Raw genomic sequence first — 57,671 nt, 5'->3', positions numbered from 1 at the left:
CAGCAGCGACGGCGACCCGTTCACCGCCAACCTCGGCAAGAACGCGGTCTGGAAGTCGCTGGCGTTCGTGAAGGCGGGCCATGTGCACCGGCTGCCCGACGGCGTCTGGATGTTCGGCGGACCCGGGTCGATGGAGGCGTACATCGACGGCCTCGTCGACGCCCTGACGAAGTAGCGCCATGGCCGTCACCGAGACGACCGCGCCCGCCCCCGCCCGTACGGCCTCGGCCAGGTCCGGCGCGGGGGCGGCCGCCGCGGCCGGCGCGCTGGTGCTCGTGGTCGCCGCGCTGGCGATGGTCGACATCACGCAGGGCACCGCCGCGGTCGGCGCGGGCGAGGTGTGGAAGGCGCTGACCGGACACGCCGACCAGGCCGACGCGTCCGTGGTCATCGCCTCGCGGCTGCCGCGGATGGTGGCCGGCATCCTCGTCGGCGCCGCGCTCGGCAGCGCGGGCGCCGCGCTCCAGGCGGTGAGCCGCAACGTGCTCGCCGCCCCCGACACGCTCGCGGTGAACGCCGGTTCCTACCTCGCGCTCGGGGTGCTCACCGTCACCGGCGCCTCGCTCCCGCTGCTGGCCTCCTCCGGCGTCGCGTTCGCCGGGGGACTGGCCGCGGCAGCCGTCGTCCTCAGCCTGTCCGGCCTCGGCGCCGGTACGGTCCGGCTCGTGCTGGCCGGCAGCGCCCTCGCGCTCGGGCTCGGCGCGATCACCGACGCGCTGCTGCTGCTCTTCCCCGAGCGGACCAACGGCCTGTACCAGTGGAGCCAGGGCAGCATCAGCCAGAACGGGTTCGGCGGCGTCGACCAGATGGCACCGGTCGTCGCGGTGGGCCTGGCCGGGCTGCTGCTGGTCGCCCGCCGCGTCGACGCGCTCGCCCTCGGCGACGACGCGGCCCGCGGCGTCGGCGTCCCGGTCCGCGGCACCCGCGTCACCGTCGTCGTGCTCGCCGCGCTGCTGTCCGCCGCGGCGGTGACGCTCGCCGGGCCGATCGGCTTCGTCGGGCTGTGCGCGCCCGCGCTGGTACGGCCGTTGGCCCGCCGGCTGCGCACGCTCGTCCGGGTCCGGGCGGCCGTGCCCTTCGCCGGACTGGTCGGCGCGGCCCTCGTGCTCGGCTCCGACGTGCTGCTGCGCGCGCTGGTCAGCAAGCAGTCCGCGCCCGCGGTGCCCACCGGCGTCATCACCAGCGTCGTCGGCGCGGCGTTCCTGATCGCGATGGCGTTCCGGGCCCGCGACTCCGCGGCCGCCGCCGACACCGACCGGATGCGCGTGCCGACCCGGGCGGGGTTCGCGGTCTGCCTGGTCGTGCTCAGCGCGGTGCTGGTCGCCGTGGTGATCGCGGGGGTGCTGCTCGGCGACACCAAGCTGCTGCTCGGCGACGTCACCAACTGGGCGCTGGGCAGGGCCGGTCAAGGGGTCACCTTCGTGCTGGACACCCGGGTGCCCCGGGTGGGCGCCGCACTGCTGGCCGGCGCGGCGCTCGCGCTGTCCGGCACGCTCGTGCAGGCCGTCACCCGCAACCCGCTCGCCGAACCCGGCATCCTCGGCGTCTCCGGCGGGGGCGGCCTCGGCGCCGTCCTGCTGGTCACCTCGGTGCCGGCGGCCGGCGCGTGGAGCATCGCCGGGGCCGCGTTCGCCGGGTCCTCGGCCGCCGCCCTGATCGTCTTCGGGCTCGCCGCGCGCGGCGGGTTCCAGCAGAACCGGCTGGTCCTGGTCGGCGTCGGCGTGTCCGCCGCCACCACCGCGCTCATCAGCCTGGTCATCGTGCTCACCGACCCGTTCGACGCCACCAAGGCCCTGACCTGGCTGTCCGGTTCGACCTACGGGCGGACCGGCCCCGACCTGGCGCCGGTCGCGGTCGTCCTCCTCGCGGGCACCGGCTACGCGGTCGTCAGGCGTCGCGAGCTGGACCTGGTCTCCCTCGACCAGGACACCCCCCGCCTGCTCGGACTGCGGCTCGCCCCCACGCGGTTCGGGTTCCTCGCGGTCGCCGTGCTGCTCAGCGCCACCGCGACCGCCGCCGCCGGAACCATCGGCTTCGTCGGCCTGGTGGCCCCCCACGCGGCCCGCGCACTGGTGGGCCGCCGACACGTCCGAGTCCTCCCGGTCGCCATGATGCTCGGCGCGACCCTGGTCTGCGCGGCCGACCTCCTGGGCCGCACCGTGATCGCCCCGGCCCAACTGGGAGCGGGGCTCATGACAGCGGTGGTGGGCACGCCGTACTTCGTCCGCCTGCTGGTCCGCACGCGGAAGTAGCCGAACGCGGCGCCCCGCCTTCTTGCGGTACGCGGGAAGGGGGCGCCCTTGTCAGCGGGCGGGGCGGGGGCGCCCTCCCCCCGGGTGAACCCCTGACTGCAACTCTTCCACCGCCGTGGGGGTGTCGCGACCGGGTTGACAGCCCGTCACCGGGAAGGTGGGCAGGGGAGTCGGATCTTCGCCGACGTCCAGTTGACGCGATCTCCCCGCGCTGGCGTCGTCGGATGGGTGGAACTGGGGTGCGCGAGGGACCCAACTTCCGCTTTGCACAAGCCGCCTGACGCAGATTCACCAGAGAGGCCGAACTTGTGACGGACTGGTGAGGGCTCGTGCGAGTTGTGTCCATGGCGTGGTTGTCAGTGGGACTTCGCGTGCTCATTGGAGGGGAATTCATCATCATTTAACCGTCTTCACCCTATTCGGAAGACGTAAGTTGATCTGTCGCGCGAAAGTTCCCCAACTGGGTCCGATCTTGCGAATTCTTGGTGAACGCATGGCGTGGAGTTTGCGTTTCTCATGTAACGATCACCCAGCTAACTACACGGTGCCGCGCAGGTACCGTCTGTGACGTCTGGGGTGGGGCCGGGATGGGGACGTTGGGGCGCGGGCGTATGCCTGCGCGCAGGGCTTGGCTTGCGGCGGTCGCGCTGCTGGTGCAGCCGTTGCTGGTGGTCGGGGCGCATGCGGCGGTTGCTGACGGCTCGTCGGATGTGCGCGCGGGTACGACTGCTGCGGGATCGAACGCGGGCGCGGACTTGTCGCCCGAGCAGGCGGCGTCCCAGAAGGCCGCGGACTCGGGTGACCCGGTGGAGGTGACGTCGGAGACGACGCCGACGGACACGGTGACGGCGCTGCCCGACGGAACGTTCCGGCTGGACGCCTCTCCGGTGCCGGTGCGGGCGAAACAGGGCGACGCGTGGGTGCCGTTGGACACGACACTCCAGGCGGGAGCCGATGGTCTGATCCGGCCGAAGGCCGCCGCGGTGGACGTGGCGTTCTCGGGCGGGGGCGGTTCAACGGCCCTGGCAACGGTGTCACAGGGCGGAACGTCGTACAGCATTTCCGCGCCGTGGTCGTTGCCGGTGCCAACGGTGTCGGGTTCGTCGGCGACGTATTCCTCGGTCCTGCCGGACGTGGACCTGGTGGTGTCCGCGGTGGCCGACGGCTTCACGGAGAACGTGGTCGTCAAGACGCGTACGGCGGCGCAGGACCCGGGGTTGGCGAGCCTGCGTTTCCCGGTGACGGAGCATGGCTTGACGGCGAAGGCGCAGGAGTCCGGCGGCGCCGTGCTGGTCGACGGGCACGGGCGGCCGGTGTTCAGCACCGGCTCGGCGCTCGCGTGGGACAGCGCCACCGGAAGCGACTCCGGCGGCTCGGGTGATTCCGCGGACTCGGTCGGCACGAAGGCGCGGTCCGCCGCGGGCACGCTGGCCGGCCCGGCGGACACGGTGGTCGCGCCGGGGCCCGGGTCGAACACCGACGTCATGGGTGTCGACGTGACCGACAGCGCGATGACGGTCACGCCGGACCCGTCGTTCATGGCCGACCCGTTGACGGTCTATCCGGTGGTGCTGGACCCGCAGACGACGAGTCAGTCGCTCGCGGGGTGGACGGCATTGTGGTCGGGGCAGCCGTCGACGTCGTTCTGGAAGACCACGCACACGCTGGGTGTGGGCTACGACCTGCCCGAGGACACCAAAATCGTGCGGTCGCTGTACCAGTTCGACACGCACGGTGTGGCCGGCAAGAAGGTGCTGAGCGCGACGTTTACCGCGGAGGAGGTGTGGTCCTACAACTGCACGGCCAAAGAAGTGGATTTGTGGCACACCGGGGGGATCTCCTCGTCGTCGACGTACAACAAGCAGCCGAGTTGGATGGGGCACATCGACTCGGTGACGACCGCGAAGGGCTGGTCCTCGGACTGTCCGGGCGGGAACGTGGAGTTCGATGCGACCTCGGCGGTGGCGTACGGCGCGGTGCGGGACGGTTCCACCACGACGCTGGGGCTGCGGGCGGCGAGTGAGTCGGACGAGGGCGCGTGGAAGCAGTTCGCGTCTCCGCATGACACGAAGGCCGTGCTGTCAGTGACGTATGTGTCGCCGCCCAAGACACCGGCACAGTCGTCGCTGAAGCTGGCTTCCCCTTATCTCGCGTGCGGGATCAACAAGGCGGCCGCTGTGAAGATCAGTGACGCGACGCCCGCCTTGTCAGCGGTGCCGCTGTCGGCGGACGGCTCCCAGGCCACGCTGCGGCCGAACTTCGAGGTCCATCAGTACGACGCGTCTGCCGCTGACCCGGTGGTGGGTTCAGGCAGCCCGTCGGCGTGGACGACATCCGGCAAGGCCGGTACGTGGACATCAGGTTCGTTGAAGAACGGCCAGACCTACTGGTTCCGGGCGCGCACGCAGTATCAGTACTCCTACAACGGCACGAACGGGTCGATGTATTCGGGGTGGACAGCGGGGTGCTGGTTCACCATCGACACGTCCCGACCTCCGCAGCCGGCGATCGCCTCCACCTCCTATCCGCAGTGTGCTGCACCTGACGACCCGGACACTTGCCTGCCCAACGGCGGGGTCGGGGTAGCGGGCACGTTCACGATCACCCCAGGTGCCGGCGACGTGGTGTCGTACACATACACGCTCAACGACGAGAAGCCGGTGACCAAGGCATTCACTGCTGACTTGGTCGTAGTGCCCAACCAGGAGCGGGTCAACGCGTTGACGGTGTACACCACCGACGGGGCGGGGAACACCTCGGACAGTGCCTCGTACTTCTTCGACGTGTCCCCTGGCGCTGCCGCGGTGGACAACTGGTCGTTCGACGAGGGAAGCGGCACCACGGGCGCTGACTCAGCAGGTGGAAACACGGCGACCCTGGAAGGTACCGCGGGGTGGAGCGGGAAGGGGCGCATCGGCAGTGCTCTGAGTCTCGACGGTCAGCCCGGCAGCGCCTCGGTTTCCGCGTCCGGCCTGGATACCTCCAAGTCGTTCACGCTCTCGGCGTGGGCGCGGCTGTCCGATCTCACGCAGACATCGGTCGTGGTCTCGCAGGACGCGACGAGCAGTTCCTCCTTTTCCCTGTACTACTCGCCCAGTTATGGGCGGTGGGTGTTCAACCGCAACGCCTCCGATGTCCCGACCCCGACGGTGATCCGATCGATCTCCACCGCGGTGCCCGCGGCCGGCGTGTGGACGCATCTGCTGGGTGTCTACGACAGCACGGCGCAGACGATAGAGCTGTATGTGAACGGTGTGGCCCAGGGCGACCCGGTTGCGTTCACCACGCCATGGAAGTCCACGGGACCGTTGCGGATCGGCGGGGGCCAGTACAACGACAAGCCCGCCAACTTCTTCCCCGGCCAGGTCGACGAGGTCCAACTGTGGGACCGCATTGTGTCTTCGCAGGAAGCCGCCGGCCTTCAGACCATGACGGACCCGGCGACGGGGCTGGCTCGGCAGGCGGCGGCTGCCGACTGGGAACTCGACGCGACGGCGAATGGGAAGTTCACGGACTCGTCCGGGTACGGCCGTGACGCGACGGCCACCAGTGGCGTGTCGCAGTACGACGATGTCGACGGCAACATGGGCGATGTCGTGTCTCTGGACGGCTCATCGGGTTCGTTGTCCACGGCGGGGCCGATCGTCGACGCCCAGGGGGACTTCACGGTGTCGATCTGGGTCAACCTCGATGTGGCGGCCCTCGCGGACACCACGACCGCGCACACGATGAGGATCGCCGGACAGGCCGGAACCACCCGTGACTCCTGGGGCCTGTGGTACACGCAGGCGGCCGGGCAGTCGGAGGGCCGGTGGGTCTTCGGCCGCACTTCCGAGGACTCCACGAGCGCGACCACCACGACCGCGCCGGCGGACGTGACGTCCGGAGTTCTGGCTGATCCGGGGGTGTGGACGATGCTGACTGGGGTGTACGACTCCGCGAACGGCACGATCCAGCTTTACGTCAACGACCAGCAGCAGGACGCGGTGAGCGAGGACCCGAGCGCACAAGGCGCCGGGGCGGGCACGGTCTTCACCACACCGTGGCAGGCGTCGGGCGCCTTCACCATCGGCGGCAACCGTACCGGCAGCGGCACGTTCGGAGCCCCGATGAAGGGCCTGGTGGCGAAGGCCAAGGTCTGGACCGGGTTGGTCGGCGACGTCAGTGACCTGTATCAGCGGGAGCGCCCGAAGGACCCGGACGGAGGGTTCCCGGACGAGTAGGCGCGAGGACTTACGGCACGGCTCGGTCTTGGTTCTGCGGATATCGACGATGTGGAGTTTCCAGATGCGCGGCGTTGGGGCGGGGACGGTCGGGCGGCGGAGCAGGCGCCGTGTTGCCCGGACCTGGATCGTTGGACTTGCGACGGGCGCGGTGACGGCGGCGCTGCTGAGTGTGGCGCCGGCCGTCGAGGCTGCCGGGCATCACAACGTGGCGCTGCCGAAGCCGAAGTACGGCACGGCGGTGCCGTACAAGGCCGTCAAGCGGGTACGGAAGGACCCGGCGCTGGCTGCCGCCACGAAGGCGGCCGCGCTGGCGAAACAGCCGGTGAAGTGGCCGACGTCGACGGATGTCAAGGTCACAGCTCCCGACGTCGGGGCAGCCGGCAAGGAGGCGCCCCAGGCGAAGACCACGACCACGACGGACCCGTCTGCATCAGGTTTGACCGTCACTGTGGCCTCTCATGCTGCTGCGACAGCTGCCGGTGTCAACGGCGCTCTGCTGAAAGTCACCCGCCCCGCCACGGCAACCAGCAGCGCGAAGGTCTCCCTGGACTACTCCGGCTTCGCCAACGCGTACGGCGGCGACTTCGGTGCGCGCTTGGCTTTGGTCCAACTGCCCGCGTGTGTGCTGACCACGCCGCAGAAGGCCGAATGCCGTACAAAGACACCGGTGGCGACGGACAACAATGTGAAGGCGCAGACCCTGTCCGCGTCCATACCTGCGTCGTTGAGCTCGGCGGCAGTCTCCACGATGGTGCTGGCCGCGGACTCGACGGCGAAGTCCGGCGCGGGCTCGTACCAGGCCACGTCTCTGGCCCCGTCGGCTTCGTGGAGTGGAGGCGGCGGCAGCGGTGACTTCTCGTGGTCGTACCCGCTGTCGGCACCTACCCCGGCCGCCGGTCCGTCTCCGAGCCTTGCGATCAACTATGACTCGCAGAGTGTGGACGGGCTGGGCCCGTCGACGAACAACCAGCCCTCCTGGATCGGCGAGGGCTTCGACCTGGGCACGTCGTACATCGAGCGCTCCTACGACAGTTGTGAGGACGACAATGTCGTGCCGGTGAAGTACGACGAGTGCTGGGCGAACGACAACGCCACGCTCATGCTCAACGGATCGGCGTCGCCGCTGATCCTGGACACGAAGTCTCAGCAGTGGCATCCCAAGGATGATGACGGCGAGCGGGTCGTGCGCTCCACGGGCGCGGTCAACGGCGACAACGACGGCGAGTACTGGACCGTCACCACGACCGACGGTACCCAGTACGTCTTCGGCAAGGAGCGCCTGCCGGGCTGGTCCACAGGCGACCCGGTGACCAACTCCACTTTGACGGTGCCGGTGTTCGGCGACGACGCCGGGGAGCCCTGCCACGCCAGTACCTTCGCCGCCAGCGTGTGCACGCAAGCATGGCGGTGGAACCTCGACTACGTGGTGGACACCCACCACAACGCGATGTCGTACTGGTACACGAAGGAGAGCAACTCCTACGGCGAGAACGGCACCACCACCGCGAAGGGCACGGCATACGACCGCGCCTCGTACCTGGACCACATCAACTACGGCCAGACCGACTCCACTTTCTTCGGCAACGCGCCGGACCAGGTGAAGTTCACCACCGCCGAGCGGTGTCTGGTCGTCGACAAGACCGAGCCATGCACGTCACTGACCTCGACCACCAAGGCAGACTGGCCGGACGTGCCGTTCGACCAGGTCTGCGCGGCTGACACCGTCTGCACGAACAACCCGGCACCCACGTTCTTCTCCCGCAAGCGGCTGACCGGGATCACCACGAAGGTGTGGGATGCGTCCCCCGCGAAGCCGGGGTACCGGGACGTGGACTCTTGGGCGCTGGACCAGAGCTTCGTCGATCCGGGTGATGGGACGTCGGCCAGCCTGTGGCTGAAATCGATCACGCGTACCGGTGAGGACGGCGGCACCAAGGCGATGCCGCCGGTGACCTTCGAAGGCACGCCGCTGCCCAACCGGGTCGACACCACGCACGACGACATCGCCGCTCTGGTGAAGTGGCGAGTGAAGATGATCACCACCGAGACCGGATCGGAGATCACCGCCAACTACGACGACAGCGCGGACACCAACCAGACCGGCCAGTGCGTCGCCGGGACGAAGATGCCATCCGCACCGGACAGCGACACGATGCTGTGCTACCCGGTGATCTGGACCACTCCCCAGGGCAAAGTCCAGACGGACTGGTTCCGCAAGTACCTGGTGAAACAGGTCGTGCAATCCGATCCGACCGGCCACGCTCCGAACCAGGAGACCGACTACACCTACGCCAACCCGGCCTGGCATTACGACACCGACAACGTCACCAGCCCCGAAGCGGACAAGACCTGGTCGCAGTGGCGCGGCTTCGGCCTGGTCACGACCACCACCGGCAATGACCAGTCGGTCCGCACGAAGACCGTCGACACGTACTTCCAGGGCATGGACGGCGACAAACGGTCCGATGGCACGACCCGTTCTGCCACGGTGGTCGACTCCAACGGCACCAAGGTGACCGACTCCGACGAACTGTCAGGTCAGACACGGGAAGCGCGGGTCTTCAACGGCTCCGCCGAACTCTCCAGCACCATCATCGACGAGTGGTCGAAGGACACCGGGTCCGACGGCACACGCACTTCCTACTACGTCCGGCCGGGAGTGAGCCACGCCCGAACCGACCGCGCCAGTGGCACTCCGCGGACCGCGACCGTCAGCACCAGCTACGACCCGGCTACCGGTAATGTCACGCAGGTCGACGACGCGGGCGACGATGCCGTCAGCGGCGACGAACAGTGCACCCGTACGACCTACGCGGACAACACCACCGCGTGGATTCGTGACACCCCGGACCGGGTCGAGACCGTCGACGTCGCCTGCGACGCAACGACCAAGCGTCCCGACGACGTGGTAACGGACAATCGCTCGCTCTACGACAACGCGGCGTTCGGAGTCCCGCCCACGACCGGCGAGGTCACCTCGACGCAGCGTGTCTCCTCCTATAACGGCACCACGCCGGTCTACCAGACGGTTTCCACTAGTACTTTCGACAGCCAGGGCCGGGGCCTGACGGTCTCGGACGCCGAAGGGAACACCACCTACACCATCTACACTCCGACCACCGGCGGTCCGCTGACCAGCGTCGTCACGAAGGACGCCAAGCTGTACGGCACCACCACGACCTTCGACCCGGCCCGCAATCTCAAAACGTCCACGGCGGACCCGAACGGCAAGCGCACCGACTTCGCCTATGACCCGCTTGGGCGGTTGACGAGTGTATGGCTGCCGACCCGCAGCAAGTCCGGTGGGCAGAACCCCAACACCACTTATGACTACGGTGTCTCCCCCACCGCTGCCTCGTATGTGCGCACCGGCACGATTCGCAACGACGGCACCAGCTACACGTACGCGTACACGTTCTACGACGCGATGCTGCGGCCGCGGCAGATCCAGGCGCCAGGGCCGAACGGCGGCCGGGTCATCACCGAGACGAAGTATGACTCCCGGGGCTTGGACGTCGAGGACGACGGCGACTACGTCGACGCCTCCGACCCGTCCAGCACACTGGCGAACATCACCTCGACCGAACCCTCGCAGACCCTGACCACTTATGACGGCGCCAGCCGCCCAACGCTGGCGGACTTCTACGCCAACGGCACCTACAAGTGGTCCACCACCACCATCTACGGCGGCGACCGCACCACCGTCATCCCGCCCAAGGGCGGCGTCGCCACCACGAATCTGTCCGACACCGCCGGCAACACCATCGAGACCCGGCAGTACGACGACGGTACCGACAGCGGCCCCTACACCTCGATCAAGTACGGCTACGACGCGAAGAACCGGCTCACCACGGTCACCGATGCCGGGAACAACGTGTGGAAGTACGGCTACGACTTGATGGGGCGTAAGACCAGCACAACCGACCCGGACGCCGGCCCCAGCACCAGCACGTACACCGACCTCGATCAACTCCAGTCCACGACCGACAGCCGCGGCAAGACGATCAGCTACACCTACGATGAACTCGGCCGCAAGACGGGCGAATACGACGCCCCAGCCGACCAGCAGAGCGCCGACAACCAGCTCGCCAAGTGGACCTACGACTCCGTGCAACTGGGTCAGCCCACATCCTCGATCCGCTACGTAGGCGGCTCCGGAACCAGCGGCGTCGCCTACATGTCGCAGGTCGGCACGTACGACGCCATGTATCGACCGGTCCACACCCGAGTGGTTATTCCGTCGGTACCCGGCGAGGAAGCGCTGGCCGGCTCCTACGTCTCCGACTCCGACTACTTCCTCGACGGCACACTCAACGACACCACCGAACCCGCTGCTGGGGGGATGCCGCAGGAGACACTGAAGTACGGCTACAACAGCCTGACCATGCCGGCCACGCTCCAAGGCGCCTACAGCTACGTCCGCGACACCCAGTACACGGAGCTCGGCCAGATCGCGCAGATCACCATGGCCACCGCCAAACAGGTACAGGAGACCAACAGCTACGACATCGGCACGGACCGTCTGAACCGGCAACTGGTTACCGACGACACCGGCAGCGGTGTCGTCCAGGACTCGCACTACGCATACGACGACTCCGGCAACCCGACGATGGCCGACACCCGTACGGACAGCGTCGACGATACCCAGTGCTTCCAGTACGACGGGCACGACCGCCTCACCGCGGCGTTCACCACCGCCGACACCTGGCAGACCACTGGCGCCTGTACCACGGCGCCCACCGATGCCACCCTCGGCAGTGGCCCGGCCCCGTACTGGCAGTCCTACACCTACGACGTGCTCGGCAACCGCAAAATATTCGTCCAGCACGCTACTTCCGCCGGCGGCGCTGATACGACCACCAGTTACGGCTACGGCGCCCCGGCAGATTCCCTCAACGGCACCCAGCCGCACACCCAGACCAGTTCCTCCACAACCACCCCGACCAGCACCACCACCAACTCCTACGGCTACGACGCCGCCGGCAATACCACCAGCCGCGACCTCAACGGCACTACCCAGAACCTCCACTGGGACGACGAAGGCCACCTCGCCTCCGACCAGCTCGCCGACGGCACTACCGCCTCGTACCTGTACGACGCAGACGGCAACCGCCTGCTGACCCGCGACGCCACCGGCACCACCCTCTTCCTCGGCGACACCGAGATCCATCTCGACAAGGACACCACCAACACCTCCGCGACCCGCTACTACAGCTGGCTCGGCCAGACCATCGCTGTCCGTACCACCAGCGGCTCCTTCCAATGGGTCCTGACCGACGCCCACAACACCGCTACCACCCAGATCGACGCCACCACCCAAGCAGCGACCTACCGCCGCACCGACCCCTTCGGCAACGACCGCGGCACTGCCATGGGCCCCTGGGCGGGCGACCAAGGCTTCGTCGGTGGCACCCAGGACGCCACCACCGACCTGACCCACCTCGGCGCCCGCGACTACGACCCCACCACCGGCCGTTTCATCTCCCTCGACCCTGTCCTCGAACTCACCGACCCCCAACAGATCAACGGATACGGCTACGCCGCGGACAACCCCGTCACCGGAGCCGACCCCGACGGCCTCATGCCGTACATCGGGGTCCAGGACGGACCGGGCCCGAAGCCGAAGCCGGCCAAGCCCGGCACCACTCCTGGCGACGGTTACCGCCACGGAACCGGTACCGGAGCCCCCCTCGTCCGCGGTGACGGTCGCTTTGGAGATGTCGACACCAAGCAGCAGTGGACCCAGGAGTGGACGCCCGGAAGCAACGACGCGGACAACCTGACGAGCGACTTCTTTGCCGACAGCAGCAATAATATGGAAAACACCGACTCCTACTGGAACCCGATACGTAGCGAGAACGGTCACATCGTCAATGTCTGCTTCGGACGAACCGCTTGCGCCAGAGCGTACAAACACCTCATCGAGCATCCGCACGACGTGGCGGGCGCCAAAGAGATAGCCGCCAACTACTGCATCACCAACTTCAAAGAATGCGAAGCCGACGCAGATATCCAAGCGGGAGTGGAAGCGTCGATTAATTCCCTGATCCAGATCATGGGCATGATGGATCTGCCTGAAGGAGGAGAACCCGCAGGCACGGGATGCAGCTTCACGCCGACCACCCCCGTCCTCATGGCCGACGGCAAGACGAAACCCATCGCCAAGGTCAAACCCGGTGACAAAGTCCAAGCCGCAAACCCGGACAACGGTAAACACCAAGGCCCTCGCGCTGTGACGGCCACCTGGCTCAACCACGACAGCGACCTCATCGATCTCACCATCGAAACGACCCCCGGCCAAGACAGCGTCCTCCACACCACCTCCAACCACCCCTTGTGGGACGACACTACCCACCAATGGGTACCCGCCGGAAAGCTTACGCTCGGTGACAGCCTCGAAACGGCCACCAACCAACGCGTGCGCCTCGCCGGACGCCAAGTACGCCCGGGCGTGGCCGACATGTACAACCTCACCGTCGACCAGTCTCACACGTACTATGTTCTTGTTGGCTCCCATTCCGTTCTTGTTCACAACGTGGGCGGGAAGTGTGGTACTGGTGGATTCATTCGGAAACTCTTCGCCCGGAGCAAAACTGATGCAGAGATAGCGGATGAAGATTTGCTGGCAAGTCGCGTTCCGGTGAGATTGGGCGACCTGGTAGGAGTGAAGACGCCGGATTATGGAGACAAGGAAAAAGTTAGCGAAATGGAGGGGATGGATGACGAGCGCCTCATAGACGCGATTAACAACCCAGATAGGATGGGGGGAAGTGTTGTCATAAAAGACGGTGAAGTCCAGCAGGGGAATCATCGAATGCATGAGGCGTTGGAGCGTGTGAGAAAAGGGGAAATTGATCCGGATACGATGGTCATGGTAGTTCGATAAATGCGCTGCGTGGTGCGGTTTGGATTGAGGAGGGCGAACGTGAATGCCCGATGGTTCTACCGGATTTTTAATTTCCCGCGCAAGGGGAGGATGGTGATATCCTCCTTGGGGTGTCCCGTGCCGGGGGTCGTATGCGTACCAACGTCGCAGCGACTGACGGAGTTGGTGCGGCTCGCGAATGATCGTGGATACAGCAGAAAGGGTCGAGGAATTGACTTCGGCATCGGGGTCTGGCATGCGCTGGTGCCATTTCTGCTGGAAGGATCGCCCGAGACGTGTTGGATTTGCCTTGTAGTTTCTTTCTCTCAACCCATTGATTTGCAGGGGGGAATGCAGCAGGAGTGCAAATTCTCGCGGCTTGACGTTGCGGCAGGCGATCTGGAAGGACTTCCGCAGGCCGATGATCGGAGCAAAGATCAGATCCTGCATTGGATGACTTGGGAGGCATACAGAGGAAACAAGTAAGGCTGGAGCCTTCCAACGGACAGCAGAAGGAAGAGTAGGGGGCGGCACCTACAGGTTGTCCGGTTTGCCGGTGGAGGCTCAGCGCGGTGGGTGGATCGCACGGAACGGCGCCTGTGATGCCTGCGAGATCGACCTCTCTCGCGATGGCCGGGGCACCGAGCAGGACTTGCAGGTCGCCTATCGGCGCCGCACCTTCGCTCGACGACCAGACTCGCCCCGGCTCCTGGCAGTGTTCACATCCGGCAGCCGTCAGAGCGTACCGCCGATCAGGGAGAAGAACGGATTTCCTTTGTTGCCTGGGCAAAGGGTGAGTTGAGGAGTTCGTGGTGCGCTTCTGCTTCGAGGTCCCGCGTGCGGGTTCGCCCTGGCGGGACACCTGGGACAGGGTCTCGCGGGTTGGTCCGCCTGTCGTCAGGCGAGGATACGGCGATCGGCTTCACCGAGGACGCCGAGGTCGTTCACTTTCGGCACGATTCCGGTCGCGTCGTCATCACCTCATCGCACCGTCAGTGGTGTGTTTCCGTGGCGCGGGAAGAGCTGGTGGACGCTTTCGGCAGCCTCCTGCGGGGGGAGCATGCTCGGTTGACCGCGGAGGTGCCCGGGCTGGCCGAGAACCCGACGATTCAACGGTTCGCGCCGGGGCGGCCGGAGCCGGCGGGGGAACGCCGGGGCCGCGGCGGGGGGTGGGGACAGGGGTGGGGGTCAGGCGGTGGTGATGAGGAAGTCCTCGCCGGTGGAGGGGCGGAGGGCGTCGGGGCGGGCGGTGAAGTAGCGGTGGCACAGGTCGGAGCCGGAGACGTGGTGGGCGGAGGGGAACCCGGCCGTACGGGCCAGGGCGAGCATCTCGTGCGGGGCGTAGAAACTGATGAAGGGGGTGCGGGAGGCGCGCGCGTTCTTGAGGGTGGCCTCGCGGATCGGGCGGTCGACGGGGTCGACGAGTTCGGTGGGGAGCTGGAAGGTCATCGCGAGGGTCGTGCCCGGGGCGAGGGCCGCGATCTGGCGGAGGGTGGCCTCGGTGGCCTCCCGGGTGAGGTACATGGTGACGCCCGCGGAGACGAAGACGGCGGGCCGGGAGCGGTCGAACCCGGCGGTGACGAGCTGGTCCAGCCAGGAGTCGCCCGCCTCGAAGTCCACCGGGACCAGGCGCAGCCACGCGGGGACGCCGTAGCCGAGTTCGTCCAGGCGGCGCCGCTTCCACGCCTGCGGGGCGGGCTGGTCGACCTCGAACACCGTGAGCCGGGCGGCGGCTTCGGGCTCGCGCTGGGCGAACGTGTCCAACCCCGCGCCGAGGATGACGTACTGGTCCACGCCCTGCCCGGCGCGCTCGGCGACCAGGTCCTCGATGAAGCGCGCCCGGGACACGATGGCCGCGCGGAACCCGCGGCTGGCCTCGGGGTCCATGTCGGGACGGTCACGCCACCCCTCTGGAGGGGCCACCAGCCGCAGCCCCACCTCGTCCACGAACACGTGCGGCGGCGCGTCCAGTCGTACGTGCAGCGCGCGCCACAGCGCGACCCGCTCCGCCGAACTCTCGGGCCCGTCAGCGGAGTCGCCCGGGTCGCCCGGGGTGTTCGGCGCGTCGGGTCCCTTCGGCTCGCTCGCCATGCCAGCAGTCCCTTCCGGCGGTTGCCCGGGCTCGTCGCGGTGCGTGCGCGGTGCGACCCCCGACTGTAGGAGCGGCATGCGGGCCGCCGCCACCGCCACGCCGGACGACAGCACCCGGATCAGCCGGCGCCCCCGCTCTCCGTGCGCGCCCCGCTCACGCCTCCGCTCGGGTGAGCGCCACGTCCAGCACGACCAGCAGCGCGTCCCGCACCGAACCCCGCTCCCGCGCGTCGAACGTGATGACGGGGACGTTCTCCGCCACGTCCAGTGCCCACCGCACCTCGTCGAGGGTGTGCTCGACGCGCCCGTCGAAGGCGTTCACCGCGACCGCGAACGGTATCCGGCGGTGCTCGAAGTAGTCGACCGCGGCGTAGCAGTCGTCGAGCCGGCGGGTGTCCACGATGACGAGGCCGCCGAGGGCGCCCTGGACGAGGTCGTCCCACATGAAGCCGAACCGCTCCTGGCCCGGGGTGCCGAAGAGGTAGAGCTTCAGGCCGGCGTCGATGGTGATGCAGCCGAAGTCCATCGCCACGGTGGTCGTGGTCTTGTGCGGGGTGTGGCTGAGGTCGTCCACCCCCGCGGCCACCTCGGTGATCGCCGCTTCGGTGGTGAGCGGCCGGATCTCCGAGATCGACCCGACCGCGGTGGTCTTGCCGACCCCGAACCCGCCCGCGACCACCATCTTCACCGGCAGCGGGGGAGCGCCCCGGCCGGGCGCCTCAGTCGTTGTCACGGAGTGTCCCCCCGGAGTCGGGGATGGTGCGGAGACCATCGATAACCCTTCGCAGTACGGAAACGTCGCGGGCGATGTCGGCGCTCGGAACGTACACCGAAAGGTGGCCGCCCGCCGAAAGGTCCTCGGCCAGCACCCGGACGACGTTGAGGTGCAGCCGCAGCGTGGCCGCGATCTCGGCCACCGACTGCGGTCGGCGGCAGGCCGCCACGATGTCGTGCCGCTCGAACGACATCAGGTCCAGCCGCTCCAACCCGGCCGCGGTCGCCACGAGTTGGGTCTCGACCGGCATCGGCGGCAGGTCCGAGCCGCCGCCCGCCCCGGCCACCCGGCCCGCGGTCACCAGGAACGGCCGTACGGCGGGCGCCCGGTCGACCGGTTCGTCACCGGCACCCATGGGCCTTCACCTCCTCGCGGTGAGCCGTCAGCGGTGTGCGCTCAGCGGCGGCCGGCGCCTCCGGCCGCGCATACGTGAACAGGTGGTACGTCAACTGCCCGTACGCGGAAGCCCGGTACGGCGACTGCCCGTGCCCGCAAGGGCGGTGCGCGTACCGGCCGTACCCGCCCGGCCGGTACGTCGACTGCCCGTACGCGGAAGGCCGGTACGTCAACGGGCCGACGGCGAACCGACGGTGTTCTTCAACTCCAGCACCAGCTCCGGATTGAGCGCCGCCCCGGCCCGGTTCGCGAACACCGTCATCTCGTAGGCGATGTTCCCGAGCTTCGCCTCCTTGGAGGTCACCACGCCCAGGACGGCACCGCTGCCGATCGCCGAGACCAGGATGTGGCCCTCGGCGAGGTCGATGATCACCTTGTTCAGCGGGCCCAGGCCGTAGTTGCCGGCGGCGCCCGCCGCGAGGCTGGTCATGCCCGAGACGATCGCCGCGAGCCGCTCGGAGTCCGCCGGGTCGCGGAGCTGCGACACCGCGATCAGCAGGCCGTCGGAGGACACCGCGATGGCGTCCACCACCCCCGCGGTCTCGGTGGCGAAACGGTTCAGCAGCCAGGTGAAATCGGCTGCGGCGGCCCGCAGTTCCTCGGGCCCGCCACCTGTCGGCGTTGTCACTCTTCGGCTCCTTCCGGGAACCCCGTGTCCAGTGTGGTGCGGCTCTGGCCGGTGTCGGCCGCCGCGGTGTCGCGGTGCGCCCGTTCCACCGCCGCCTCGAACTCGTCCAGCTCGGAGCGGACTTGCTCGGCGTCTGCGGCGGGGCGGTGCGGGTCTGGGGGAGAGGGTACGGCGGGGCCGGCGGCGGCCGGGGCGGCGGGGGCCGCCGCTCCGAGCGTGGTGGCGAGGGTGGCGCCCTTCACGCGGCGCCGCAGCCCGCCCGGCGACGTACTCCCGTGGGCGGGTGTGCCGGGCGCGGCGGGAGTACCCGGTGCGGTGGAGGCACCCGCGGAACCGGGCCCGCTCGCCGCGCCGTTCACCGTCCGTGCGCCGGTCGCGGCGCCGCCCGGCGCTATTGCGTTCCCGTTCCCGTTCCCGGTTCCGTTGCCGTTCGGGGCGGTCCCCTGCCCCGGGCCGAGGCGCCGGACCGGTGCGGCGGGCGCGGACGGCACGGCCGCTGAGCTGATCGCCGCGTTGCGCTGCGGCACCCTGCGGGGGAGCGGCGCGGGCGCGTCCGGGCGGTTCGGCGCCGCGTGCCGGGCGCCGCCGCCGGCCTCCGTGTCGCGGCCCGGCTCCGGGTGCGGGCGGGCCGGGCCCGACTCGGGCACCCGGGCGGCGTGTCGCGGCCCCCGTGCGGCCCGCTCGCCGCGCTCGGCCAGGTCGCCCCGTTCGAGTTCCGCGGCCCCGCCTTCGTACGACCTGCGCCCGGCCCGGCCCTCGGTTCCGGCGCCGGCCCCGTTCCCGGTGTCCAGCCGCTTCCTCGGCTCCGCGAACGGGCTCATCATCAGCAGCAGCGCCGACGGGATCGCCACCTGCGCGGTGACGCCGCCGCCCTGCGTACGGGTCAGCGTGACGCGCACGCCCCAGCGCCGGGCCAGGCTGCCGACCACGAACAGGCCGAGCACCTTCGTGGGCACCAGGTCGAGGCGTTCGCGGCGCACCAGCCGGGCGTTCTCCTCGGCGAGCCGGGCCGCGCTCATGCCCAGGCCGTGGTCGGTGACCTCGATGAGCGCTCCCTCGGAGCGGGCGCTCACCGTCACCTCGACCGGGCTGCGGGCGGGCGAGAAGGCGACCGCGTTCTCCAGCAGCTCGGCGAGCATCAGGGTCAGGTCGGCGATGATGTCGGGCGCGACGGTGACCTCGGTCTCGGCGCTGAGCGAGACCCGCTGGTAGCCCTCGATCTGGCCGAGCGAGGCGCGCACCACGTTGGTGAGCGGGGTGGGCCCCGCCTCCATGCCGGTCTCGCGGATGCCGGCCAGCAGCATCAGGCTGTCGGCGTTGCGCTGGAGCCGGACCGCGAGGTGGTCGATGCGGTAGAGCCGGTCGAGCAGCGCGGGGTCGGTCTCGCCGCGCTCCACCGCGTCGATCAGGGAGAGTTGACGGGCCGTCAGGTTGCTCACCCGGCGGCCGACGTTGCCGAACATCTCCGCGGTGTTGCGGCGGCTGAGCACCTGCCGTTCCAGCAGCGCGGCCGCGGTGGTCTGCACCCGGTTGAAGGCGGCGGCCAGGTCGCCGATCTCGTCGCGCGCGGTCACCGGCATCTCGCGCAGCCGCGGCGGGCTCGCGTCCACCGCGTCGTCGTCGGCGACCCGGGCCAGTTCCCGCCCGGCCACCTCCGCGACCTCGGCGGCCGCCCCGGTGAGCGCCTGCACCGGCCGGATCACCGAGCGGCGGATCGCCACCGACAGCGCCAGCCACAGGACGAACGCCACCAGCGCGCCGGCCAGCAGCCAGGCCGCCCGCCACCACGCGTTGTCCGAGGCGTGGTCGGCCCGGTCGGCGATCTGGCCGATCAGCGAGCTGGTGACGCGCAGCCGGCTCTCCGCCTGCTGCTGGTACTGCGGGTACGCCTGGAGCGCGGAGGTGAAGGCCGCCTTGATCGCCGCCGGGCCGTTGGCCACCAGCGAGCTCGGGTCCACCTGGAGGCCCGCGTACTGCTGCGAGATGGTGTTCCAGGCCGTGCCCTGCTCGATCCCGGCCAGCTCGGCGCTCTGCTTGGAGGTCGCGTAGCGGCCGAACCGGGCCGCCTCGGTGGTGTAGACCTGCTCGTCGCCGACCGCGTGGACGAACTCGATCAGCGCGTTGGCGTCACCGGTCTGCGCGGAGAACACGCTGGTCTCGAAGGAGCTGTGCGCGGCCTCCGCGCGCAGCAGCGAGTCCAGCAGGCTGCCGGTGCGGGTGGTGGAGAGGTTGGTGCTGGTGTCCAGGTCGAGGCCGTCGATCAGGTCGTCCATCGCGGAGGTGTACGCCGGGTCGATGTTGTCGGCCGGCAGGTAGCTCTGCTCCACGGTGCTGCGCAGGCTGCTCAGGCCGTCGATCTCCTTGAGCACCTGCTCCTCGGCGGCCGGCAGCCGCGAGCCGAAGGCGTGGCGGACCGCGGCGACCTGCCGGTCCACCGCGTCCTGCGCGTAGCGGTAGGCGGTCAGCGACGGCCGGCCGCCGGTGGTGGCCGACTCGTAGCGCACCGACAGCAGCAGCGCCTGCTGGTGCTCGGACTCGACCCGGTCGACCAGGGTCGCGACCTGGCGGCTGCTGCGGACCAGCTGGGCGGCGGAGCCCGCGTCCCTGGCCTGGCCGACCAGCCCGGAGATCACGTAGCCGAGCAGCAGGGCGATCACGACGAGGGGGACGCCGAGCAGCACGTCGAGCTTGCGCCGGAAGGGCCGGCGGTCGGCGAAGCGGGCGAGCGCGGATGTTCGGGGCGGACGGTCGCCATCGTGCGGGACTTCCGGTACCGGATGCTCTCGTTCCGGTCCGATCGCTCCGTTCGCGGACACGACGCGCCCTCCTCCGTGACTTTGACCACTTTCGTCACCTTGGTCGGACGGAAGTGGCCGAAAACTCCCCGTGTCAGTCCGGGAATGGTCGCCAACTGCCCGGAGACTACCTCGTCTTGTCGTCCGGCACCTGGCCTGCACATCAAGATCCTGTTAAGTCCGCCCACGCACCGACCTGTGGCGATCCGGTTCCGCCGCAGGTCAGCGCGGTGCCGCCGGGTGCCGGATCGGCGCTTCGCACGCGTCGATGCCAATCGGTGACCAGCCTTCACTTGACTGGGTGGGAAGCGGCTGGATTGGATCGTCACCAAGGCATGTTTCGAACAACGTTGATCATCTTTCGAACACCGAGCCGGAAGCGGAAACCGTGACTACTCGCGAGAACAGCACCTGGTCCAGCCCGAGTTACCTCCGACTGGCCGCCGTGGCGGTCGTCGCTGCCGTGGCAGCGCCCCTGCTGGCGGGCTGTTCCTCCTCCTCGTCCGGCGACAGCGGCAGTGACCCGCTGGCCGGGAAGAAGGCGTCCGGCGGCACCGTGGTCGTCGGCTCCAACAACTTCGCCGAGAGCACCGTGCTTGCCTACATCTACGGCGAGACCCTCAAGTCCAAGGGCATCAAGGTCAGTTACAAGCTGAACATCGGCACCCGTGAGACCACCTACGGGATGATGAAGAACGGCACGCTGACGGTGATGCCGGAGTTCAACGGCGCGCTGCTGTCCTACCTGAACCCCAAGGCGGTGGCCACGACGGCGGCCGCGACGGATTCCGCGATCACCGCGAAGCTCGACCCGAAGCTGACGGTGCTGAAAGACGCCCCGGCCGAGGACAAGGACTCGGTGACGGTCAACGCCGCCACCGCGAAGAAGTACCACCTGACCGCGTCCTCCTCGATCGCCGATCTCGCCTCGATCAGCAAGGACCTCGTGATCGGCGGCTCGCCGGAGTTCCAGACCCGCCAGCAGGGCCTGGTCGGCCTGAAGTCCGAGTACAACGTGGTGCCGAAGTCCTTCAAGGCGCTGGACGCCGGCGGCCCGCTCACCGAGTCGGCGCTGAAGAGCAACAACGTCCAGGCCGCGGACATCTTCACCACCGACCCGACCATCTCCTCCGAGAAGTTCGTCACGCTCCAGGACCCGAAGAGCCTCTTCGGCTTCGGCAACGTGCTTCCGCTGGTCTACAAGTCGGGGCTCTCGCAGGCCGGTGTCGACGCGCTCAACAGCGTGTCGGCGAAGCTCGACACCGCGAAGCTGCTCGACCTGGACACCCAGGTGCAGACCGACAAGAAGGACCCGCTCGCGGTCGCGCAGACGTGGCTGAAGTCCATCGGCGTCAGCTGAGCGGGGAAGGCTGAGCCGGGCCCGGGTAGGCCCGCTTACGCCCGCGTACGAGCCTGAGGACGGTCCCGGGGTGCCGAGCGCACCCCGGGGCGGCCCGGTTCGGCCCGGGCCGCGGGGACGACCGGGGCGCCCCGGAGCACGCGTCACGGACCCCCCGGAGCCCGCACGACGTACGACCCGGGGCGCGACCGTGACGGACGGCCCCTCCGTACCGCCCCTCTGCACCACCTCTCCGATCCACCCTTCCGTACCGCCCTCAGCCGGAGGCGACCATGGGAACAGCCCCTGAGTCGTCGTCGCACCGCGGCAACGACGCTTCCTCCGCACCCCAGCGTGCGCAGGCGGCCGGCGCGGTCCTCGACGGCTTCGGCCTCGACGCCGACGGCGTCGCACTGCTCGCCGACGGCGTGGCCGGACCCGTCGTCCCGCCGGAGGCGTACGCACGCGCCGAACGCTCCTGGCGCACCGCCCAGCGGCTCGCCGCCTCCGGCCGGATCTACGGCCGCGACACCGGCGTCGGCGCCAACCGGATGGTCTTCCTCAGCGACGAGGACAAGGACGAGCAGGACCTGCGGCTGCTGCGCAGCCACGCCGGCGGGGTCGGCGCGCTGCTGCCCGCCCGCGAGGTCCGCGCGATGCTCGCGGTCCGCGCCAACCAGGTGCTGGCCGGCGGCTCCGGCCTCCAGCCCGCACTCGTCCACGCGATGGTCGAGGCGCTGCGGCTGCATGTGCACCCGGCCGTCAACGAGTACGGGGCGGTCGGCACCGGCGATCTGACGGCGCTCGCGCAGACCGGGCTGACGCTGATCGGCGAGCGGCCCTGGCTGGCGGACCCGGTGGGGGCGCTGGGGCCGGAACTCGACCCGATCGGTGCGGAGGCGCGGGGCGCGGAGGTGCTGGGCGCGGAAACGGTACGGGACGGCGGGGTGCGGCACGGCGGGGTGGGGCCGGGCACCGTACCGGCCGGTCCCGTACCAGCCAGTCCCGCGTCGCCCGGAGCCGTACCGCCCGGTCCCGTATCGCCCGGCGCGAACTCCACCGAGCCGGGGCCGGTGGGCGTCCACGCCGATCCGCACCCCGACGGCGGCCCCGTCGCGCCGCTGCACACCAGCGCCACCGCGCCCGGACCCGCGCCCGTCACCCTCCAGCGCGGCGACGGGCTCGCCCTGATGAGCAGCAACGCCCTCGCGCTCGGCCAGGCCGCGCTGGTCTGCCACGACATCGACGTCCTGCTGCGGGCCTCGCACGCCATCGCCGCCCTCTCGCTGGCCGCGGTCGGCGGTTCCCTGGAGGCGTACGCCGCTCCGGTGCACGCCCTGCGCCCGTACGCCGGCACCCTGCACGCCGCCGCCGAGGTGCGCAGGCTGCTCGGGCAGCCGGAACGCCCGCAGGCGCCCGGCCGGCGCATCCAGGACCCGTACGGCTTCCGGGCGTTCCCGCAGGTGCACGGGCCGGCGCTGGAAGCGGTCGGCGCGCTGCGCCGGGTGCTCGGCGTCGAGATCAACTGCCCTTCGGAGAACCCGCTGATCACCGAGGACGGCGGGCCGGACGGCGGTCCCGCGGTCTACCACCACGGCGGGTTCTTCGCCGCGCCGCTCGGCCTCGCGCTCGACCAGCTCTCGCTGGCCGTGCTCCAGACCGCCCGGCTGTCCACCGCCCGCCTCGGACACCTCGGCGACCCCGACATCACCGGGCTGCGGCCCTTCCTCGCGGACGGGCCCGCGGCCAGCTCAGGGATCATGATCCTCGAGTACAGCGCGAACTCCGCGCTCGCGGAGCTGCGGGCCTCCGCCTCGTCGCCCGCGTCCGCCGGGCACACCGTCATCTCCCGCGGGCTCGAAGAGGCGGCGAGCTTCGCCTCCCAGGCGGCACGGCAGGCGCTCCGAGCCGCGGGCGCCTACCGTCTCGTGCTCGCCTGCGAACTCGTCGCGGCGGTACGGGCGTTGCGTATCCAGCCGGCGGACCTTCTCGACCCGGGCGCACCCGTGCACGCGGTCCTGACCTCGCCCGCGCTCCCGGCCGGCCCGGGGGACCGCCCGCTCACCCCCGACGTGACCGCCGCGACCCTCCTCCTCCCCGCCCTCGCCACCCTCTGAGCCGCCGCGCGGACCACTCCCGTGGCCGCTTCGGCGCGAACCCGTCTGGAGCGCGGCCGGACCGGGATCTATCGTGGGTCCTGATCATGTTTTCGTATGTGCGGCCCACCTGGGGGGATGGCGCGGATGGCATCGGAAGGCGTCCAGGAACTGACCGACAGGGCGAGCCGGTTGCGCGGCCTGGCCGACGAGATCGAGGCGTTGCCGGACGCGGCCCGTACCTTCGCCACCGCCACGATGAAGGACTGGTCCGGCCCGCACGCCGACCGGACCCGCGGGGAACTCGGCACGTGGCGGACCACGTGCCGCACCGTGGCGGAGTCCTTGCGCACCGAGGCGGGTACGTGCGAGCAGAACGCGAAGAAGCTCAAGTAGCCGCCCGTACGGCACCCGGGTGCCGCCTTACGCCGCGATACGCCGCCGCACGCCGCCCGGGTTCGGTCGGCCCGACCAGGAGCGCGCCACCCGCATGCCTTCGTACGACAGTTCACGTAGCCGGTTCCGCCTCGCCGACCGGCACATCGCCGTGCTCGGCCATCTCTCCGACCACCAGTCCCCGCCCGAGGAACTGCTTCCCTCGCTCGGCGAACTCCAGGAGCTCGGGCTGGTCGGGCCCGAGGGCGAACTCGACCTTTCTCTCAAGCAGTTGATCGAGACCCTCGCCGATCCCGTCGCCGTCGTGCGGATCGAGGTCACCGGCGGCCACGGTCCGGTCCACCACGGGCTGGTCGTCGGCCCGGACGCCGTCATCGCGCACGACGGCTGGCCCGGTGAGGAGGAGTCCGAGTACCTCTCGATCCTCCCGACCACCCTCGTCTGGGAGATCGCCCGCATGGTCAATCTGCACGGTGTCTCCGCGCCGGAGCCGGCCGTGCCGCCCCGGATCGCGACCACCATGGGCGCGCTGGACGCCGCCCTCGCCGCCCTCGCCGCAGCCATGGCCGACGGCGCCCCGGTGCCACCCGAAGACGGCGCCCTCCTCGCCCGGACCGCCCTCGCCGCCGCTGACGGCTCCCTCGCCGACCCCGAACTCTCCTTGCTCGCCGACCTCGTCTGCGCACTCGCCGGCACCTGGCGCGTCACCGTCGTCTGGGGCGCCCCGCCCACGCCCGCGGCCGAACCCGTCACCGCACTCCGCGCCCTCGCCGTCTGGGACTGCGGCGCCCTCGGCTACTGGGTGCGCGAGCAGCCGGAAGAGCCGATCCTCCCCGGCGGCGTCGACCCCACCACCCCCCTCCACCTCACCCCCGCCACCACCTCAACCCTCTGGACCCGCCTGACTGACCTCCTCCCGGACCAGCCGGAACTGGTTGACGAGGGGAACGCGGCGTAGGCCCTGGCGAGGGAACGCCGCGCGAACCTGCCCTGTGCCGCAGGGAAGTTGAGGAAGGAATGCGCCGAGCCGCCGCTGCGGCCCGAGTGGGTTCACCGAGGCATGCTCAGGGCTCCTTCGAGTTCGCGTTGCTTCGTTGAGACGCGTAGACCGCCGCTGCGACCGGGTCCAGCGGGTCGATCGTGACCGCCTCGAAGACGAGGGCGACGGCGAGGTCGACCTCGTCGAAGTCCCCCTCGGCCGTGCCGTGCCGCCGGTCGCCCAGTTTGGGAACGTACTTTCCGGTGGTGACGGTCACGTGCATTCCCGGACGCCGGAGTTCGGCGTTCCGCGTCAGCGACTTCAGGCAGGTGTAGGTGTAGGCGCGCTCCAGGTACTTGATGCGCAGGGCTCGGGAGGACCTCGTGAGTCCGTAGGAGTTGTACGTGAGCCGGGCCGGTGCGCCGCCGACTTCGAGGCTCGCTTTGTAGGGGGACGGCTGCCCGCTCACGCCAATTCCGCCGAGGCGAGCCTCCGGGAGATACTCCGACGCGAGGTGAGCGTGAAGTATCTCGTTCGAGCCTTGCGGCCTCGCGGGCTTGATGTTGTACACCATGGTGTCCCCGTACGCGCCGACGACGCCGCGTACGCCCTTGTGCGCTTCGTTTTCGAAGGGTTCGAGCTCGAAAATGAGGTCGGTCATGTCCTGGTCCTAGAAGTGCCAGTGGGTCGGGTTGAGTTTCTTCGCCGCGGACTTGGCGCCGCCCGCGATGTCGTGGGTCACGTTGCTCGTGGTCTTGTCGACCCAGTGAGTGGCCTTCGACGTGCCTTTCTTGATGTCACCCCAGTGCTGGACGACTTCCGCGCCGACGTAGACACTGCCGGTGGCGATGGTGAGGCCGAAGGTGACCGGGTTCGGTGCGATCAGGGTGGCCGTGAGGGACGCGTTGAATGCCGTGTCGGCGGCGTCAGCGACGTAGCCGGCGCCTTCGCGCTTGAATGCCTTGACGGGGTTGCCGTCGGATATCAGGTTCGCGGCGCTGATGCCGGTCATGGCGACGCTCGTGGCGATGTTGAAGCTGCGGAAGGCACCGGCGGTCTCGCCGACGGTGACGAGTCCTTTCAACGCGGCGCCGTAGCGGCTCTTGGCCGCGACGTTCTCGAAGGCCGTGCCTTGGCGCAACCCTTGGTACGCCTTGACGCCGACTCTCGCCAGGTTGGCGTTGGCCGCGCGCTCGACCGGGACACCCGAATGTGTCAGTCCACCGAACTTCTTCGCGAACTCGTCATTGCCGACCAGGGCGTTGATCACGCTGTTCGGGGTGATGCCCAGCGCCCAAGGTTCATGATGGGCTTGAGCCGGAGGTCGTCCCAGAGCCCACTTGTCCCGTCCCTGATCCTGCCGTTGAGTCCGGGGACGTGCTGCAAGGCGGACGTGAGCTTGCTCGGCAGCCAGGCACCTGGGGCGCTCAGTGACCGAATCTTGTCCATGTCCGCGAGCTTCGCGCCACTCCATTTGAGCACGCGGGAACCGCTGCTCTGCAACTTCGTCGCCGCCCAGAGCCGCCACGGCTTCGCCCACCCCGCCTTGAAGGAGTTCCCCACCAGCACCTTGGTGAGTTGGGAGCCCTGGAAGAGGACGTGGCCGGCTGCGTCGGTGGCGCTTTTCCAGTCGCCGAAGTTGGTGAGGTAGCTCTGGACCGCGGGCTCGAACGGTTGGAGTCCGGGGAGGGAGGTGAGGGCCTGGGCCTTGAGGCGGTCGATCCAGTCGTCGAGGTTCTCATTGGGGCGGCGCCGGAACTGCGACGCCTTCGGGTCGTCGCTGGCGGCGACGGAGTTGGCGACGAGCGCGAGTTCGGGGGAGAGCCCGTCGCCCTTGTACTTCGCGAGGTCCTGAGCGGAGAACCCGGCCCAGAGGAACCCGCCGGTGAGGTCACCCGCGTTCATGCGGGCCCGGGCCGCGCGGCGGCGCAGGTCGGGCGCGGTGTCGTCGGCCCAACGCGCGAGCGGCCGCAGGCCGTTGAGATGGGAGGTGGCGCCGAGCGCCGCCGCGCTGCGGAAAGCGGCGTCGGTACGGCTCTTGAGGCTGTTCGGCCCCTTGCCGTCGAGCAGCGTGGCCAGTTGCTCCAGGTCGACGGGGTCCACGCTGCGCAACTTCTGGTCGCGGCCGTCTCCCATGCGGTTCCCTCCCCGGAGGCACGTCGTCACCATGGGCAACTTTAACGTTCCTTGGTGACCGGGTGGTGAACCCGTGCCCTGTGAGGGGAAAAGGCGGCGGGCCACCCCGGAGTGGGGCGGCCCGCCGCGGGTGGGTCGTGGGGGAGCGTCAGTCGGTGGGGCGCAGGACCACCGGGAGGGTCTGGTGGCCGTTGGTGATCAGGGAGGGCACCCGGGGGAGGGTGTCGGCGGGGGTCGCCAGGCGGGTGTCGGGGAAGCGGGTGAAGAACGCGCTCAGCGCGACCACCGCCTCCAGCCGGGCCAGCGGAGCACCCAGGCAGAAGTGCACGCCGTGGCCGAACGCGAGGTGCTCGGGGCCGGGCGCGGTGCGCGTGAGGTCGAACTGCCCGGCCGTGTCGCCGTGCCAGTCGGGGTGCCGGTTCGCGGCGGCGTACGCGGCGAGGATCGCCTCGCCCGCGGCGATCATCTGACCGTCGGGCAGCGGGATGTCGCGGACCGCGAAGCGCATCGGCAGGTTCTTCACCGCCGGTTCCAGCCGCAGCGTCTCCTCCACCACCGACGACCAGTCCGAGTCCCCGGAGCGGACCAGCGCGAGCTGGTCGGGGTGGGTCAGCAGCGCGGAGATCGCCTGGTCGAGGAGGTTGACCGTGGTCTCGTAGCCGGCGCTGATCATCAGCAGCAGCGTGTCGCGCAGTTCGGTCTCGGACAGCGCCGAGCCGTCGCCCTCCTCGTCGCGCGCGGCGATCAGCAGGGAGGTCATGTCGTCGCCGGGCGCGGTCCTCTTGGCGGCGATCAGGTCGTCCAACACCCCGTACAGGCGAACGGTGTTGGCCATCGCCTCATCGGGCGTGAGGGTGGTGGAGAAGACGCCGTCCACCACGGTACGGAAGTCCGCCTGCTGCTCCTCGGGCAGGCCCATCAGATGGCTGATCACCTGGATCGGGATCGGGTAGGCGAACAGCTCGCGCAGGTCGACCGGGGTGTCCGGGGCGTCGTGGGACAGCTCGTCGAGCCGGTCCAGCAGCGTGCTGACGATCTGCTCGACCCGGTCGCCGAGCGCGGCTATCCGGCGGGCGGTGAACGCGGGGGCCACCAGCCGGCGCAGCCTGCGGTGGTCACCGCCGTACGCGGTGAACATGTTGTGCACCGACACCCACAGCGCCAGCGGCCAGGTCGCGACCGCGTGGTCGTACGCCGGCCAGTGCTGCCGGGCGTCCTTGGAGACGTCGGGGCCGGTCAGGAGCTGCTTGAGCAGGGTCGGGTCGGTGACGGCCCAGGCCGGCACACCGAGGATGTCGACGCGGGCGGCGGGGCCCTGGGAGCGTAGCTTCTCGTGCTCGGAGTCCGGGTCGGAGCCGGTGGGGTCCAGGACGAGAGGGGTGGGCAGGGACACGGCGGAGTGCTCCGTTCAGCTCTGGGGCGCGGGCGGGGCGGGGACGGGCGGGAAGGTGACCGGCAGCGCGGTGAGCGCGCGGTGCCACGGTCCTGGCCGCCAGGTCAACTCCTCGGCGGGGACGGCCAGATCCATCTCCGGCAGCGCGTCGACGAGGTGGACCAGGGCGGTCTCGGCGATCAGGTAGGCGTGCGACTTGGCCGGGCAGGCGTGCGGGCCGTTGCTCCAGGCCAGGTGGGCGCGGTTGCCGACCCGGCGGGAGGGCGCGGCGCCGATCGACGGGTCGTTGTTCGCGGCGGACATGCAGATGACGACCGGCTGGTGCGCGGGCAGCCGCACCCCGTCGACGTCCATCGGCCGGGGCGGGTACGACACGCAGTACGACGCCATCGGCGGGTCGGTGAAGAGCAGTTCGTCCAGCGCGTCGCGCACCGACAGGCTGCCGGCGTGCAGGTTGCCGGAGAACCGGTCGTCGGTGAGCATCAGCCGCAGCGTGTTGGTGATCAGGTTGGTGGTCGGCTCGATGCCGGCGCCGTAGAGGGTGACCAGCTGGTGGTCCATCTCCTCGTCGGTGAGCGCCGCGTGGTGGCCGATCAGCCAGCTGGTGATGTCCGCGCCGGGGGAGGTGCGCTTGCTGGTGGTCAGGTCGCGCAGCGCCTGGCCGAGCATCACGTTCCCGGCGGCGGCGTCCACGCCCTCGAAGATCGCGGCCATGCCGTCGGCGACCCGCTGGCCGATCTGCGGCGGGCAGCCCAGCATCTCGTTGAGCACGCGGAAGGCGATCGGCCAGGCGTACTGCGTGAGCAGGTCGGCCGTGCCGGTGGGGCTGAACTGGCCGATGGTCTCGGCGGCGACCTGCTCCACGGTCGCCCGCAGCTGGTGCTGGTTGACCTGGTCCAGGCTCGCGGTGTTCGCCCCGCGGTAGCGGTGGTGCTCCTCGCCGGCCGAGCGCAGCGCGTTCGGCCGCCACTCCATCATCGGCTTCACCGGGCAGTCGTCGGGCACGTCGCGCTGCCACACCCGCGGGTCGGCCGGGAAGCGCTGCGGGTCGTTGAGGATGCGCAGCGCCTGGGCGTAGCCGATGACGAGGGTGGCGGGGACACCGGGCGAGAGGTCCACCGGCACCAGCGGGCCGAACTCCGCGCGCATCCGGTCGTAGGCGCCGTGCGGGTCGGCGGCGAACTCCTCGGTGTAGAGCGGGACGCGCCGGCCCGGCGCGTGCGTGGCGGGCGCGGGGTCGGCATAGGGCGGGGACGTCACGGGCGGGGCTCCAGTTGGCGGGTGGACAGGAATTCGACGAGCGTGATCAGGGCGCCCAGGCACGACTGCCGGTCCCGCGCGTCGCACGTGGTCAGCGGGGTGGCGTCGTCCAGGTCGAGGGCCTGGCGGACCTCCTCCAGCGGGTACTCCATCCCGTCGTCGAAGCGGTTTATCGCCACGGCGTACGGGGTGTCGTACTCCTCCAGCAGGTCCAGAACGTCGTGGCAGCGGTCCAGGTCCCGGGTGTCGACCAGCACCAGCGCGCCGAGCGCGCCGTCGGCCAGCCCCTCCCACAGCGGCTTGAACCGCACCTGGCCGGGGGTGCCGAACAGGTAGAGCACCAGGCTCTCGTTGAGGTGCAGCCGGCCGAAGTCCATGGCCACGGTGGTGGTGGTCTTCTCCGGGGTGCCGCGCAGGTCGTCGACGCCGACGCTCGCCTCGGTCATGGGCTCGTCCATCCGCAGCACGAGCGGCGCGACGGTGCCCACCAAGGTGGTCTTGCCGACCCCGAACGGCCCGGTGACCAGCAGCTTCGCCGAGCGGGTGATGGTGGAGGGGAGGTAGTCGAAGCCGAGCGGCTCGGCGGCGGAGTCGTCGTCGGGACGGGCGGTCTCGCCGGACGGGCCCGTCATCTCGGACAGGCCGGCGTCAGGCGATGGAGCGGAGGCCATGCAGCACTTCCTTCAGCAGGTCGGTGGACGGCGCGTCGGCGCGGGTACGCCGGACCGGGGCCGCGAGGTGGCCGGAGTCGATCAGGCCGGAGACCAGAATCCTGACCACCGACGGCGGCAGCTCCAGCCCGGCGGCGATCTCCGCCACCGCCAGCACCCCGCCGCGGCACAGCAGGAACACCCGGCGGGCGTCCGGCTCCAGTCCTTGCACCGGGGCGGGCGCGGCGATCACCAGGGACTCCAGGCGTACGTCGCGGGAGGGGCGGCTGCGCCCGCCGGTGCGGACGTAGGGCCGGACCACATCCGGGTCACGCCGCGGGCCGCTCACCTCGCCCGACCGCCCTCGCCGACGGGTCGGCGCTCCCTGCTGACCAGCTCGTGGCCGACCCGCTGGGCCAGCGCGTTCATCCGCTCGCTGATCAGCCCGATGTCGCTGTCGAGTTCGGCGCAGACCGCCAGCAGCGAGTTCTCCGCGGCGGCCGAGGTCAGCCCGATCCACTGGTCGGTCTCGATCAGGTGCTGGCGCACCGAGTTGGGCTCACCCCGCCGCCCGGTGACCTCGGCCCAGGCCAGCCCGGCCGCCCGCAGCGCAGCCGTCACGGCCGCGAGCTTGTCGCCGGTGTCCTTGTCGATGGTCTTGGTGTACGAGCTGAGCAGGCCGTCTGATGTCATGTGGACCGCGAACCGCACGCCCGGGCAATTGCCGAGGTGCTCGTCGAGCAGCCACCCCAGCGCATTGTCGTCGTGAGCTTTCAACATGGTCAGGAATCGCCCTTCGAAGTGGCCGACGTGTTCTCCGACGTGCCCTGCCGGTCGGTGCCCCAGGGGCGGTCCGGCAGGTCCTCCCGCGGACCCTCGTCCGGGTCCGGCCGGCTCCCCGCCGAGGAGGAGGCCGCTGAAGATGCCTGCTCCGACAGCGCCCGGCCCCGGCGGGACCCGTCGGCCCACGCGGCGGCGATGTCCGGCCGGCCCGGCCGGGTCTCGGCCACCGGCGCGGCGGGTGCGGCGGGCGCGGGTGCCGGCTGCGGCCGGCGCCGCCGCCGGGTCAACCCGCTCGCGGTGGTGGCCGGTTGGGCGCCGAGCGACCCGTCGTGACGGCTGTCGGAGCCGTACGAGGGTCCCGCCGCGTACGGCTGCGGGTCGTGGGCGGCCTGCACCGGCTGCGGGCTCTGCGCGTACTGCGCGGGCTGCCCCGGCTGCGGCCCGTTCGGGTGGCCCTGCGCCGGGAGGTACGGCTGGTCGGCGCCGGGGCCCGCGCGGTGGCCGGCCGGCTGCTCGGCCGGCAGCGTGGTCAGCAGCGCGGCGGGCACGAACACCAGCGCCCGGGTGCCGCCGAACAGGTTGGGCGCTTCGAGGTCGATCCGGAAGCCGTAGCGCGCCGAGAGCTGGGCCGCGACCCGGAAGCCGGTCTGCGGGTACGCGCCGAGCGCGTGGATGTCCAGCGACTGCTTGCCGCTGAGGATCTCCCGGGCCCGCTCCAGCTGTTCGGTGCTCATCTGCAGCCCGGCGTCGTCCACGACCACCGTCACGCCGTTGTGCCCGGTACGGAAGGACACCTCCGCGTAGGAGGTCGGCGGCGCGTAGCGGACGGCGTTGTCGAGCAGGATCGCCAGGGTGTGCACCAGCGCCTCGACCGCGCGCGGCACCACCGCCTGGTCCAGTTCCTGCGCCCGCACCCGCTCGTAGTTCTGGATACGGCCCATCGCGGCCCGGGCGATGTCGGTGAACTCGGTGGCCGGCAGCCGGCGGCCGAGGGTGCCGCCGGACAGCACCATGTAGCCCTGGGCGATACGCAGCATCTGCTGGGCGGTGTGGTCGATCTCCATCAGCGTCTCGTACGCGTCGTCGCCGTGGTGCCGGCGCACGCCCACGCTGACCTCCTCGGCGAGTTCGGCACCGAGGCTCACCAGGGCCGAGGCGAAGGTCAGTACGGCCGCGCGGGTGGCGTCGCGGGCGTCCTCGTGGGCCTTCTCGACCCGCAACTCGGCGGCGTCCTGCGCGTCGCGCCGGGTCTGCCGGACCAACGCGGTGTGCTGGGAGACCAGTTCCTCGATGCGCTGCGCCGCCAGGGTGCCGGCCAGCGGCTGCGGCAGCACGAACTCGACCTCGCGGTTCTCGCCGGGTTCCAGCGCCGCGGCGGTGGCCTCGGCCAGGCCGGCCGACGCCAGGTAGCCCAGCGCGTCCTCCAACGCCCTTTGCTGCTCGGCGTACTGGCGTACCCGTTCTCGCTCGGTCAGGACCGTGGCATGGCTTTGTGCGTGCTGCTGCTCGGCCTGCCGCTGCCGGGTGCGGGCGATACGGCGGAACCGCAGAGCCGCACCGCCGGCGGCCAGCGCGAGGGCCAACAGCAGCGCAGCTGCCGCCTCCTGTATCAACGTGGTCATCAGATCCTCAGGAATCTGGACGCGGCTCAACGCCCGTCCGGGGTTGGCGGTGTCGGGTGCCGTGACCGGAGAGGTGCACCGGTTCGCGGTGCCCGGCGCGGCACCTCGCTGCGTGGTCGGAGTCGTCCGCGTACGCCCGGTACGAGGACGATCCTCCGCCTGGCGACGCTCCGCACCGGGCACCGCGAACCAGGCACACCCTTCCGGCCGCGGCACGGGAGACGCTGACGGTCGATGACGGCGGCGGGCCCGCGGATAACCGCCCCCGGGCGGGGCGCGGCCACCGGGCCGGGTCCTTGCGGAGGCTGCGGCTGACGGCCGTGGTCACTTGCCTGTCCTCACCGTCGGGGGTGCGGCGGCTCGCTGGATCACGCCGGCCGGCGACCGGAACGAGCGGGCGTGGGTGGTGTCCTGATCGCCCGGCCGAACGGTCGCGCGGTGCGAGTGGTTCGGGGCGCCGTACTGGATTCGATTGTGCCTGGCCATTGGGGAACGGCCTTGGTGCGGCCACTTTGCGATCATATACAGGCGGCCGTTCCGCGCCAAGCCGCTGCATTTGCTCGCCGCCCATATGTGCGGAAGAAGGCGGCGAATTCGGGCGAGTCGCTCGATCAGACAACCGAATTCTCCACCCCTTCGAGGGTTGTGGCAGTCGCGGCCGCGGTGGAGTCCACGGGGCGGGCGCGATGGTGGGCGCACCGGTCCCCGGGCCGGCGTCGCAGGCGATCGCGGTCAGGTACGGAGAGGGAGCCTACCGTTACGTAGGCCGGAAGGAGTTGGAGTCGCGAATGCCGACCGCGAACGGGTGGCGCGTGCGACGATCCGCCGGCGCCGGCTTGACGGCGGCGGCCCGGTTTCCCTCCGTCGGCGCGACGACGACCGGGCGCGGCTGCCCCTGCCGCGGTCCCGCGGGGACCGGTCGATCGGCCCCCGCTTCACCGGCGGGCGGGGGTGCGGCGGGCTTCTCGCCCTGGTCCGGGCGCGGTCCGGGCGTGGATCTCGGCGGCGTCAGCCCATCATGACTTCATATCAACACCGTTTGGATGAACCGGAGTTGACGTTCCGTCCGATCTCAGGGGAGAGCCTGGCATTCGCGCTCGGCGTCTCGACGGCGTCCGGTGCGGGCTGTCCTGGGCGCCGCCGCGCTGGTCACCGCGGTACAAGTCGGCCGCACCGGCCCGGGTTTCCCGCGAGCCGCGGACTTCACCGCCGACTTCCCCCGCGTTCCGTGCCGCGTATGGTGCCGCGCGGTCGGAATTGCGGGTGCCGGCAATGGTGGGGCGCCCGCCGGGCGGCCGCTCGGCTCCCGTCCGCGGTGCGGGCGTTGCCCGTACGACCGGCGGGCGCCCGCCGGGGACGCGGCCGCCGCGCGGCGGGTGCCGTGGCGGTCGCAGGGAGCTGTACGGCCCGCGCTTCCTCCCTTTCGGCACGGTGCGCTTCGCCTTTCGCCCGGCCCCGCCCGGGTGAATCCGCGAGCGCGGATTCCGGCGGCCGGAACGCGGCCGGACATCCGGTATTCGGTTCCCGGACGGCGTATTCGGCTGACGCATTCGTCCGCCTCATTCGGCTGCCGTATGCGCCCGCCGCGAAATTCGCCCGGGTGAGTCCTCCGCGGCCGACCCGAGGCGCCGGAATTCCCGCACCGCGCAGGCGATTCGGCAGCGGAAATCCGCGGAGACGGGTGCGCCCGGCGGCGGGAGTGCCCGAACGGCCGGAGGGAGGGGGCCGCCGGGGCACCCCCGAACCGCCCGCGCGGCCACCCCCGGGCAGGCCCCGGGTGTGGTGACCCGCGTCCGCAACGCTGCGGGTCAGTGCACCTGGTGGGAAGCCCGGGCGGTTCGTGCGGCGGCGAGGCGCAGGCCCTCGGTGTAGGCCGCGGCGGCGATCACCCGGGGGAGTTCGGCGCGCCGCTCGTACAGCAGGTGCCGGGTCACCCAGCGCGGCCGGTACCCCGCGTACGCCTGCTCGCCGTCGGACGGCGCGAGGTTGAGCGAGACGCGGACCACGCCCGCCACCGGTTCGGCGCCGGTACGCGCCCGCAGCAGCACCTCGGTGAGGACGAGATCGACCGGGCCGTGCCCCGACTCCTGGTCGTGCCGCAGCAGCGCCAGGGTCAGCCCGTCCTCGCCCCACGGCACGAACGCCAGCAGCGCGCAGGTCCGGTCGTGCCGGTCGCGGCACTCGGCGATCACGCAGCCCGGGTCGGCCGGGTCGCCGAGCCGCCCCAGCCGCACCCCGCCGGCCGCCCGGCCGTGCCGCCGCCACGCGTCGGCGAGCTGCCGCAGCCGTACCCACTCCTCCTCGGCCACCTCCCGCTCGCGGCGCACCACCACCGTGTAGCCGGCGCCCTCCATCGCCTGCCGCAGCCGGGCCGGCTCGGCCGGCAGCGCGCCGACCTCGACCACCGGCTCCACGCCCGAGTCCAGGCCGTGCAGCCCGGCCGCGGTGTAGACGCCCGCGGCGCTGTCGCCCGCGTGCGCGACGGCCGCGACCCAGGCGTGCCGGCGGGCGGTGTCCAGCCAGTGCGCGACCGCCGCCGGCCACGCGGCCGGCGGTCCCACCGGATCGCCGGCCGCGAGCGTCACGCCGTTCACCACCCGGTGCACGATCGCGGCCCGCCGGTCCGGCGCCCAGCACACCGCGCGGTCCCGGCGCAGCGCGAAGTACCCGAAGGAGTCCCGGCCGCCGTCCGCCCGCAGCAGCGCCCGCAACCGCCGCTCGTCCGCGGGCAGCAGCCGGTCCCGGCCGCGCGGCGCACGCAGGAACGCCAGCACCACGAGCAGCAGCAGCGCCACGCTGATCAGGTTGATCAGCAGGTCCGCCCACCACGGCACCCTGATCCCGGGGTGGTCGAAGATCGCCGACAGCGTCAGCGTCCGTACCGCCGCGTACCGGGCGCTGGGGCCCCAACGCGACGGCGGGTCCTGGTCGGTGGCCTGGACCAGCAGGGTGCCGGCGCCCACCGCGACCGCCGCCCCCACCACCAGGCTGAGCAGGCCCACGGCGATGTTGCGCCGCTCGCCGCGCACGTTGAAGGCGGTGCGCGAGACCAGCAGCGCGCCCAGCAGCACCAACGTCAGGGCGATCGCCAGCCAGTCGGCGGCGTGCCGGTGCGCCCCCGGCGCCGCCGCGACGGTGCTCGCGATCGCCACGGTGTACGCGGCGGTCGCCACCGTGGTGAGCAGCCACGCCGCCCGCTTGCGCCGGCGCAGGCTCACCGACAGCACGAACGCCAGCGCGGCGCCGGTGAATCCGGGGCTGACCAGGAACGCGGAGACGTGGCCGCCGCCGCTCGCGGCCCGCACCCGGTCGCGCAGCGGGCCGACCAGCCCGCTGACGACGTCCACCGCGGCCGCCAGCCGCAGGTACCACACGGCGATCACCGCGCCCGGCCCGCGCAGCGGCCCCAGCACCCGGCCCAGCAGCAACTCCAGCCGGGACGGCGGCACCTCCACGACCGTCGGCACCGCCGACGCCCGCTTCGCCAGCGACACCGGGGTGGGTGCCCCGGCGACCGCGTCCATCACCGCGGTCTTCGCGGCCATCACCCGCCGCCGCGCGCCCTCCTCGCGCCGTTCGGCCCGCGCCATCCGGCGTGGCCGCGCGGCGTAGCGCCAGCGCGCCCACGGGCTGTGCGGCCGGGCCAGCCGCAGCGCGCCCACCACCGCGAGCACCGGCACCATCACGCCCAGCAGCCCGGTCCACACCTTGCCCTTGAGCAGGCACAGCACCACGAACCCGAGCAGCACCGCGGCCACCGCGTACGACCCGTACGACCCCCCGCCGACGTACCCGCCGAGCGGGGCCTCGCCCGCCACCAGCAGCCCGATCACCGCGACGGAGAGGATCACCGCGTCGACCGACCGCCGGCCCTCCTCCTTCCAGTACACGTCCTCCAGGTGCAGCACGAGCGCGAACTCGTCCAGCACCAGCCCGCAGCCCATCCCGAAGACCACCGCGAGGATGTCGTGCGCCACCGGCCCGCCGCTGATCCCGAACGCGCCCACCCCGCCGATGATCATCATCACCTGGCCGAAGACCACGTGGTGGATGTGCATCCCGCCCGGCTGCACGTTCCCCGGCCACCACGACACCTGCCGCCGGATCATCCGGGTGCTGAACCGGATGAAGAGGAAGGAGCAGACCAGCCCGGCCAGCAGCAGGAAGAGCTGCTCGCGCCCGGCGCCCGAGGTCTGCATGCCGTGCGTGCCGCCCAACCAGTGCCTCATGGGCCAAGGGTGCTGGCCGCGCGCCCCGACGCGGACCGGGACGCGCGGAACGGGTGGCGGGCTTGGCGCAGATGGGGGCATGCCGGGCGACGGGCACACGACTGAGCCCCGCATCGTGACCATGCGGGGCTCGGAGTCGGAGCGGCGTTCAGCGCCTGCCGCGGAAGGGTGCGCGGCGGGTGGGCCCGGGGTGGATCGGCACCCGGTCGAGGTGTGTGAGGTGGCTCACCCGGTGGCGCGGGGTTGCCGCGTGGGGCGGCTCACCGCTCGGTGAGCATCCCGTTGCGCAGCTTGGTGAGGGTGCGCGACAGCAGCCGGGAGACGTGCATCTGCGAGCAGCCCAGCTCGGCGCCGATCTCGGCCTGCGTCATCTCGTCGGCGAAGCGCATCCGCAGGATGCTCCGCTCGCGGTCGTCGAGCCGGCCCAGCAGCGGGGCGAGGGCGTGGAAGTCCTCGACCAGCTCCATCGCCGGGTCGCAGGCGCCGATCGACTCGGCGTACGGCCGGCTGTTGTCGGAGCCGCCCTCCTCGTCGCCGGCGGGCAGGTCGAGCGAGCCGGCGGTGTAGCCGTTCGACGCCACCAGGCCCTCGATGACGTCCTCCTCGCCGATCTCCAGGTAGGCGGCCAGCTCGGCGACGGACGGCTTGGCGTCCAGCACCGCGGTGAGGTGGTCGCGGGCCTTGGCCAGCTCCACCCGCAGCTCCTGGAGCCGGCGCGGCACGTGCACGGCCCAGCTGGTGTCGCGGAAGAACCGCTTCATCTCGCCCACGATGTACGGCACGGCGAAGGTGGTGAACTCCACCTCGCGGCTCAGGTCGAACCGGTCGATCGCCTTGATCAGGCCGATCGTGCCGACCTGGAGGATGTCCTCCATCTCCTCCGGGCCGCGGCTGCGGAACCGGCGGGCGCTGAAGTGCACCAGCGACATGTTCATCTCGATGAGGGTGTTCCGCGCGTAGCTGTACTCGCGGGTGCCCTCCTCAAGGGTCTGCAGCCGGTCGAAGAAGAGCTTCGACAGCGCCCGCGCGTCCTTGGGGGCGACCTTGCCGGCTTCCTCGATCCAGGGCAGTTCACCGACCGACCCTGCGTGCGCGCCCGACACGGGGGCACCAGGAGAGGTAGCGGAACCCGTCGCAGCAGGCTGGACGGATGCTTCTGCGGTCTGCGTGGCCACCGTCATGTCATCATCCTCAGTCGTCGGAACTGCTCTTCGGCCTCTTACCCCCGACCTCCCCCCACACTCCCACTTCTTCGGAACAGTTTCCACGCGGCATCTTTTCAGCGGTCGACCGGCGCCGATACGTAGGCGATCTGCCCCAATATGTCCTGGTCTGTTATGTGTTCGTCGTCGGCGAGGAGGAGGACCTTGCTGAGGATCACCGAGGTCTGCTCGTCGTCGTCGGCGAAGGGGAGGAAGAGGTCGCGGTGCGGTGTGCGGGTCAACCCGGCCGGGACGATGCACAGGTGGCCGCCCGGGTCGACGTGGACGCTGCCGCTGCCGAGGTGCACGCGGTAGTCGGCGCGGGTGCCGCGCACCCGGGCGTACCGGCCGTCGAGGGTGACCCGGTCCAGGCCGAGGTCGGCCACGAGGGCGGCGAGCAGCGCGGCGCGGACCGCCGCCGCCGAATCGGACGGCGACTCCTCGGACGGCAGTTGCCGCGCGGCGACCGAGACCACCAGGTCCACGTCGCGCAGCGCCTCGGACAGGTCGAGCGCCGGCACCCGCGCCAGCGGCACCGCCGCGCCGAGCACCAGGCTGTGGCCGGGGCCGTCGACCGTCTCGACGAACCCGGTCGGCCCGGTCCTGGCCGAGCCCTCGCCCAGGAAGTGGCCCAATTCGTCGAAGCGCAGCACGGCGTGGCAGCCGCCCAGGCGCCGTGTCGCGAACGGCTGGTCCTCGCGCACCGACGCCCGCCAGCCCCGGGCGGTGAGCAGCCGCCCGGCGACCGCGCCGGCCACGTCCCGCCCGGCGAAGCGCAGTGACCACGTGCCGTCCTCCCGCTCGGCCGCGGTGAGGCGGTACCACTCCCGGAAGACCTGCTTGACCGGCTGCTGTATCCGCCGCCGCACGACCTCCCGCTGCCACCCGCCGAGCAGGTCCCGGGCGGCGAGGTCCAGCGGGTGGGCCGCGCCAATCCCGACCCCGACCCCGGCGCCGCCGCCGGCTCCGATCGGCACCGGCACGCCGTCGAGGCCGACCAGCGCGGGGGCGGCGCCGGAGAGGTCCAGCAGGCCGAACACGCCGCCGGCGGTGCGCAGCACCAGCGCGGACAGCATGGCCCGCGCGGCGGGCAGGGCCAGCAGGCGGTCGAAGGCGGCCGCGTCCAGCAGGTCGCCCCCGGCCACCAGCGGCTCGATCAGCCCGGTGCGCACCCTGCGGGCCTGCTCGCGCAACCGCTCCTGCACGGCGCGGATCTCACCGTAGGAAGGGTCCTGCCGGACCTGCTTCGGTACGGACGCGAGCCGCTTGCCGGCGCGTTCGACCCGCAGGGGCACAGCGGGGTCGGCCAGGTCGGCGGCGAGGGTGTACGCCCCGATGCTCCAGCGCTGCGGGGTGTCCGTGGCCAGCCGGGCCTCCATGTCCCACTCCAGGCGGTCGGCCGACGGGTACCCGGTGACCTGAGCGAGGTGCCACAGCCCGGCGTGCACCGCCCGCAGGTGGTTGGCGCGGCGCTCGGCGCCGAACCGGGTGGCCGCCTTCGCGCAGCCGCGCAGCTCCAGATAGCGGTCGAGCACGGTCTCGCCGGCGGTGAGCGGCAGCAGGCCCAGACACGCGATCGCCGAGTACGCGTGCCGGCGCAGCCGTTCGCGGACCCGCGGCTCGTTGAGGCCGTACCGGGCGAGCAGGAACTCCGGCAGGTCGTCCGCCGCGCCGACCGACCCGGCGCCGAGGCCGGCGAGGTCGGCCGTGACCGTCGTCGCGGTGGCGCACAGCAGCGGGAGCAGGTCGGCCATCCGCTCGGCCGGCAGTTCCACGCGGCGCAGCGCGCCCAGGTCGATCGCGTCGGACTCCGGGTCGACGGGCGCGACGCCGGCACGGATCAGGCGGGCCAGCGGTCGCGCGTCGGCGGCGTCGAGCAACTCCAGCAGGTCCAGGGGCTGTTCCCGCGCGGCCGCCGCGAGGGCCACGGCCGCCTCGCGCTCGGCGCGGGGACGCGTGCCCAACTCGTCGAGCAGCGAGACCTGTTCGGCCTCGGTGAGGCGGGCCTGCGCCAGGTAGACGGCGGCGGTGCCGCGGGCGCGGTCCCCGCCCGGCGCGGTGGTCTCGGCCCGCCACAGCTCCAGCGCCCGCAGGAAGAACCGCGTGCCGCGCGGGCGCCAGGGCGGGAGTTGCCTGACGCTCTCCGCGGTGGGCGCCGCGCAGAGCAGGTCGACGAAGCGGTCGAGGGAGTCCGCGATCCTGTCGCGGCAGCCCGCGGAGGCCTCGTCCCACAGCGCGGGCCGGTCGTGGAAGTGCGGCTGCTCCCGGCGCGCCGGATCGACCGGGCACAGCTCCCAGGACCGATGGCGCACCCGCAGCAGCGGGTGCAGGACGTCGTCGTCCAGCGCCCCCGCGTCGTACAAGCCCTGCACGAGCCGGATCAGCTCCCACCCGCGGAAGCCGGAGCCGTTGCCGAGCAGCAGGGAACGCAGCAGGGCGGTGCGCTCCGGCGTGACGGGGCGCTCCAGGACCGCGCGGGCCGCCGCGTCCCAGCACTCGTGCAGGCCGTAGGACCCGGGGCCGAACGTCTCCTGTAGGAACGTGTGCAGCTCCACCGGGACGTCGAACGGCACTTCGTCGGCGAGCTGCCGCAACGGGCCGGGTGACCGGGCGAGCAACTCGCCGAGCCGGTGCGCCACTTCGTCCGTGGCCGGGACGGCGCTCATCCGCCGACCAGCGCGGTGACGCGGAGGAAGGTGATCCGGTCGCCCGGCCGGACCGCCACCGGCTCGTCCGGGGACTCCAGCCGGCGGCCGCCCGCGAACACGGCGACCAGGCCGCGGTCGATCGCCGCCATCGCCCGCTCCGTCTCGGCCGCGGCGCCGCCCACCGGCTCGGTACGGTCAGGGCCGGACCGGAACTGGGCGCCCACCGAACTCCGCGCCGCGCGCGGCCTCTTGGAGCCCGAAGCGGCCCCTTCGCGGTCCGCCGCGTCCGCCGCCGCGAGCTGCGCCTCGACCGCGCGGCCCACGATCTCCCGCAGCGTCAGCACGGCCTCGTCCGCGGCCACCTCCAGCCACACCGCCGGCACCGTCGGCCCGTCCGGCACCCCCACCGCGCGACTGCGCACCTCCAGCAGCACCATCGCCGCCCGCCCCCTCCCTCACGATCACTCCACCACGACCCTAGGGCGACCCTCTGACAACGCGTTCCGGCCCGGTCAGCGGCCCAACCGGCCGCGCACCATGCCCAGCAGCGCGTTCAGCTCCTCGATCCGCATCCGCTTGGCGATCGCGAGGAAGAGGCCGATCTGGACCACGAGGCCGATCAGCAGGGCGCCGGCCGCGCCGAGCAGGCCGCCGCCCAGGACGTGCTCGGTGGTCCGGGCGAGCAGGAAGCTCAGGATCGAGGGGATGACGCTGGCCACGATCAGGCGGCCGTAGGTGCGGCGGATACGCGGCCCGTCGAGGGTGCCGATCCGGCGCCGCAGCCGGGGCAGCGCGACCATCAGGCCGACGAAGTACGCGACGCCGTAGCCGAACGCCATGCCGATCACGGCCCGTTGCGGCGGCAGCAGCAGGAACGACAGCCCGGCGACAGCCGCGTTGACCAGGGCGATCCACACCGTGTTGAAGAAGGGCGTCCGGGTGTCCTCGTACGCGTAGAAGCCGCGCAGCATGACGTACTGCGCCGAGTACGGGATCAGGCCGAGGGCGAACGCGGCGAGCATGTAGCCCACCGAGCGGCCGCCGTTGGCGCCGGTGCCGTAGATCAGCGCGCCGATCCACGGGCCGAGGGAGAGGAAGAGGAAGGCGGCCGGCACGATCGCCACCGCGGAGGTGCGCAGGCCGTGCGAGATGTCGGCGCGGACCGCGGCCGCGTCGCCGTCGGAGGCGGCCCGGGATATTCGGGGCAGCACCGCGCTCATCACCGAGACCGTGATGACCGCCTGCGGCAGCTGCCAGATGGTCTGGGCGCTGGTGTACGCGGCCAGGCCGGTGCCGCTGGCGAAGCCGTGCGCCGCCGCGGACTTCTCGGCGGCGGTGGCGAGTTGGGTGACCACGATCAGCCCGGCCTGGTTGGCCAGCACGAACAGGAAGGTCCAGCGGGCGAGTTTGGCGGCGTGCCCCAGACCGTGGCCGCGCCAGTCGAAGCGCGGCCGGAAGTGCAGCCCGGACTTGCGCAGGTAGGGGAGCATCGACAGCGCCTGCACCACCAGGCCGAGCAGGGTGCCGACACCCAGCAGCCGTACGCCCTGCGGGGAGATGGTGTTCGGGCTGACCGCCGAGTGGCCGAAGCTGCCGAACACCCAGATGTACATCCCGAAGGTGAAGATCACCACGATGTTGTTGAGCACCGGGGTCCACATCATCGCCCCGAACCGCTCGCGGGCGTTGAGGATCTGGCCGGCCACCACGTGCACGCCCATGAAGAAGATCGTCGGCAGGCAGTACCTCGCCATGTCCACGGTGACGTGCGCGCTGGCCGGGGTGGACATCAGCGAGGGGGAGAGCATCCGCACCAGCAGCGGCGCGGCCGCCACCATCACCAGCACCACGGCGCCGAGCGCGGTGATCACCAGCGTCAGCAGCCGGTTGGCGTACGCCTCGCCGCCGTCCGCGTCGTTCTTCATGCTGCGGATCAGCTGCGGGACGAACACCGCGTTCAGCGCGCCGCCGCCGACCAGGAAGTACACCATCGTGGGCAGCGTGTAGGCGACCTGGTACGAGTCGCCCATCACGCCCTGGCCGATCGCCGCGGCGATCATCATGTTGCGGACGAAGCCGGTGCCCCGCGACACCATGGTGCCCAGCGCCATCACGGCACTCGAACCGAGCACCGAGCCCTTGGACTTGGCCTTGCCGTCCGCGGCCGGTTCGCGCCCCGCCTCCCGCGGCGGCGCCCGGTCCACGTCGATCACCGGGAACGTCCCGGTCGCCTCCGCCGCCACGTCCCCGCTGGCCCCGCCGTAGACGTTCGGCGCGTAGTAGAGGGAGTAGTCGGCGTCGTCGTCCCGGTAGAGGTGGCGGTACGGGTCCGGGTCCGGCGCGCTCTGCTGCGGCACGGAGGTGTAGCCGTAGGGCCCGTACTGCTGCTGCGCGTAGGGGGCTTGCTGTTCGTACCCGCCGTACTGGCCGTACGGCGCCTGCTGGCCGTACGGCGCTTGCGGTTCGTACCCGCCCTGCTGGCCGTACGGCGCCTGCTGGCCGTACGGTGCCTGCTGGCCGTACCCGCCCTGCTGGTCGTACGGTCCCTGCTGGTCGTACCCGCCGTATTGGCCCGGGTACTGCTGCGGGTACCCGCCGTCCCGCGGGTACCCGTCCTCCCCGTACGGACCTTCGTATCCGTCACGCCGACCGTTGCCGCCGTCCGGCGTGCTCATAGGTCTCTCCGCTTCCGCTGCACCAGGACGGGACCGGCGCCCCCGGTCCGCCGCCCGTACCGCATACCTTCTCATCCGCGGCGGCGCGGCATCTCCCCGAGTGGCGTCAGGCGGCGGGGGCGGAACGTACGCCACCCGACCGCACGACCGCGCGCGGGCTCCGCGCCGACGACGACCGTGTTCGGCCTCGGCGACGTCCGACGGGGGCTGGTCGCCGAACAGCCGTGCCCGGTGCCGCCGTTCGGTCGTGTTCGGCTGGCCCGCGGGCGGGGTCCGGCGCAGGATCGAGGGGGCGAGTGGTGGAGACGGGTGGAGAGGGCGGCGTCATGCGCAGCGGTGAGGAGCACGCGGCCAGGGGTGGCGCCGACGGCACCGGTCCGGCAGATCCGGCAGATCCGGCGGGTCCGGGCGGGCCGGGGCGACGGCGGGTGCTGCGGGTCGCGGCGTCCGGGCTGGTCGTCGTCGCGAGCGCCGGATGCGGCGGGAGCCCGCACCGGGCGCGCCCCACGCCGCCCGCGCCGGACCCGGGCGCGTACCGCCTCACCGGGCACGCGGCGCCGAAGGGCACCGACGACTGGCGGCTCGGCCCGATCGGCCCGCCGCACGCGATCGAGGGCTACGCCGACCGGGTCAGCGTGCTGCCGGGGGAGACCTTCGGGCTGCACGTGTCGACCACGGCGCGGGCGTTCCGGGTCTCCGCCTTCCGGGTCGGCTGGTACGACGGCAAGCAGGCGGCCCTGGTGTGGGCCTCGCACACGGTGGCCGGCCGGCGGCAGGGCCCGTACAGCACCGCCCTGGACACGCGGATGATCCACGCGGGCTGGGACCGCAGCCTGGAGATCGCGGCCGACGGCTGGCCGGCGGGCGCCTACCTGCTGCGGCTGGAGGCCGACAGCGGCCACCAGCGGTACGTCCCCCTGGTGGTCCGCTCGACCAGCGCCCACGGCCGCACCCTCCTCATGCACGCCCCGGCGACCTGGCAGGCGTACAACGACTGGGGCGGCAACTGCCTCTACTACGGCGCGGACGGCTCGTACGCGCGCCGGGCGTACGAGGTGTCCTTCGAGCGGCCCTACGCCAAGAGCGGCGCGGAGAAGTTCCTGGTCTACGAGCGGGCCGCGGTGGTGCTGGCCGAGCGGTCGGGCATCCCGCTGGCGTACACCACGGGGATGGACGTCCACCGCGACCCGAGCGTGCTGAAGGGCGCGACCACCGCGGTTGCGCTCGGCCACGACGAGTACTGGACCCCGGAGCAGCGGCAGCATGTCACGGCGGCCCGCGACGCCGGCACCAACCTGGCCTTCCTGGGCGCCAACACCTGCTTCCGCCGGGTCCGGCTGGCCGCCACCACGGCCACCGCGCCGCCCCCGGTGGTCTGCTACAAGACCGACTTCTACGCCGACCCGTACCTCGCCGACCACCCGCACATGGCGACCACCGACTTCCGCAGCGGTCCGGGGGCCGACCCGGAGTCCTCGCTGACCGGCGTCCTGTACGAGGGCTTCCCGACCGACGCGCCCTACGTCGTGGAGAACCCCGACCACTGGGCCTTCCGCGGCACCGGGGTGCGCCGGGGCGAGAGCTTCGCCCACCTGGTCGGCGTCGAGTACGACCGGGTCACCCCGGGCTCTCCCATGCCCAGGTCGATCGAGGTCGTCGCCCACTCGCCGCTGGTGTGCCACGGCAAGCACAGCCACTCCGACTCCGCGTACTACACGGTGCCCAGCGGCGCCGGTGTCTTCTCCACCGGCACCATGCGCTGGGTGGAGGGGCTGATGGCGGGCACCGGCCTGGACGGGCGGGACCACAAGATGGACGCCCGCACCCGGGGGTTCGTCACCAAGGTCACCGAGAACGTGCTGACCGGGTTCGCCGAGGGACCCGCCGTCCGGCACCAGCCCGCCCCGCGGGAGAACGTGGCCTCCCTCTACGGCGGAGGGCGCGCCTGACACTGGGCGCGCCCCCACCGTTGGACGCGCGCACCCGTCAGCGGCCGTGCCCGGCGCTGTGCGCTGTGGGCGGCCACGCCGGCGGGTGCGGCGGTCGGCGCTGGGTGAAGCCGATGATGTCCTCGGTGGTGATCATCCCGACGACGTGCCGGTCCGCCATCACCAGGATCGGGCGGCCCGCGGTCTTCACGGCGTGGTCGAGGATGTCGGTGACCTGGTCGTCGGGTGCGGCCAGCGTGCAGCTCTCCAGGGGCGCGGCGATGTCGCGTACCCGGACCTGCGCCCGCTGCGCGAGGGGGACCGCGCGCAGCGAGGGCACCGTGACCACCCCGCTGGGCCGGCCGTCGAGGTCCGTCACGGGCACCACGGCCTGGTCGGCGGCCCGCGGCATCGTCTCGGTGAGGAACCGGTCCACGGTCTGCCAGTCCTGGCCGGTGGCCACCGGCCGCATCGCGTCGGCGGCCCGCACCCCGCGTACGGCCTCGAACAGCACCGACCGGCGCACCTCCGAGAACGCGGCCATCAGCACGAACAGCCCGACCAGGGCGAGCCACAGTCCGGCCGCGCCGCCCGCGAGGAACTCCAGCCAGCCGCCGGCGATCATCAGCACACCGGCCACCTGCCCGCAGCGCGCGGCGATCCGGGCCGCCTTCTCGCGGTCCCCGCGCATCCGCCAGATCACGGCCTGAAGCACCCGGCCGCCGTCCAGGGGCGCGGCCGGGATCAGGTTGAAGGCGGCGAGCAGGACGTTGGCCCAGCCGGTCCAGGCCAGCAGCGCGGCGAAGAGCGTCCAGTGCAGGACGTCGCCGGCCAGCACCGCCGCGCCCAGGCCGAGGCCGCCCAGGAACAGGCTGGTGAGCGGGCCGACCGCGGCGATCCAACCCGAGCTGCGCGCGGTGGTGGCCGACCCCATCCTGGTCACCCCGCCGAGCGCGAAGACCGTCACGTCCTCCACCTCGACCTTGGAGCGGCGGGCGACGAGGGCGTGCGCCGCCTCGTGCGCGACCAGGCTCACCATCAGCAGCAGCGCGCCGACCACCGCCCACGCGTCGTAGGCCGCCCCGGAGTGGCCGGGGGCCCAGGCGGGGAGCACCCCGCCGGCCAGCCCGAAACTCAGGACGACGATCAGCAGGGGGGCGCTCCAGTGGACCCGCAGGGGCACACCGGCGATCCGGCCCAGCGGTAGCGATCCGTTCATCGCACCTCCCACGCCCGTTCCCGGCAGGCGGGCCCGCCATCCGGAGGGACGCCTTCCCCTTCCAGTCTGCTCCGGTGAGGGCGCGGCCGGACGGCCGGGCGCGACCGGTTCCGGCAGACGGGTCCGTGACGGTTCCGCGCGTGCGTGTCGGCTGCGTGCGCGCGGAGGGCGGAGGTCCGCCGGCGCTCACTCCTCGCCGGCCGGCCGGACGGGGGCCTGGGCGGCGGGCAGCGCCGTGAAGACCCAGGTCCGGTAGGCCCAGAAGCGGAACGCGGTGGCCAGCGCGATCCCCGCGAACTTCCCGGCGCTGCTGCGCAGCGGGCTGCTCCAGCCGAGCCCCCGGGTCGCGCCGTAGAAGACGCCGTTCTCGATCACGACGCCGACCGCGCTGAAGGCGAGGAAGAGCGTGATCCGCCGCAGCCGGCGGCGCCGGTCGCAGTCGCGGTAGGTGAAGTAGCGGAAGCCGACGTAGTTGAAAGCGACGGCCGCCACGGTGGCGATCACGCCGGCCTGCACCACGAGCAGGGACGTGTAGCGGCGCAGCAGGTTGTACACGCCCAGGTTGACGAAGATGCCGCTGACGCCCACCGCGCCGAACCTGGCGGCTTCCCGCGCCAGGCCGGCCATCCTGCTCTGCGACGCGACGCTCATGGGGTCCTTCCGTCGTGCGGCCCGCCGGCCGGTGGTGGGGCCCGCCGGGGCCGCCCCCGGCCGCCAGGACAAGGGGGGACGGTCCCGCAGGCGGGCCGGCCGTCAGGGGTACACGGTGCTGGTCTCCGCCGGGGCGGTCGCGCGGGGCCGTACGGTGACGGCGGCGGCCGTGGCGAGGAAGGCGAGCCCGGCCAGCGGGTAGCTCGCGGCGACCAGTATCTGGCCGGCGTTCTCGTGGAGTTCGGGCCGGCCGGCGCCGTGCGGGAGGGACCACACCGCGTCGCAGCAGAAGACCAGCACGCACGCCGCGGCGCCCAGGGCCCAGCGCGGATCGCGCCGGCGCAGCGCCTCGTGGACGAGCAGGACCGTCATGGGCACGTTCCACACCCAGTGGTGGGTCCAGGTGATCGGGCTGACCAGGAGAGAGGTGACACCGCAGGCCACCGCTCCCCACGCGGTGGCGTTCGGCACCCGGCCGGTCGCGGCCAGCGCCGCGACCGCGACGGCGGTGCCGCCGAGGGCGACCAGGACGGCGGCGGCCAGCCACAGGGACGTGGGGTGCACGGTGTGCTGCGCGCGGGCCACGACGCCGCGCACCGACTGGTTGGCGATGTTCACCGCGGAGCCCGACCGGTCGGGGGCGAAGGCACAACTGGTCCAGTAGCGCAGCGAGTCGTGCGGCAGCACCGCGGCGGTCAGCAGCGTGACGCCGGCGAAGCTGCCGGTGGCGGTGAGGAAGCGGCGCCGCCAGGGGGTGCCGCGCCCGCGGGTGGCCGCGGCCGCCCCGGCCAGCACCACCAGGAACAGCAGCGGCGTGACCTTGATGGCCGCCGCCAGCCCGATGCCGATCCCGGCCCAGCGGTTGCCGGGCCGCCGGGTGAAGTCCCACAGCACCAGGCACACCAGGAGAATGTTGACCTGGCCGTAGCGGATGGTGGTCCAGACCGGTTCGCTCCACGCCGCCCACGCGGCCGTGCCCAGCACGGCGGCCGCGCCGGGGCGGCGGCGCAGCACCAGGCGCAGCGACAGCCCGGCGAGGACCACGGTCAGCAGCAGGTTCCCCGCGGTCGCCGCGGTGCGCATGTGGGCGACGTCGAGCCAGGTGAGCGGGACGAACAGCAGCCCGGCGAAGGGCGGGTAGGTCATCGGCAGCATCGCGGAGGTGGCGTGCATGGCGTACAGGTCGCCGCCCTCGCGCACGGTCCGGCCCGCCGCGCGGTAGACCATGACGTCGATGAGCGAGACGTGCGTGACACGTTGCAGGACCCACACCGCGGCGAAGGACAGGGCACAGAGGGCGGCGGCCCAGCCCACGCGCAGCCGGTGGCTCATGAGTGCAACGCCCGCCTCTCGACGCCTCCCGCCAGCGGTAGTGCTGACGCTCCATCAGAATGGGATACGGAGCCGCTCGCACGGCCGGGACGCCCCGTCCGCGGGCGCGCAGACACACGGGCAGTCGCCGACCGGATGGGTTGCGGCCGGCGGAACCCCGCCGGGACGAGGGCGCGCCGGACATCGGGCGGACCCGGACCAGGACCCGGCTGGACCCGGACCAGGACCCGGGTGGACACCCCGCGAGAACACGCCGCGCCCGCACCCCTCGCCGCACCCCCGCCCGTGCCCCCCGCCCGTGCCCCACCCCGGGGCGGTGGCCTGCGGATTCGCGGCCCCGTCGGCCGCCGAAGCGGAGCACACTGGACAGTGGCGGGATTCCGGCCGTCGGGTGTGCCGGTCACCGCGGGAATGGGGCCGGTGCGTCGGTGCCGGCTCCGTGGAGATGGGGTGAGCGGTTGTGCGCTCTCGTTTCGCGCCTGACTGGCGGCTCACGGTCCGGATGCTGACGGTGATCTTCCTGTTGGGCCTGGTGTTCGTGGCGTTCATCGCCGTGCTCGTCGCGCTGCTGAAGTCCGTGGTGGTCGTGGTGGTGATCGCGGCCGGTGTGCTGGCGGCGCAGTACTGGTTCTCCGACCGGATCGCGCTGTTCGCGATGCACGCCCACGAGGTCACCCCGCAGGAGCAGCCCGAGCTGCACGGCGCGGTCGACCGGCTGTGCGCCCTCGCCGACATGCCCAAGCCGCAGGTGGCGGTCTCGGAGATGGACCTGCCGAACGCCTTCGCCACCGGGCGCAGCGCCGACCACGCGGTGATCTGCGTGACCACCGGCCTGCTGCGGCGCCTCGAACCGGGCGAGCTGGACGGCGTGCTCGCCCACGAGCTGTCCCACGTCGCGCACAAGGACGTCGCGGTGATCACCATCGCCTCGTTCCTCGGCGTGCTCGCGGGGCTGCTGGTGCGCTTCGCCTTCTACTCGGAGCTGTTCGGCCGGGGCCGCCGCGACCAGAACACCCTGCTGCTGCTCACGATGATCATGGCGGTGTCCGTCGTGGTGTACTCGCTGAGCTTCGTGCTGATCCGCGCGCTGTCCCGCTACCGCGAGCTGGCCGCCGACCGGAGCGCGGCCGAACTGACCGGCCGGCCCTCCGAACTGGCGTCCGCGCTGGTCAAGGTGAGCGGAACCATCGCCCGTATCCCCAGCGAGGACCTGCGCACCGCGCGGGCCTTCAACGCGTTCTTCTTCACCCCGGCGCTGAAGGAGGGCTCGCCCCTCGCAACCGTCTTCTCCACCCACCCGAGCCTGGAGCGCCGCCTGGAGGCCCTGGCGAAGCTCTCCGCCGAAATGGGCCTCCACGCCTGAGGGGCGCCCTTCGGCTCGCCGGCCGCCACGGCGAACCGTTCTCCGCAGCGGGACCCGTGTGTGGGTGCGGCTCCCCGCGGACAACGACCCCGGTGGGGCCACCACCGGGGTCGTCCGCGCGGGAAGCGGGCGCGCATCGCGCCGTGGGTGACACTGAGTGATGTGAAAACTGCACGTGGTGACGGCGATGGTGGTGGTGGCACGCCCGATGCAAGGGGTGGCGTGCCCGGCCCGGCGGAGATGCTGCCCGGTCTCGACGAGGACCAGCTGCGGGTGCTGGGCGAGGTCGGGCAGGCGTGGGCCCGGGTGTCGGACGACGCGGACCTGCGGCGCCACGAGTTGCCGGTCGACCCCGACCTCGGCGGCTTCCCGTCGGCCGAGGACATCGGTCCCGACCGCTTCGGCCGGATGGTCCGGGTGGCGACCCTGGGCACCGCCACGGCGCCGGAGGAGGCGGTGCCCTCCTCCGGTGCGGCCCGCGCCGCCTACCGCGTCCGGCACGCGCTGATCGGGGCGCCGCTGAAGAGCACCGCGGTCACCCGCGAGCGCATGCGCAAGCTGGTGGCGCTGCCGGTGCTCTCCGCCGACGCGCTGTCCTCCGTGGCGTACGGCCCCGAGGCCATGCTCGCCGTGCTGGTGCTGGCCGGCACCGCCGGTCTCGGCTGGACCACGCCCATCGCGGCGGCCATCGCGTTCCTGATGCTCGCGGTCGGGGTGTCCTACCGGCAGACGATCCGCGCGTACCCGCACGGCGGCGGCTCGTACATCGTGGCCGGCGACAACCTCGGCAGGGTGCCCGGCCTGGTGGCCGCGGCCGGGCTGATGACCGACTACATCCTCACCGTCGCGGTGTCGATCGCCTCCGGGGTCGCCGCCATCACCTCCGCGCTGCCGTCGCTGTCCCCGTACACCGTGCCGATCGGCGCGGGGGTGATCGCCCTGCTGCTGGTCGGGAACCTGCGCGGGCTGCGGCAGGCAGGGGCGCTGTTCGCAGCACCGACCTACGCCTTCATCATCGCGATGTTCGTGCTGGTCGGGGTGGGCCTGTCCGACGCCGCCGGCCGCGACTTCCACGCCACGCCCACCCCGCATCTGAACGCCACCGAGGGCGTCGGCGTGCTGCTGGTCATGCGCGCCTTCGCCTCCGGCTCCACCGCCATGACCGGCATCGAGGCGATCTCCAACGCGGTGCCGGCCTTCCAGCCGACCGAGTGGCGCAACGCCCGCACCACGCTGACCTGGATGATCTGCCTGCTGATCACGCTGTTCGCCGGGGTGACGGCGTTGGCCCGGCTCGACGGCGTGGTGCCCCGCTCCGGCGAGACCGTGCTCTCCCAACTCGCCCACCGCAGCTTCGGGTCCGGGCCGATGTACGTCTTCACGCAGATCGCCACCGCCGCGGTCCTGCTGCTGGCCGCCAACACCGCGTACAACGACTTCCCCCGGGTGCTGTTCCTGCTGGCCCGCGACGGGCACGCGCCGCGGCTGTTCCTGCGGCTGGGCGACCGGCTCGCCTTCAGCAACGGCATCGGGGTGCTGTCGGTGGCCGCCGCGGTGGTCTTCGTCGCGTTCAGCGGCAACACCGCGTCGCTCATCCCGCTCTACGCGGTCGGGGTCTTCCTCGCCTTCACGCTGTCCCAGGCCGGGATGGTGCTCCACTGGTGGCGGCTGCGCGACCGGCACTGGCGCAAGAGCCTGTTCTTCAACGCGACCGGCTGCGTGCTGTCCGCGCTCGTCTTCGTCACCGCGGGGATCACCAAGTTCACCTCGGGCGCCTGGGTGGCCATCCTCGCCGTCGGCCTGTTCCTCCTGGTGACCACGCGCATCCACCACCACTACGAGGAGGTCCGCGCCGCGCTCCGGCTGCACCCGCAGGCGATCGAGGTCCCCGCGTCGCCCGAGTCCCCGCCCCACGAGGAGTGCGACCCCCCGGCGCCCCCGCCCGAGCCCCCGCCCCCGCCCGCGGCGACCTCCGCCGTAACGGCCGGGGCGGAGCCGGTCGTGAACGGGACGGTCCGGGAGGACGAGGAGAGCCCCGAGGAGATCCGGAACCTGTCGATCGTGCCGATCTCCACGCTGGACCTGGCCGGCATGCGGGCGCTCGCCTACGCCGCGTCCCTGCGCCAGCCCGTCCTCGCGCTGCACCTCAGCCCCGGTGAGGCGGAGGCCGACCGCTTCCGGGGGTACTGGCACGTGTGGGGCGACCACCTGCCGCTGGAGGTGCTGGTCACGCCCTACCGGGCGACCGTGGCCCCGCTGGTCCACTACATCGAGGCGCTGCACGAGCAGCAGCCGCAGCTCACCCTCACCATCGTCGTCCCGGAGATCGTGACGCGGCGCCGGCGCTACCGCCTGCTGCACAGCCGGACCGCGAGCCGGCTCCAGCGGGCGTTGCGGACGCTGCCGAAGATCGTCGTCACCAACGTCCCGTACCACGTGTAGGCGCGGCGGCCCGGTGGGTGCCGTGCGCGGGGCGGGCCTCGCGGGTCGGGCGGCGCCCCCGTGGCCTGACGGTTCCGGCGGCGGCCCCGCCGTACCGTGTCTCGCGTGGTGAACAAAAGGGGCGGAGCGGAGGAAACGGTCGACTCCGGGGGCGCCGACTCCGGTCCGGGGCGGGCCCGGCACCCGGTGTGGTGGGTGCTCTCCGCCATGCTGGTGGCCGCCGCCGTGGCCCTCGCGGTGGACCGGCGGCACGACCTGGTGCTGGCGCTGCACCAGATCGCGGTGGTCCGCCCGGCGCCGCTGGCAGTGGCCGCCCTGTTCGAGGCGCTCTCCCTGACCTGCCTGGCGACGTTGCAGTGGCGGCTGCTGAAGCTGGGCGGGGCCCGGCTGCGGCTCGCCCTGATGGGCGCCATGGCCCTGGCGGCCAACGCCGTGGCCGGGACCCTGCCCGGCGGCGCGGCGTTCGCCGCCGCGTGGCTGTACGGGCAACTGCGCCGCCGCGGCGTGTCGCTGGCGCTCGCCGGGGCGGCCCTCGCGGTCGCCGGCCTGATGTCGGCCACCACCTTGTTCCTGCTGCTGGTGGTCGGCGTCCTGGCCAGCGGCAGGGCGGGGCCGAGCGGCCTGCGCACCGCCGTGCTCTGGCTGACCGCGGTCCTCGTGGCGCTCGCCGCCCTGGCCGCGCTCCTGCCGCGCTCCGCGTTCGTACGGCGGCGGGCGTGGCGGATCTGGCGCCGGGTCGGGGTCCGCTCCCGCCGGCTGTGGAACGTCGAGGACGGGCTGTACCGCCTCGCCCGGGAGGTCCGGGAGGTACGGCCGGGGGTGCGCCCGTGGCTGCCGCCGCTCACCCTGGCCCTGGGCAACTGGCTGCTCGACGCGGCCTGCCTCGTCGCGTGCGCGTGGGGACTGGGCGTCGCCGTGCCCTGGCGCGGGGTGCTCGTCGCGTACTCGCTCACCCAGATGTCGGGGGCGCTGCGGCTCACGCCCGGCGGGCTCGGCATCGTGGAGACCAGCCTCGCCGCGCTGCTGGTCTTCTACGGGCTGCACGCGGACCAGGCGATCGCGGTGACCCTGCTGTACCGGATTCTGAGCTACTGGGCGCTCCAGCCGATCGGCTGGACGAGCTGGCTCGGCCTCACCTTCGCCGCGCGCCGCCGGGACGCGAGGACGGTGCGGGAGCGGCGGGCCCGGTCCTGAGCGTCCCTGGTCGTGACCGTCCTGGTCGTGGCCCCGTGGCCCCGTGGCGCCCTGGCCGCTCAGCCGACCAGCGGCGCGCCCCCGCAGTACCGTGGAAAGGGCGATACCGACTGCCGGTCGGCGCCAGACGACACGGTGGCGCCGGCGCAGGCCGGAAGCGAGGTACTCAGACGATGGAAGCCGACCGTATCGACCGCATGGTCTCCCAACTCCGCGCGCGAGACGTCATGGCCCATCGAACTGAGACCGGCGTGTACAGCTTCGGCATCCGCGTCGTCATCGGGGACGGAAGCGAGGCGCTGTGGACGCCCGGCGGAGCCGCCGGGCTCGACGCGCAGGTGATCAGGGACGGCGTGCTGGTCGGCTGCGTCCCGCACATCCCCGGGTCCGAGAGCTTCACCGACGAGCAGACGGTCGAGGCGATCGCCACGGCGCTGTACTCGGAGGAGGGGCTCTACCCGGCGGACCGCGCCGCCCCGCAGCCGCCGCCCGCCGCCGACAGCCCGCCCGGGCCCGCGGCGCCGGGTCCGGCCGGACAGCCGGGACCGGGTGGACCGCCGCGCCGGCCGTGGTTCCGGCACAAGCGCGACTTCCCGCGCTGACGAGCCGACCCGCGGCCTGTCGCGCGCCAGGTCGTCGTAGCAGCTCGTCGCGGCAGCTCGTCGCACCGGGCCGTGGCCCCGCCTCACATGAGGTCGGCGCCGTGCGAGGCCCCCGCCCCCTGTGCTTGCACCGTACGGGTGATCGCGAGCAGGGCCGCGTCGTCGGAGAGGCGGCCGCCGGTGTGGTGGAGCAGGTCCTGGCGCAGGTGCCGCAGCAGGGCCTCCGGGGTCAGGGCCGGAGGGAAGGTCGCCACGCGTTCGACGAGCGGGTAGAAGATGCCCTGCCGGGAGCGGGCCTCGATCAGCCCGTCGGTGTAGAGCAGCAGCGTGTCGCCGTCGCCGTAGGAGATCTCGTCGGCGTGGACCCCGACGGCCGGCAGGAAGCCGGAGCCCAGCGGCGGCGAGGGGGCGGTGCAGTTGGTGGCGGTGACCTGGCCGTCGGAGCCGATCACGAGCGGGGCCGGGTGCCCGCAACTGGCCATCAGGACCGGACCGCCGTCGCCGTCGGGGAGTTCCAGCAGCAGCGCGGTGGTGAAGTGCTCGCCCGGGTCCTCCTGGCTGTCCGCGACCTCGTCCATGTCCAGGCTGACCCGTGCCTCCAGGGCCTCCGCGAGTTCGGGCAGCGTGTCGCAGAACCGGGCGGTCTCCCGGAAGGCGCCGAGCACGGCCGACGCCTCCGCGATGGCGGGCAGCCCCTTGCCGCGGACGTCCCCGATGATCACGCGGCTGGTCGCGGGGCGTCTGCGGGTGACGGCGAAGAGGTCGCCGCCGATCTGCGTGTCGTCCTCGGCGGCCAGGTAGAGCCAGGCGATCCGCAGCGGGCCGACGTACTGCGGCGGCGGCCGCAGCAGGACCCGCTGGGCGGTCTCGGAGACGAGTCTGACCCGGCTCAGCTGCCGGCCGCGCCGCTCGCGGATGTAGCTGAAGAAGACCAGGAGCACCGAGAGCACGATCAGCGCGACCAGCTGCCATGCGCGGGCCACCGTGCCCGAGCCCTGGGTCACGAAGGCCACGAACGCCTGCGCGCCCACGGCCACGACGGCGATCGCCGCCGTGCGCCACGGCCCGGCGAACGACGCGGTCAGCGCCGGCGCGACCACGAGCATGGGGCTGAGGAAGACGTCCCTCGGCGACACCGCGTCCGCGACGGTGATGAGGACCACCAGGGCGAGCGGGATGACGATCGCCAGCGGCGGCGTCCGTTCCGTCAGGTTGTCCAGCCGTCTGAGGTCCATACCGGAAATTTTATGATGTTTGCTCACCAAGAGGACGAACGGCGCCTTTTCCGGCCGACCCCCGGCGGGTGCGTGCCCGCAGCCCTGCTCCCGGGCCCGCCCGCGGCGGCGGCGGGGCCATCCGGGGCAGGGGCCACCGCATGATCCCCCCGGGCAGGGGCAGGCGCTTCCTCGGAGGCTGATCGCCATGGGACCGTTGCTCGTCGTTCTTCTGCTCGTGCTGATCTTCTTCGGCGTGGGATTCGCCATCCACCTGCTGTGGTGGGTCGCTGTCGCGGCGCTTGTCGTGTGGCTGCTGGGATTCCTGCTGCGCGGCACCCACTCCAGCGGCAGCCGGAACCGCTGGTACCGCTGGTAGCGCCACCCACCCGACCGAACCGCCGGGCGCCACCCCACCCCCCAGGGGGCCGGGACGGCGCCCGCCTCGCGTTGCCCCGGCGCCCGCGGCGGCCGCGGGTACCGCCGACCGAGTGCCGGGCGGGGCGCGGTGGGCGCGGGGTGCCTCGCGCCGGCCGGCGTCCGTGAGGTGATGACGGCGGAGAGCGTCGGGCGATGCCGGCCCGGCGGCGATCGCACCCACCCCTGGCTGGGCCTGCGCGTCGGCGTGGTCGGCGACCTGAAGCCCTGCGCGCCCTGACCCCGGACGGCCCGGTCGTCCCAGGGCTGCGAGGGCGGTCGGGTCAGTTCGTCGGGCCGCAGGCGCTGTCGGTGCCGCGCTGGACGCAGACCGTCAGGAGGCGGCCGGGGCCGTCGTAGTACCAGGAGCTGTGGTGGTAGCCCGCGGTCGTGATCTGCTGGGACTCGATGACGTCGGCGCTGTTGCCGGCGTCGTCCTGAATCCAGGCGCGGCAGCCCTGGGAGTCGCCCTCGGTCTCCCACCGCATGTGGTCGTGGGCCGGGGAGCCTTGGAGCTGGATCTCCTGGACGACGGCGCAGCCCTGGAGGACGACCGGGGAGTTGCCCTCGAACCGCGCGGTGGCGGCGTCGGCGGACGTCGCGCCGGCGGCGAGCGCGGTGCCGGCCAGCGCCGTGGCGGTGGCCAGGTACGTCGTGATCCTCTGCCGGCGCGTCATGCCGTCCCCCTCCGGCCCGCCGGACGGTCCGGCCGGGCCCGGCAGCAGCGTAGCGCGGCGCGATCCCCGGTCAGAGGCTTCTCACCTGGTGCTTCGCGGAACCACGTCGTCCGGTGCGGGGGCCGGGGGAGCCGGGACGAATGGCCCCCGTGACGGCCCCGAAACGGCGCCGGCCCGCCGCCCGGTGAGGAGGGCGGCGGGTCGGGAGGCGCGGGCGGGGGACAGCGCCCCGCGAGCGGTTTAGTAAGGGCCGTTGACGTTGTCGATGGAGCCGTACACGTGGTACGCGTAGTTGCACGCGGCGACGATGTTCGCGACCGGGTCGTAGATGTCGTTCGAGGTGCCCGCGACGTGGTAGGCGTCGAACGTCGGCTGGATGGTCTGCAGCAGGCCCTTGGACGGGGTGCCCGCGGCCGCGTTGGAGTCCCAGTTGTTGATGGCGTTCGGGTTGCCCGAGGACTCCCGCATGATGTTGCGGTAGATGCCGTCGTAGCTGCCCGGGATGCCGTTCTGCTTCATGATCGCCAGCGCCTGGTTGATCCAGCCGTCCAGGTTGTCCGGGTAGGTCTGGGTCGCCGTGGTCGTGGTGGCCGACGCGTCGGACGCCGTGGTGGCGGTCGAGGTCGTGGCCGACGAGCTGCTCGCCGCAGACGGGGCCGCCTTCGCGGTGGTGGCCGAGGAGGACGCGGACGAGGTGGAGGAGGCGGACGCGCCGGACTTCGCCGGGGTGGCCTTGCCGGCCGGGACCTTGAGCGCCTGGCCCGGGTGGATGATGTACGGGCTGTGGATCTTGTTGGCCCACGCGATGGCGTGCCAGCCGCCCGGGGACTTGTGGGCGCGGGCGATGCCGATCAGGGTGTCGCCGGGCTTGACCGTGTACGTGGTGAACGAGTGGTGGCCCCGCCAGTGCGCGCCGTGCTTGGCGTGAGCGGTGCCCGCGGTGTGCGGCGCGTTCTTCGCGGCGGACGGCTCGGCGGCCTGGGCCGTACCGGCCAGCGTGGCGCACGCTATCGCGGCGAAGGTGCCGGCGACGATGGCGCCCCGGGTGGAGACGAGACGCTTCTTCATCGAGTTGTTGTGGGCATGCTTGGGCATGATCTGCGGACCTCTTCACGATTGCTTGTTCAGTGGTGGTCGGCCCCCCTCGTCATTCCGACCCGCATTTCGTTTATCGATGCGCTGTGGCGAGCACATTG

39 protein-coding genes (1 of these 39 cut by a window edge) are annotated in these 57,671 nt (G+C 72.0%); 14 read left to right on the top strand and 25 right to left on the bottom strand.

Annotation, left to right across the window (positions count from 1 at the left end):
- The 4 genes from OG896_RS11500 to OG896_RS11485 all read left to right on the top strand — a co-directional run.
- Positions 1-175: the 3' end of an iron-siderophore ABC transporter substrate-binding protein gene (locus tag OG896_RS11500; RefSeq protein ID WP_329364723.1), read on the top strand. It extends 845 nt beyond the left edge of the window; 175 of the gene's 1,020 nt are visible here — the last part of the coding sequence; the start codon falls outside the window, past its left edge; the stop codon is at positions 173-175.
- A gap of 4 nt (positions 176-179) precedes the next feature.
- Complete coding sequence (locus tag OG896_RS11495; RefSeq protein WP_329364721.1) at positions 180-2,252, top strand: iron ABC transporter permease; 2,073 nt, start codon at positions 180-182, stop codon at positions 2,250-2,252.
- Between the two features lie 485 nt (positions 2,253-2,737).
- The gene (locus OG896_RS11490) at positions 2,738-6,475 is read left to right on the top strand and encodes a LamG-like jellyroll fold domain-containing protein (RefSeq protein WP_329364718.1); all 3,738 of its coding nucleotides are present in this window, start codon (positions 2,738-2,740) and stop codon (positions 6,473-6,475) included.
- A 151-nt stretch (positions 6,476-6,626) separates the two neighbouring features.
- Positions 6,627-13,364 carry a polymorphic toxin-type HINT domain-containing protein gene (locus OG896_RS11485; protein WP_329364716.1) on the top strand — a complete coding sequence of 2,246 codons (6,738 nt, stop codon included), beginning with the start codon at positions 6,627-6,629 and terminating at the stop codon, positions 13,362-13,364.
- A 1,167-nt stretch (positions 13,365-14,531) separates the two neighbouring features.
- On the opposite strand, the gene OG896_RS11480 is transcribed toward OG896_RS11485, so the two are convergent.
- From OG896_RS11480 to OG896_RS11460, 5 genes are all read right to left on the bottom strand, one after another.
- Positions 14,532-15,434 carry a class I SAM-dependent methyltransferase gene (locus tag OG896_RS11480; protein WP_329364715.1) on the bottom strand — a complete coding sequence of 301 codons (903 nt, stop codon included), beginning with the start codon at positions 15,432-15,434 and terminating at the stop codon, positions 14,532-14,534.
- Positions 15,435-15,588: 154 nt separating this feature from the next.
- Entirely contained in the window at positions 15,589-16,206 is a 618-nt protein-coding gene (locus OG896_RS11475; RefSeq protein ID WP_329364713.1) for a GTP-binding protein, read from the bottom strand.
- Positions 16,154-16,564 carry a DUF742 domain-containing protein gene (locus OG896_RS11470; RefSeq protein ID WP_329364711.1) on the bottom strand — a complete coding sequence of 137 codons (411 nt, stop codon included), beginning with the start codon at positions 16,562-16,564 and terminating at the stop codon, positions 16,154-16,156. Before OG896_RS11470 ends, OG896_RS11475 begins: the two co-directional genes overlap by 53 nt.
- A 210-nt stretch (positions 16,565-16,774) precedes the next feature.
- Positions 16,775-17,233 carry a roadblock/LC7 domain-containing protein gene (locus OG896_RS11465; RefSeq protein ID WP_328469339.1) on the bottom strand — a complete coding sequence of 153 codons (459 nt, stop codon included), beginning with the start codon at positions 17,231-17,233 and terminating at the stop codon, positions 16,775-16,777.
- Entirely contained in the window at positions 17,230-20,049 is a 2,820-nt protein-coding gene (locus OG896_RS11460) for an ATP-binding protein (RefSeq protein ID WP_443057004.1), read from the bottom strand. Before OG896_RS11460 ends, OG896_RS11465 begins: the two co-directional genes overlap by 4 nt.
- A gap of 367 nt (positions 20,050-20,416) precedes the next feature.
- On the opposite strand from OG896_RS11460, the gene OG896_RS11455 reads away from it, so the two are divergent.
- The 4 genes from OG896_RS11455 (at position 20,417) to OG896_RS11440 (ending at position 24,817) form a co-directional block, all read left to right on the top strand.
- A complete protein-coding gene (locus OG896_RS11455; RefSeq protein WP_329364709.1) occupies positions 20,417-21,388 on the top strand; it encodes an ABC transporter substrate-binding protein in 972 nt (323 codons plus the stop codon).
- Between the two features lie 272 nt (positions 21,389-21,660).
- Positions 21,661-23,484, top strand: coding sequence for an aromatic amino acid ammonia-lyase (locus tag OG896_RS11450; protein ID WP_329364707.1), 1,824 nt, complete (start codon positions 21,661-21,663; stop codon positions 23,482-23,484).
- Positions 23,485-23,610: 126 nt separating this feature from the next.
- Complete coding sequence (locus OG896_RS11445) at positions 23,611-23,859, top strand: hypothetical protein (RefSeq protein ID WP_329364705.1); 249 nt, start codon at positions 23,611-23,613, stop codon at positions 23,857-23,859.
- A 94-nt stretch (positions 23,860-23,953) separates the two neighbouring features.
- A complete protein-coding gene (locus tag OG896_RS11440; RefSeq protein ID WP_329364704.1) occupies positions 23,954-24,817 on the top strand; it encodes a hypothetical protein in 864 nt (287 codons plus the stop codon).
- 106 nt (positions 24,818-24,923) lie between these two features.
- On the opposite strand, the gene OG896_RS11435 is transcribed toward OG896_RS11440, so the two are convergent.
- From OG896_RS11435 to murJ, 14 genes are all read right to left on the bottom strand, one after another.
- Positions 24,924-25,499 (bottom strand): hypothetical protein, encoded by a 576-nt coding sequence (locus tag OG896_RS11435; protein ID WP_329364702.1) that lies wholly within the window; start codon positions 25,497-25,499, stop codon positions 24,924-24,926.
- Positions 25,500-25,508: 9 nt separating this feature from the next.
- Positions 25,509-26,108 carry a hypothetical protein gene (locus OG896_RS11430; RefSeq protein ID WP_329364700.1) on the bottom strand — a complete coding sequence of 200 codons (600 nt, stop codon included), beginning with the start codon at positions 26,106-26,108 and terminating at the stop codon, positions 25,509-25,511.
- A complete protein-coding gene (locus OG896_RS11425; protein ID WP_329364698.1) occupies positions 26,105-26,974 on the bottom strand; it encodes a hypothetical protein in 870 nt (289 codons plus the stop codon). The genes OG896_RS11430 and OG896_RS11425 overlap by 4 nt, the downstream gene beginning before the upstream one ends.
- A 148-nt stretch (positions 26,975-27,122) precedes the next feature.
- Positions 27,123-28,367, bottom strand: coding sequence for a cytochrome P450 family protein (locus tag OG896_RS11420; protein ID WP_329364696.1), 1,245 nt, complete (start codon positions 28,365-28,367; stop codon positions 27,123-27,125).
- A gap of 15 nt (positions 28,368-28,382) precedes the next feature.
- The gene (locus tag OG896_RS11415) at positions 28,383-29,627 is read right to left on the bottom strand and encodes a cytochrome P450 (RefSeq protein WP_329364694.1); all 1,245 of its coding nucleotides are present in this window, start codon (positions 29,625-29,627) and stop codon (positions 28,383-28,385) included.
- Entirely contained in the window at positions 29,624-30,259 is a 636-nt protein-coding gene (locus tag OG896_RS11410; protein ID WP_402442643.1) for a GTP-binding protein, read from the bottom strand. Before OG896_RS11410 ends, OG896_RS11415 begins: the two co-directional genes overlap by 4 nt.
- A 16-nt stretch (positions 30,260-30,275) precedes the next feature.
- Positions 30,276-30,626: a DUF742 domain-containing protein gene (locus OG896_RS11405; protein WP_328469351.1), complete on the bottom strand. Its 351-nt coding sequence runs from the start codon at positions 30,624-30,626 to the stop codon at positions 30,276-30,278.
- Complete coding sequence (locus tag OG896_RS11400) at positions 30,623-31,057, bottom strand: roadblock/LC7 domain-containing protein (RefSeq protein ID WP_328469353.1); 435 nt, start codon at positions 31,055-31,057, stop codon at positions 30,623-30,625. The genes OG896_RS11405 and OG896_RS11400 overlap by 4 nt, the downstream gene beginning before the upstream one ends.
- 2 nt (positions 31,058-31,059) lie before the next feature.
- Positions 31,060-32,682 (bottom strand): ATP-binding protein, encoded by a 1,623-nt coding sequence (locus OG896_RS11395; protein WP_329364688.1) that lies wholly within the window; start codon positions 32,680-32,682, stop codon positions 31,060-31,062.
- Positions 32,683-34,490: 1,808 nt separating this feature from the next.
- Complete coding sequence (locus OG896_RS11390) at positions 34,491-36,911, bottom strand: phosphatidylglycerol lysyltransferase domain-containing protein (RefSeq protein ID WP_329364686.1); 2,421 nt, start codon at positions 36,909-36,911, stop codon at positions 34,491-34,493.
- Between the two features lie 260 nt (positions 36,912-37,171).
- Positions 37,172-38,092, bottom strand: coding sequence for an RNA polymerase sigma factor SigF (locus OG896_RS11385; protein ID WP_329364684.1), 921 nt, complete (start codon positions 38,090-38,092; stop codon positions 37,172-37,174).
- A gap of 98 nt (positions 38,093-38,190) precedes the next feature.
- A complete protein-coding gene (locus OG896_RS11380; protein ID WP_329364682.1) occupies positions 38,191-40,779 on the bottom strand; it encodes a DUF7737 domain-containing protein in 2,589 nt (862 codons plus the stop codon).
- Positions 40,776-41,198 (bottom strand): hypothetical protein, encoded by a 423-nt coding sequence (locus OG896_RS11375; RefSeq protein WP_329364680.1) that lies wholly within the window; start codon positions 41,196-41,198, stop codon positions 40,776-40,778. The genes OG896_RS11380 and OG896_RS11375 overlap by 4 nt, the downstream gene beginning before the upstream one ends.
- Positions 41,199-41,273: 75 nt before the next feature.
- Entirely contained in the window at positions 41,274-43,511 is a 2,238-nt protein-coding gene (gene murJ / locus OG896_RS11370) for a murein biosynthesis integral membrane protein MurJ (RefSeq protein WP_443057001.1), read from the bottom strand.
- Positions 43,512-43,762: 251 nt separating this feature from the next.
- Between murJ and OG896_RS11365 the strand changes: the two genes are divergently transcribed.
- The gene (locus OG896_RS11365; protein ID WP_329364676.1) at positions 43,763-45,385 is read left to right on the top strand and encodes a N,N-dimethylformamidase beta subunit family domain-containing protein; all 1,623 of its coding nucleotides are present in this window, start codon (positions 43,763-43,765) and stop codon (positions 45,383-45,385) included.
- A gap of 37 nt (positions 45,386-45,422) precedes the next feature.
- Here the strand turns inward: OG896_RS11365 and OG896_RS11360 are convergent, their stop codons facing one another.
- The 3 genes from OG896_RS11360 to OG896_RS11350 form a co-directional block, all read right to left on the bottom strand.
- Positions 45,423-46,583, bottom strand: a complete 1,161-nt coding sequence (locus OG896_RS11360; RefSeq protein WP_329364674.1) for a site-2 protease family protein — start codon at positions 46,581-46,583, stop codon at positions 45,423-45,425.
- 186 nt (positions 46,584-46,769) lie between these two features.
- Positions 46,770-47,234, bottom strand: coding sequence for a GtrA family protein (locus OG896_RS11355; protein WP_329364672.1), 465 nt, complete (start codon positions 47,232-47,234; stop codon positions 46,770-46,772).
- A 102-nt stretch (positions 47,235-47,336) separates the two neighbouring features.
- A complete protein-coding gene (locus OG896_RS11350) occupies positions 47,337-48,566 on the bottom strand; it encodes a glycosyltransferase 87 family protein (protein ID WP_329364670.1) in 1,230 nt (409 codons plus the stop codon).
- Between the two features lie 460 nt (positions 48,567-49,026).
- Here OG896_RS11350 and htpX point away from each other — a divergent pair, with 460 nt between their 5' ends.
- The 4 genes from htpX (at position 49,027) to OG896_RS11330 (ending at position 54,167) form a co-directional block, all read left to right on the top strand.
- On the top strand, positions 49,027-49,929 hold the full coding sequence (gene htpX / locus OG896_RS11345) for a zinc metalloprotease HtpX (RefSeq protein ID WP_329364668.1): 903 nt from the start codon (positions 49,027-49,029) through the stop codon (positions 49,927-49,929).
- Positions 49,930-50,169: 240 nt separating this feature from the next.
- Positions 50,170-52,371, top strand: coding sequence for an APC family permease (locus OG896_RS11340; RefSeq protein ID WP_329373901.1), 2,202 nt, complete (start codon positions 50,170-50,172; stop codon positions 52,369-52,371).
- A gap of 105 nt (positions 52,372-52,476) precedes the next feature.
- Positions 52,477-53,565, top strand: coding sequence for a lysylphosphatidylglycerol synthase transmembrane domain-containing protein (locus OG896_RS11335; RefSeq protein WP_329364666.1), 1,089 nt, complete (start codon positions 52,477-52,479; stop codon positions 53,563-53,565).
- A gap of 173 nt (positions 53,566-53,738) precedes the next feature.
- Positions 53,739-54,167, top strand: a complete 429-nt coding sequence (locus OG896_RS11330; RefSeq protein ID WP_329364665.1) for a hypothetical protein — start codon at positions 53,739-53,741, stop codon at positions 54,165-54,167.
- An 83-nt stretch (positions 54,168-54,250) separates the two neighbouring features.
- Here OG896_RS11330 and OG896_RS11325 read toward each other — a convergent pair whose 3' ends face one another.
- Positions 54,251-55,402 carry a PP2C family protein-serine/threonine phosphatase gene (locus OG896_RS11325; protein ID WP_329364663.1) on the bottom strand — a complete coding sequence of 384 codons (1,152 nt, stop codon included), beginning with the start codon at positions 55,400-55,402 and terminating at the stop codon, positions 54,251-54,253.
- Positions 55,403-55,589: 187 nt separating this feature from the next.
- On the opposite strand from OG896_RS11325, the gene OG896_RS11320 reads away from it, so the two are divergent.
- A complete protein-coding gene (locus OG896_RS11320) occupies positions 55,590-55,760 on the top strand; it encodes a hydrophobic protein (protein WP_329364661.1) in 171 nt (56 codons plus the stop codon).
- A gap of 322 nt (positions 55,761-56,082) precedes the next feature.
- On the opposite strand, the gene OG896_RS11315 is transcribed toward OG896_RS11320, so the two are convergent.
- Positions 56,083-56,475 carry a hypothetical protein gene (locus tag OG896_RS11315; protein WP_329364659.1) on the bottom strand — a complete coding sequence of 131 codons (393 nt, stop codon included), beginning with the start codon at positions 56,473-56,475 and terminating at the stop codon, positions 56,083-56,085.
- Positions 56,476-56,715: 240 nt separating this feature from the next.
- Positions 56,716-57,570 (bottom strand): transglycosylase SLT domain-containing protein, encoded by an 855-nt coding sequence (locus OG896_RS11310; RefSeq protein WP_329364658.1) that lies wholly within the window; start codon positions 57,568-57,570, stop codon positions 56,716-56,718.
- Positions 57,571-57,671 lie beyond the last annotated feature (101 nt).

The sequence above is a fragment of the Streptomyces sp. NBC_00669 genome, from assembly GCF_036226785.1.
Classification (GTDB): domain Bacteria; phylum Actinomycetota; class Actinomycetes; order Streptomycetales; family Streptomycetaceae; genus Actinacidiphila.
Note: the sequence above shows the minus strand (reverse complement) of the source record. Positions and strands in the feature narration are given on the sequence as shown.

Coding starts and splice junctions, on each gene's coding strand:
- OG896_RS11495 (WP_329364721.1), top strand. CDS start 180: ATGGCCGTCACCGAGACGACCGCGCCCGCCCCCGCCCGTACGGCCTCG.
- OG896_RS11390 (WP_329364686.1), bottom strand. CDS start 36,911: ATGAGGCACTGGTTGGGCGGCACGCACGGCATGCAGACCTCGGGCGCC.
- OG896_RS11310 (WP_329364658.1), bottom strand. CDS start 57,570: ATGCCCAAGCATGCCCACAACAACTCGATGAAGAAGCGTCTCGTCTCC.
- murJ (WP_443057001.1), bottom strand. CDS start 43,511: ATGAGAAGGTATGCGGTACGGGCGGCGGACCGGGGGCGCCGGTCCCGT.
- OG896_RS11375 (WP_329364680.1), bottom strand. CDS start 41,198: ATGGTGCTGCTGGAGGTGCGCAGTCGCGCGGTGGGGGTGCCGGACGGG.
- OG896_RS11470 (WP_329364711.1), bottom strand. CDS start 16,564: ATGGGTGCCGGTGACGAACCGGTCGACCGGGCGCCCGCCGTACGGCCG.
- OG896_RS11400 (WP_328469353.1), bottom strand. CDS start 31,057: ATGTTGAAAGCTCACGACGACAATGCGCTGGGGTGGCTGCTCGACGAG.
- OG896_RS11480 (WP_329364715.1), bottom strand. CDS start 15,434: ATGGCGAGCGAGCCGAAGGGACCCGACGCGCCGAACACCCCGGGCGAC.
- OG896_RS11330 (WP_329364665.1), top strand. CDS start 53,739: ATGGAAGCCGACCGTATCGACCGCATGGTCTCCCAACTCCGCGCGCGA.
- OG896_RS11425 (WP_329364698.1), bottom strand. CDS start 26,974: ATGGGAGACGGCCGCGACCAGAAGTTGCGCAGCGTGGACCCCGTCGAC.
- OG896_RS11350 (WP_329364670.1), bottom strand. CDS start 48,566: ATGAGCCACCGGCTGCGCGTGGGCTGGGCCGCCGCCCTCTGTGCCCTG.
- OG896_RS11440 (WP_329364704.1), top strand. CDS start 23,954: ATGCCTTCGTACGACAGTTCACGTAGCCGGTTCCGCCTCGCCGACCGG.
- OG896_RS11380 (WP_329364682.1), bottom strand. CDS start 40,779: ATGAGCGCCGTCCCGGCCACGGACGAAGTGGCGCACCGGCTCGGCGAG.
- OG896_RS11395 (WP_329364688.1), bottom strand. CDS start 32,682: ATGACCACGTTGATACAGGAGGCGGCAGCTGCGCTGCTGTTGGCCCTC.
- OG896_RS11315 (WP_329364659.1), bottom strand. CDS start 56,475: ATGACGCGCCGGCAGAGGATCACGACGTACCTGGCCACCGCCACGGCG.
- OG896_RS11385 (WP_329364684.1), bottom strand. CDS start 38,092: ATGACGGTGGCCACGCAGACCGCAGAAGCATCCGTCCAGCCTGCTGCG.
- OG896_RS11340 (WP_329373901.1), top strand. CDS start 50,170: ATGCTGCCCGGTCTCGACGAGGACCAGCTGCGGGTGCTGGGCGAGGTC.
- OG896_RS11365 (WP_329364676.1), top strand. CDS start 43,763: ATGCGCAGCGGTGAGGAGCACGCGGCCAGGGGTGGCGCCGACGGCACC.
- OG896_RS11355 (WP_329364672.1), bottom strand. CDS start 47,234: ATGAGCGTCGCGTCGCAGAGCAGGATGGCCGGCCTGGCGCGGGAAGCC.
- OG896_RS11435 (WP_329364702.1), bottom strand. CDS start 25,499: ATGACCGACCTCATTTTCGAGCTCGAACCCTTCGAAAACGAAGCGCAC.
- OG896_RS11325 (WP_329364663.1), bottom strand. CDS start 55,402: ATGGACCTCAGACGGCTGGACAACCTGACGGAACGGACGCCGCCGCTG.
- OG896_RS11360 (WP_329364674.1), bottom strand. CDS start 46,583: ATGAACGGATCGCTACCGCTGGGCCGGATCGCCGGTGTGCCCCTGCGG.
- OG896_RS11410 (WP_402442643.1), bottom strand. CDS start 30,259: ATGACGGGCCCGTCCGGCGAGACCGCCCGTCCCGACGACGACTCCGCC.
- OG896_RS11450 (WP_329364707.1), top strand. CDS start 21,661: ATGGGAACAGCCCCTGAGTCGTCGTCGCACCGCGGCAACGACGCTTCC.
- OG896_RS11475 (WP_329364713.1), bottom strand. CDS start 16,206: ATGGTCTCCGCACCATCCCCGACTCCGGGGGGACACTCCGTGACAACG.
- OG896_RS11445 (WP_329364705.1), top strand. CDS start 23,611: ATGGCATCGGAAGGCGTCCAGGAACTGACCGACAGGGCGAGCCGGTTG.
- OG896_RS11320 (WP_329364661.1), top strand. CDS start 55,590: ATGGGACCGTTGCTCGTCGTTCTTCTGCTCGTGCTGATCTTCTTCGGC.